This is a genomic window from Streptomyces bikiniensis, assembly GCF_000716625.1.
Lineage (GTDB): Bacteria > Actinomycetota > Actinomycetes > Streptomycetales > Streptomycetaceae > Streptomyces > Streptomyces bikiniensis.
The window spans coordinates 286,882-343,688 of sequence record NZ_JNXJ01000015.1 but is presented as its reverse complement, the minus strand read 5'-3'; the positions used below and the strand labels follow the sequence as shown (position 1 = coordinate 343,688).

The following is a 56,807-nucleotide window of genomic DNA, read 5'->3' as shown; positions in this document are numbered from 1 at the left end:
CGGCCTCCTCGACCGCCTTCCGCCCGCCGTCCCCCGGCAGCGCGGGGCCGGAGAGCCGCCGGAGCCCTCCGGAAAGGGGGCTTCCGGACCGGGGACCTGCGGACCGGGGACCTGCGGACCGGGCGCTCCCGAAGGGGAGGCCCCCGGCCGGGAGGGAACGGGTCAGGGCAACTCGGGCAGGTCGTCCGGGTAGAGCAGGGTCAGGTCGTCCGTGCTCGGCGCGTCGAGCGCGGCGACCCGCCCCGCGTGCCGCTCCACCATCGACTCGAAGGTCTGACGAGCCGTGCGCCCGTTGCCGAAGGCCGGGCCCTTGGGCAGCTTCGCGAAGTAGGCGAGCAGCGCCTCGTCCGTGCCCGGGGCGAGCCGGTACTCGTGCTCGTCCGCCTGCTGCCCCACGATCCGCAGCAGCTCCTCCGGCTCGTAGTCGCCGAAGGTGATGGTCCGTGAGAAGCGCGAGGCCACCCCCGGGTTCACGGTGAGGAAGCGCTGCATCTCCGCCGTGTACCCGGCGACGATGACCACCACCGCGTCCCGGTGGTCCTCCATCAGCTTCACCAGCGTGTCGATCGCCTCGCGGCCGAAGTCCCGTCCCGAGTCCTCCGGCGACAGCGCGTACGCCTCGTCCACGAACAGCACCCCGCCGCGCGCCCGGTCGAAGGCCTCCTGGGTGCGGATCGCCGTCGAGCCGATGTGCTCGCCGACCAGGTCCACCCGGGACACCTCCACCAGGTGCCCGCGCTCCAGGACCCCGAGCGAGGCCAGGATCTCGCCGTACAGCCGGGCCACCGTCGTCTTGCCCGTGCCCGGGTTGCCCGTGAAGACCAGGTGGCGGCGGACCGAGGCCGCCTTGAGCCCGGCCTCCTGGCGCCTGCGCCCCACCTCGATCATGTTGGTGAGGGTCCGCACCTCGTGCTTGACGCTCTCCAGGCCCACCAGGGCGTCCAGTTCGCCCAGCACGTCCTGCGAGGAGCGGACCTCCGGGGCGGGCGCCGGCTCCGGGGCCGCCGCCGGGGGCCGGGACGCCGGTACGGTGCCGAGCAGCCCGGCCGTCCGCGTCTCCGCCAGGACCGTACCCCCGCCGGCCGGGGAGGGGCCGGACGCGGAGGAGGCGGGCACGGAGGAGCGGACCGCGCTCTCGTCGCTGGTGCACTCCTCGGCGACCGCGCCCTCCTCCGGGAACTCGTAACCGCCGCGCGCGCACCGCTCCGTACGGCACTTGCGCAGGGTCGTGCGGCAGCCGTCCGTGACGTGGAACCCGTACCCGCCGCTGCCCGTCACCCGGCAGCCCTGGAAGGTGCCCCGGCCCTCCGCCGACACGTAGAAACCGGCCTCGGCGGGCGAGGTGACCGTGCACCGGTCGATCGCGGGGTCGGCGCCCTTGGTGACGATGACCCCGGTCTGCACGGAGTCGATCGCGCAGTTGGCGAGGGTGCCGCCGCTGCCGTGGTCCCGGAACCAGGCGCCGGTGGACGCCTCCCGGATGCGGCAGTCGTCCAGTTGGGCCGTCGCCCCGTCGCTCACCGACACCGCCGTGTTCCGCACCTGCGACAGGTCGCTGTCGACCACGTCCACGCGCGACCCCCGGTCGAGGACGAACAGCGCGTCCGGCACGTCGTGCACCCGGCAGGCGTCCAGGACGGCGGTCGCCCCGTCGCTCACCCATACCGCCGGGTAGTCGCCGGTGCTGTCGTGGATCTCGCACTGGTCGGCGTCCACCCGGGTCCCCGGGTCCCACACCGACAGGCCGTTGCGGCCGAAGCGGCGGACGGTCGAGCGGGTGAGCGTCAGGACCGAGCGGGAGCGCAGGTCGACCGCGTTCTCCGGGACGTCGTGGATGTCGCAGTCGGAGAGGGTGAGGACGGCGTCGGTGTCGAGGGTGATGCCGTCCGCCGACGTGCGGTGCACCGAGGAGTCGGTGAGGTGGGCGGTGGCGCGGGAGGCGATCTGGAGTCCGGCGCCCTTGATCTCGTACACCTCGCAGCCCACGCCCTCCAGGGAGCTTCCCTCGCCGGTGACGGCGATCCCGGCGCCGGAGGCGTGGTGCACCCGGCAGCGCTCCAGGCGCGGGTGCGCGCCGCCCCGCACCGAGACGCCGGCCTGCCCGGCGGACACCACCTCGCACTCCTCGAACACCCCGCCCGCGCCGTCCAGCACGGCGATGCCGATCCCGGCCGCGTTGTCGACCGTGCAGCGGCGGACCGTGGGCCGGGCGGCGCCCCGCACCTCGATGCCGGCGGCCGAGCGGGTCATGATCCGCAGGTCGAGCAGCTCGGGCGTGCCGTCCTCGACGAGGAGCGCGGGCGCGGCCACGTCCTGGCCCTCGACGTGCAGGTCCTGGAGGACGACGGAGGCGCGCAGGGTCAGCGGGACGCCGTCCGGGGGCGCGATCCGGACCGGCCCCGCCCCGCCCTCGGGGCCGCGCAGGGTGACGGCCCGCCGCACCACCAGGTTCTCCCGGTAGGTCCCCGGGGCGACGGTGAGCACGTCCCCGTCGCCCGCGGCCTCCAGGGCGGCGGCGAGGGAGGGGTACTCACCCGTGCGGCGCCGCCACCGCGATGTGCCGGTGTGCGTCACCTGGACCGTGCCCTGTGCCATGGGTGTGTCCTGCCCCCGCCTCATGCCTCGCCGCTGATCCGATGCCCCACCGTAGCGCGCGCGGCGGTGTGGGGTTGACGGGTCGCGTACCCCCGCCCGCACCGGGAACGCACCTGGTGCCCGGGGTGCGTCACCGCCGGTCCGGAGCGGTCGGGACCGGTCGGACCCGGTCAGTTTCCGGTGCCGGTGCCGGTGCCGGTGCGGCCGGGGCCGGCGGCGGCCCACGCGCGCGTACCGCAACAGGACGAGTCGGTGGACGGCCTCCACCGGGGGCCGGCGAGGAGCGCGGCCGTGAGTCCGGCGGTGATCGCGTGCGCGCCGGCGGAGTGGGACGCGCGCCCCGGCCGGAGGGGGTCAGTCCAGGATCTTGACGGCGTCGCCGGTCCGGACCGTGCCGGGATGCTCGGGGACGAGGTTCTGGCCGAAGATGACCCGGCCGTCGCTCTTGCGGTACCGGGCGAGGGTCCGCAGCGGCTCCTTGCCGCGCGCGCCGGTGAGCTGGTCGGTCGTGGTGACGGCGCACCGGCCGCAGGTCCGGGCGACCCGGAAGGTGACCTCTCCGACGGCGATCCGGGTCCAGCCGTCCTCCGCCCAGGGCCCGGTCCCTCCGACGACCAGGTTCGGCCGGAACCGGTTCATCGGCAGGGGGCCCTCCTCGGCCCGGTCACCCTGGGCGATCAGGGAGTTGAGGGCATCGAGCGAGGCGGTGGTGGTGACGAGCAACGGATAGCCGTCCGCGAAGCTCACCGTCTCGCCGGGCAGCGCGTACAGGGGGTTCACCGGGCGCCGGTGCTCGGGCGCGTCCATGTGGACGAGCCGGAAGTCGCCCTCCAGGAACGCCGAGAGCCACGCGGCCGCGCCGGGTGCGGCGGGGACCGCCTCCACGGGCTTGTCGAACACGTCCACCGTGACGGTGGCCGAGGGGTGCGGCACCTCGACCGCCAGCGGCGGGTGCCCCGGTGCGGACAGGACGATCCCGCCGCCGGGCAGCGGTTCGGCCGCGGCCAGCGCCATCCGGGGGTGACGGCGCTGGGTCACGACCTTGCCGGCCGCGTCGACGACGGTCCAGCGGCGGTCCCCGGCCAGCCCCCAGGGCTGCACTTCGGCCTCCGGGAGGGTCAACGCGCGCATGGCCTTCACCGGGTGGACGTGGACGGAGCGGAGCACGGGAGAGGACATGGGGTCATCCTGCCAGCCGCCCCGGCCGGGGGGCCCGCCGTTTCGCGGGGGCCGATCGCGTTCACGGGAGCCGGTCGCGGGGCCGGTCACAGGGACCGGCCCCGGGGTCCGGTCAGTAACCCCCGCCCTGGTAGGGCCGGTTGTACGGGTCGGCGTACGGAGCGGGCGCCGGGACCGGCGCGGGCCGGGGCGCCGCCGGACGCATCGCCTCGTAACCGGCGGCCGCCGGACGGGGCTGCTGCGGGTACTGGCCGGTCGGGTAACCGCGCGGGGCCGAGGGCTGCTGCGGGATGTACGGGGCCGGGGCCTGCTGCAGGGGGACGGGGGCCATCTGCGGCGCGGGCTGCGGGTAGCCGTAACCGCCGTTGTAGGCGGGGGCGGGCTGGGGGGTGGGCGCCGCCGGGAGGGCGGGCAGCGCCGAGGGGATCGCCGGCAGGTAGGAGCCGCTTCCACCGGTGGGGAAGCTGCTGCCGGTGTCGTAGGCGGCGGGCACTCGGATCGGGGCGATCTGAGGCGTGCCCCGCTCCGCGACCAGGGAGTCGTAGATCGGGGTGTCCGGGAAGGACGGCGCGGTGTGGTAACCGCCTCCATAGGTGGAGCGGGGGGAGGTCATGGCACATAAGTTAAGCCCACGATGTGCCCCTTGGGGAGACCGATTAGAAGGTTGTTTGACGGGCTTCGTGACGCGTTAGATCCGCAATCCGATCGAACGTGACAAAAACGGACGGCCTCTTGTCTCAAGATCACGTAAAAGCCGAGTTCGGAGGGGGTTACCGGTGGGTCGGGGGCGCGGCGGCGCCGTGCGGTGCCTCCCGCATGAAGAGCGCATAAAGAGGAAGTGCCGAGAAGGCGCGGGGACTGATCATGGGCATGGTGGGACGCCCTTGATTGGCCGCCCCTCGACCGCCCCCGATTGGGCGTCAATCCGACGCCCGGAAGGTGAGGCGTACGCGCCGAATTGACGGCACTACTCCCCGTAGGGGAAAACGCTACCGCCCGTATCGAAAATGCCATTTCCGCCAAGACCCCGGACGGGCGCGGGCGTTCACCGGTCCGGCGCCGCCTCCGGGCGCGCGTACGTCCGCCCCTTCCACGCCGCGCCCCGGCCCCGGTGGTGCAGCACCGCCGAGTCCACCGTCATCAACAGGTAGAGGAACGCGGTGAACGGCAGCAGGGGGGCGAGCCACAGCGGCTGCCGGTAGTAGCGGAGCATCGGCACGTACGACCCGGCCATCACCGCCCAGGCCCCGCCCCCCGCCCAGGCCGCCGGAGCGTTCCCGGCCGCCGCGCCCGCCACCAGGGCCACCGGCGGCACCAGGTAGACGACCACCAGCCCCGCGACCGTCCCCAGGAGCAGCAGTGGGCTGTGCCGGAGCTGCGCGTACGCGCTCCGGGCGACCATCCGCCACAGCTCGCCGAGCCCCGGATACGGGCGGACGCTGTCGACCCGCTCCGCGAGGCCCAGCCAGATCCGCCCGCCGGCCCGCCGCACCGCCCGCGCCAGCGACACGTCGTCGATCACCGCCTGCCGGATCGACTCCGGCACCCCCGCCGCCACCGCCGTCTCCGTCCGCAGCAGCACGCAGCCGCCCGCTGCCGCCGTCGCCCGGGGCCGCGCCCGGTTGATCCGGCGGAAGGGGTAGAGCTGGGCGAAGAAGTAGACGAACGCCGGCACGACCAGCCGCTCCCACATGCTCTCGACCCGCAGCCGGGCCATCTGCGACACCAGGTCCAGATCGTTCCCCACCGCCGCCGACACGAGGAGGCGCAGACTGTCCGGCTCGTGAGCGATGTCCGCGTCCGTCAGGAGCAGGAACTCCGGTCCGCGCGCGCGTGCCAGCGCCATGCCGTGCCGCAGCGCCCACAGCTTCCCCGTCCACCCCGGCTCCGGCTCGCCCGGCGACGCCACGGTCAGCGGCAGCCCGCCGCGCCGGTCGGCCAGCTCCACGGCGAGTGCTCCCGTGCCGTCCGTGCTCCCGTCGTCGACGAGGACCACCTCCGCGACCCCCGGGTAGTCCTGCGCGAGCAGCGACGGCAGGCTCAGCGGCAGCACCCCGGCCTCGTCCCGCGCGGGCACGACGATCACTACGCGCGGCCACGCGCCCGGCTCCTCGCGCGCGTGCCCGCCGACGGGGACGCCCGGCTCCTCGTCGCGCGCGTGCCCGGCGACGGGGACGCCCGGCCCTCCGGCCGTCGCCTCGCGCGCGTGCCCGGGGCCGCGCGTCGTCGGCGGCAGCCGCTGGTCCGTGCGCCAGAAGAACCCCTGGCCTAGGAGCAGCCAGACCCAGGCGGCCAGGGAGGCGAACGCGAACCAGGCAAGGGTGTTCATTCGCGGCAGTCTGCCCCAGAAAGCGGGGGATGCAGGGCTCATCGGCTAGGGTGACCGGGTGAAGATCGCGCTCATGGACTCCGGAATCGGCCTCCTCCCGGCGGCGGCCGCGGTGCGCCGGCTCCGGCCGGACGCGGATCTCCTCCTCTCCAACGACCCCGACGGCATGCCGTGGGGCCCGCGCACCCCCGAGGATCTCACCGGACGGGCCCTCGCCGTCGCGCTCGCCGCCGCCGAGCAGCGCCCGCGGGCCCTGATCGTGGCCTGCAACACCGCCACCGTGCACGCCCTGCCCGCCCTGCGCGCCGCCCTCGAACCGGACATCCCTGTCATCGGCACCGTGCCCGCGATCAAGCCCGCCGCCGCGGAGGGCGGCAAGATCGCCATCTGGGCGACCCCGGCCACCACCGGCAGCGCCTACCAGCGCGGGCTCATCCGCGACTTCGCCGGGGGCGCCGAGGTCACCGAGGTGCCCTGCCCGGGCCTCGCGGACGCCGTGGAGCACGCGGACCAGGAGGCCGTGGACCGGGCCGTCGCCGCCGCGGCCGCCCTCACCCCGGCCGACGTCCGCGCCGTCGTCCTCGGCTGCACCCACTACGAGCTGGTCGAGGAGCGCATCCTCGCCGCCCTGGGGGCGCGCCGTCGGGAGGGCCTGCCGCCGCTCGTCTTCCACGGCTCCGCCACCGCCGTCGCCGCCCAGGCGCTTCGCCGGATCGGTGCCGAGCCCGCCCCCGGCGCCGCACCCACCGGCACCCTCTCCGTCCTCCTCAGCGGACGCCCCGGCCGGCTCCCCGCCGCCGCCCTCGCCTATGCCGAGGGCCGCCGTCTCACCGAGACCGCGCCCGCTCACTGAGCGTGACCGAAACGTTTCTTTCCGGCGCGCCGTCCTGAGCGAACCTGGGTATTCTTTCCGACATGAGGGAATATTCCCGGCACCCCGGCATCGACGAACGGACGCCCGACGTCTGGACCGGCCGCGCCACCAACCGCTTCCAGTGGGTGGCCGCGGTGGCCGGTGCCGCCTGCGTGGCCCTGGGAATCGCCCTCGCCGTCCGGTTGCAGTGGACCTCGGGCATCGCGGCCCTCCTCATGGCGGTGATCGGCTGCGTCACGGTCGGACTGCTGGTCCTCTTCGGCACCCTCGCCTTCGTCCACGTGGCCGTGAAGGTCGACGACCGGGCGATGGAGGTCCGCTGCGGCCACATCGGCCTGCCGCGCCGCCGCATCCCGCTCTCCCACGTCGTCGGGGCCGACTTCGCCCCGAGCGTCACCCCGCGCCACTGGGGCGGCTGGGGCTACCGCTGGCGCCCCGAGAAGGGCACGGCCGTGATCGTCCGGCGGGGCGAGGGCCTGGTCCTGCGTCTGGACGACGGACACACCTTCACGGTCACCGTCGACGGGGCCGAATCCGCCGTCCGGGTCATCCGCGACCGCCTGCGCCGCCTGACCCCGCCGGGCCCGCCCGCGGCGACGGGAGTCTGACGGGCCGCTCCGGAAGCAGGTGTTCCGTTCCCGGTCGGCCGCGTCCGGGCAGGCCGTCCGAGCGGGCCGTCCGCGCGGGTCGCCCGGGCAGGCCGTCCGAGCGGGCTGCCCGCGCGGGTCGCCCGGAAAGGCCGTCCGGGCGGGCTGCCCGCGCGGGTCGCCCGGAAAGGCCGTCCGGGCGGCTCCCCCGGCGGGGCACCCGAGCAGGCCGTCCGGACCGGTCAGAGGCGTGCGTGCCGGGACGCACCGGACACCCGACGACAGGGGCGCCCCGTAGACTCCGCAGGGTGAGCGCCACCACCACCCCCGTCGACGCCTCCGACACCCCCGTGGAAGCGTCCGAAACCGACACCGCACCCGCGCCGGCCCACCGGCTTCGGCGGTTCGCCCGGCCCGCGGCGGCCCTGCTGTCCGGCTTCGTGCTCTACCTGAGCTTCCCGCCGCGCCCCCTGTGGTGGCTCGCGCCGCCCGCCTTCGCCCTGCTCGGCTGGGCCCTGCGGGGCCGCCGGCTCCGCGCCGGCTTCGGCCTCGGGTACCTGGCCGGGCTCGGCTTCCTGCTCCCGCTCCTCGTGTGGACCGGCGAGGAGGTCGGCCCCGTCCCGTGGCTCGCGCTCGCCGCCGTCGAGGCGCTCTTCGTCGCCGCGGCGGGGCTCGGCATCGCGGCCGTCTCCCGGCTCCCGTGGTGGCCCTTCTTCGCCGCAGGGGTGTGGATCCTCGCGGAGGGGGCACGCGCGCGCGTGCCCTTCGGCGGCTTCCCCTGGGGCAAGATCGCCTTCGGCCAGGCGGACGGCGTCTTCCTGCCGCTCGCCGCGGTCGGCGGCACCCCTCTGCTCGGCTTCGCCGTCGCCCTCTGCGGCTTCGGCCTCTACGAGGCGGCCCGCCAGGCCCGCGCCCGACGCGCCCAGGGCGCCTCCGGGGCCACTGCCACCGCTCCGGGGGCCTCGGCTCCGGGCGCCACCGTTTCCGATGCCCCCGCCCCGGAAACCACCGCCACGGCTTCCGCCCCGGACGCCTCCGGCGGCACCCCGCCCCGTACCGGCGCCCTCCCGCGCGGCCCGCTCGTCGCCGCCGCGCTCGCCGTGCTCGTCCCGGTCACCGGCGCGCTCGCCGCGCTGCCGCTCGTCGACGACTCCGCCGAGGACGGCACGGCGACCGTCGCCGCGATCCAGGGCAACGTCCCCCGCCTCGGCCTCGACTTCAACGCCCAGCGCCGGGCCGTGCTCGACAACCACGCCGCCCGTACCCGCGAGCTGGCCCAGGCCGTCGCGGAGAAGCGCGAGCCGCAGCCCGACTTCGTCCTGTGGCCGGAGAACTCCTCGGACATCGACCCGTACGCGAACGCCGACGCCGCCGACGTCATCGACGAGGCCGTCCGCGCGGTCGGCGCGCCCACCGTGATCGGCGCGGTCGTCGCCCCCGAGACCGGCAAGCTCCGCAACACCCTCATCCAGTGGGAGCCCGGACGCGGCCCGGTCGCCACGTACGACAAGCGGCACGTCCAGCCCTTCGGCGAGTACATCCCGATGCGCCCCCTCGTCCGGATCTTCAACAGCAACGTGGACCGGGTGAGCCGTGACTTCGGTCCCGGCGACAAGATCGGCGTCTTCGACCTCGCGGGGACGAAGGTCGGCCTCGCCACCTGCTACGAGGCGGCCTTCGACTGGGCCGTGCGCGACACCGTCACCCACGGCGCGCAGCTCATCACCGTCCCCAGCAACAACGCCACCTTCGGCCGCAGCGAGATGACCTACCAGCAGCTCGCGATGTCCCGGGTGCGCGCCGTCGAGCACAGCCGGGCGGTCGTCGTGCCCGTCACCAGCGGGGTCAGCGCGGTCATCCGCCCCGACGGCGAGGTCGTCGCCCAGACGAAGATGTTCACCCCGGACGTCCTGGTCGAGAAGGTGCCGCTGCGCTCCTCGCAGACCCCCGCGACCCGCATGGGCACCCTGCCCGAGGCCCTCCTCGCGGCGCTCGCCGCCGCCGGCCTCGGCTGGTCGGCGCTCCGCTCCGTACGGGCCCGCCGCACGCGGACGGAGTGAGCCGGGACGCCCCGGAGCCGGGGCCGGAAGGAGCGGACCGACGGCGTCCGCACGTGACCCGGGGCCCGTCCGGCGGATCACGGCCGGACAGGCCCTAGGGTCTCTCCATGGCTACCCCTGACTTCATCCGCACCCTGCGCGAGACGGCCGGTCACCAGCTGCTCTTCCTGCCCGGCGTGAGCGCCGTCGTCTTCGACGACCACGGCCGGGTCCTGCTCGGCCGGCGCTCCGACAACGGGCGCTGGGCGGTCATCGGCGGCATCGTCGAGCCCGGCGAGCAGCCCGCCGACTGCGCGGTCCGCGAGGTGTACGAGGAGACCGCCGTGCGCTGCGAGGTCGAGCGGATCGTGATCGTCGAGACCCTTCGCAAGCCCGTCGTCTACCCCAACGGCGACCAGTGCCAGTTCATGGACGTGGCCTTCCGCTGCCGGGCCGTCGGCGGGGAGGCGCGGGTCAACGACGACGAGTCCACCGAGGTCGGCTGGTTCGAGGTGGACGACCTGCCGGAGATGAAGCGGTTCTCCCTCCTGCGGATCGAGAAGGCGCTCTCCGACGAACCCACATGGTTTCGCACCACAGCAAGCAACTGAACTATGGGTTTGACGCACATCGGTGGGGGAGAGGGCCGTTCATAGGGTGCGGAGCATGAGCGCTCCCGTCACCGCCCCCGGTACCGACCTCGCCGCACCCCTGCCCCGCGCGGCCGGACTCGCCCTCGACCTCACCGGCCGCACCGCGCTCGTCACCGGCGCGGCCGGCGGCATCGGTCGCGCCTGCGCGCTGCGGCTCGCCGCCGCCGGGGCCCGGGTCAGAGCCGTCGACCGGGCCGCCGAGGGCCTGGAGGCCCTGGCCGGGGAGGCCTCCGGACTCCCGGGGGAGCTCGAACCGAGGCTCCTCGACCTGACCGACCTGGACGCAGCGGAGACGGCCGCCGCCGGCGCGGACGTCCTCGTCAACAACGCCGGGCTCCAGCTCGTGCGCCCCATCGAGGAGTTCCCGCCGGACGTCTTCCACACCGTCCTCACCGTGATGCTGGAGGCCCCGTTCCGGCTCATCCGGGGCGCCCTCCCGCACATGTACGGGCAGGGCTGGGGGCGGATCGTGAACATCTCCTCCGTCCACGGGCTGCGCGCCTCCGCCTTCAAGTCCGCCTATGTGGCCGCCAAACACGGTCTGGAGGGCCTCTCCAAAACCGCCGCCCTCGAAGGCGCCCCGCACGGGGTCACCTCCAACTGCGTCAACCCCGGCTACGTCCGCACCCCGCTGGTCGAACGCCAGATCGCCGACCAGGCCGCCGCCCACGGCATCCCGCCCGAGCGGGTCCTCGCGGACGTCCTGCTCAAGGACGCGGCGCTCAAGCGGCTCATCGAACCGGAGGAGGTCGCCGAGGCCGTCCTCTACCTCTGCGCCCCCCAGGCCTCGTTCATCACCGGCACCTCCCTCACCCTCGACGGCGGCTGGACCGCCCACTGAACGTGCCTCTGTGAAGGTCGTCCACAGGGGTGGTGCGACCACACGTACGGCAGGTATCCCTGTGTCCATGTCCCACGAACACGTCTCCTACCTGGAACTCCTCGCCCGGGGAGCCGCGACGGAGGCCTACGACCGGCCCGTACTGCTCGCCCGCGCGAACGGTGCGGGCCCCGAGGCTCTGGCCGAACTCGAAGAGGCCAAGCAGCTCGCCCTGCGGGTCCGGGCCGAACTGGAGGGACGCCGGCGGCGCGAGGCGGAGCTGTCCGCGCTCTTCGAGACCGCCCACGACCTCGCGGGACTCCGCGACCTCGACGCCGTTCTGCGCGCCATCGTCCAGCGCGCCCGCTCCCTCCTCGGTACCGAGGTCGCCTACCTCAGCCTCAACGACCCGGCCGCCGGCGACACCTACATGCGGGTCACCGAGGGCTCCGTCTCCGCCCGCTTCCAGCAGGTGCGGCTGGGCATGGGCGAGGGGCTCGGCGGCCTCGTCGCCCAGACCGCCCGCCCGTACGTCACGGACGACTACTTCGGCGACGCGCGCTTCCAGCACACCCGCACCATCGACACGGCCGTACGGGACGAGGGCCTCGTCGCCATCCTCGGGGTGCCGCTCAGCCTCGGCAGCCAGGTCATCGGGGTGCTGTTCGCGGCCGACCGCAGGGCCAGGGTCTTCGAACGCGAGCAGATCGCGCTGCTCTGCTCCTTCGCCGCGCACGCCGCCGTCGCCATCGACACGGCCAACCTCCTCGCCGAGACCCGCTCGGCCCTCGCGGAGCTGGAGCGCGCCAACGACATCATCCGCGAGCACAGCGGCGTCATCGAGCGGGCCTCCGAGGTCCACGACCGCCTCTCCGAACTGGTCCTGCACGGCGGCGGCGTCCACGACGTGGCCCGCGCCGTCTCCGAAGTCCTCGGCGGGACCGTCGAGTTCACCGAGGCGGGCGCGGGCACCGCGCGCCGCGCCGGAGGCCACGCGGTCCGCGAGGGAGACGACTGGGTCGCCGCGGTCTCCGCGGGCGGCGAGGCCCTGGGCACCCTGGTCCTGCACGACCGGCCCGACCTCGACCCCGTCGACCAGCGCACCCTGGAGCGCGCCGCCCTGGTCACCTCCCTGCTGCTGCTCGCCCGCCGCTCGGCGGGCGAGGCCGAGCAGCGGGTACGGGGCGAACTCCTCGACGACCTGCTCGACGCCCCCGACCGGGACCGCCGCCTGCTGCGCGAGCGCGCCGCCCGGCTCCGTACCGACAGCGAGGCCCCGCACGTCGTGCTCGCCGCCCGCGTCGACCGGCCCGCCGGGGGCGGCGCCGACACCGACGCGGGCCGCCGCGAGAGCGCCGACCGGCAGCGCCTGTGGTCGGCCGCCTCCCACCTGGCCGCCACCCGCCGCGGACTGGCCTCCGCGCGCGACGGCGGTACGGTCCTGCTGCTGCCGCTCGGCCCCGGCGAGACCGCCGCCGAACTCGCCCGGCAGACCGCCAGGAGCCTCGGCGGCACCCTGCGCGAAGAGGTCACCGTCGGCGCCTCCGCCCCCGTACGGGCGCCCCTGGACCACCCGGACCAGGTGGCCGTCGCGTACGAGGAGGCCCGCCGCTGCCTCGACGCCCTCCGCCTCCTGCACCGCTCCGGCCAGGGCGCCGCCGCCGAGGACCTGGGCTTCCTCGGCCTGCTGCTCGCCGAAAGGCGGGACATCGACGGCTTCGTCGACCGCACGATCGGCCAGGTCGTCGCCTACGACCGGCGGCGGGGCACGGAGCTGGTCCGCACCCTGGACGCGTACTTCGCGAGCGGCATGAGCCCCGCCCGTACCAAGGACGAACTCCACGTCCACGTCAACACGGTGGCCCAGCGCCTGGAGCGGATCGGCCGGCTCCTCGGCCCCGACTGGCAGACCCCGGCGCGGGCCCTGGAGATCCAGCTGGCGCTGCGGCTGCACGCCCTGGCGGACGCGGTCGGAGGGAAGTGACGTACGGGAAACGCCCCGGGCCCCGCTCACGGAGAGCGGGGCCCGGGGCCTTCGTGCGTCCTGCGGATCAGGCGTCGGCACGGACCCGGGAGTCCTCGGGGGCCCGCTCGGCGACGTCGCCGAGGTCGCTGTCGCGGGTCTCACGGGCACAGACGATCGCGACGACGGTGAGCAGCGCGGCGGCGATCACGTACAGGGAGATCGGCGTCGAGGTGCCGTGGTCGGCGAGCAGCGCGGTCGCGATGAGCGGGGCGGGCGCGCCGGCGGCGACGGAGGAGAACTGGGCGCCGATGGAGGCGCCGGAGTAGCGCATCCGGGTCGCGAACATCTCGGAGAAGAAGGCCGCCTGGGGCGCGTACATCGCCCCGTGCAGGACCAGGCCGACCGTGACGGCGAGCAGCAGGCTGCCGAAGGTGCCCCGGTCGATGAGCGTGAAGAACGGGAACATCCAGGCCCCGACGCCCACCGCGCCGATCAGGTACACCGGCCGGCGCCCGAGCCGGTCGGACAGCGCGCCCCACAGGGGGATCACCGCGAAGTGGACGGCGGAGCCGATGAGGACGGCGTTCAGGGCGGTCTGCTTGGAGAGCCCGACCTGGGTGGTCGCGTACACCAGGATGAACGCGGTGATCACGTAGTACGAGATGTTCTCCGCCATGCGGGCGCCCATCGCGATGAGCACGTCCCGCCAGTGGTGGCGCAGTACCGCGACGAGCGGCATCTTCTCGACCTGCCCGGCGGTCGCCCTGCGCTCCTCGGCGGCGGCGAGCGCGGCCTTGAAGACGGGCGACTCGTCGACCGAGAGCCGGATCCACAGGCCGACGACCACGAGGACGCCGGAGAGCAGGAACGGGATGCGCCAGCCCCAGGAGGCGAAGGCGGCGTCCGAGAGCAGCGCGGTCAGCGCGGAGAGCACGCCGGTGGCGAGCAACTGCCCGGCGGGCGCGCCGGTCTGCGGCCACGAGGCCCAGAAGCCGCGCCGCTTGGCGTCCCCGTGCTCGGACACGAGCAGCACGGCCCCGCCCCACTCCCCGCCGAGCGCGAAGCCCTGCACGAGCCGCAGCACGGTCAGCAGCACGGGCGCGGCGGACCCGATGGTCGCGTGCGTCGGCAGCAGCCCGATGGCGAACGTCGCCCCGCCCATCAGGAGCAGGCTGAGCACCAGCAGCTTCTTCCGACCGAGCCGGTCGCCGTAGTGCCCGAACACCAGCGCCCCGAGCGGCCGCGCGGCGAACCCGACCGCGTACGTCAGGAAGGACAGCAGGGTTCCCACCAGCGGGTCGGACTCGGGGAAGAACAGCTTGTTGAACACGAGCGCCGCGGCGGACCCGTACAGGAAGAAGTCGTACCACTCGATGGTGGTGCCGATGAGACTGGCGGCGACGATCCGCTTGAGGGATCCGGGTGGGGTCGGGGAGGGAGTTGCGGCTGCCATGTGCACCACTTCCAGGCATGGGCGGGGACGTTTCGGTGTCGCCACACCGTAGGAAGGCGCAGGTCAGGGGCGTATGTGGTGGGACACCATAGTTCGGGGCCGGCGAATGCGCTCAGCAGCCATGAATGCCTTCAGGCGTCCCCCCGAAGGCCCGAACGGGCGGAGAGCGGCTGTCCCCGTTGCCGCGGTCCGTGGCGATTCGACGGTGCGGTGCCGGCCCCGTGCCGGCTTCGTCCGCCGGGCGGCACAATGGTCGGCAGGGGGAGTCGGGCCGCGGGGCGTGCCGCGCGGGGACGGGGAGGTTGCCGTGCTGTTCGGGTCGCGGACCGGATTCGGTCTGGACTTCCACGTCGAACAGGACCCGGGACTGCTGTGCGTCGACGTCTTCGTCGGCGGGCTCCACGCGAACGCGTGGGACAACGCGTTCTACCCGCCGCTGCTGATCAAGAAGCTCAAGGACGAACTGGGCCGCTTCCGCACCCCAGTCGCTCCGCCGGCGGGGTACACCTCGCCGTCCGAGTCCTTCCACGCCGCCGAGAGCTGGATGTACGGCGACGTCGGCACCGGGTCCGGGGACGGGGCGGCCCTCGCACGGTGCGTGTTCCTGGAGTGGGGGGAGTGCACCGACGGGGCGACGGCGTTCGCGTTCCCCGACGGGGACCGGGTGCACCTCGCCTGCCGGGTACGGGAGGACTACGGCGCCGCCCGGAGCGCCGGGGCCCGGCACGGGCCGGCGGTGGTGTCGGTGGGCCGGACGGCACTCGTCGACACCCTGGAACGAGCCCTCGTCGTCGCCGAACGCGAGTGGTCCGTCCGGCTCGCCGACATCGCGGGACGCGGTGGGCGGAACCCGTGACGGCGGGAAGCGCCGCAGGCCCGGCCGCGGAGGCGCGGCCGGCGGAACGGATCCTCTCCGCCTCGTCCCCGCGTTCGAGCGGCCAGGGCCTGTCCGGCGGAGAAAGCCTCCGGTGTCACCGGGCAGCCGCCCGGGCGGAGCACTGCGACGGGCTCGGCCGCATGGCTGGAAATGATGTCCTGATTATGTCCGTTCCTCTGCGGAAGGGCGGGTACGCGGAGGCGCACGACAATCGAACCGAGCGAAGCGGAACTTAGCGTTTCGCAGGGAAGGGGACGTCATGGCCGTACGCATCCCGAGGAAGAACGCCGTTCTCGCCGCGGCGCTGCTCTGCGCGGGCGCCACCGTTCTCGTCGGCTGCGGGGACGGGGACGGCGACTCGGACGAGGCCTTCGCCGGGAAGAGCGCCGACGCCATCGCGGCCGAGGCCGTGAAGGCGACCCGTGACGCCGACTCCGTGCGGATCACCGGCACTTCGCAGGCACAGGGCGCGCCCGCGGCCGTGAAGACGGAGTTCCAGGTCGACGAGAAGGACAACTGTCTCGGCACGCTGTCGATGAAGGACGCGAAGGCCGACGTCCGGCAGGCCGGTCAGAACGTCTACGTCCGGGGCAACGAGCGGTTCTGGCAGAACGCCATGAAGGGCCGGCCCGGCACGGACACCGTCGTCGACCGGCTCCAGGGCAAGTGGGTCAAGAGCGAGCCGGGGGACAGGTCCACCCAGGGCATGTGCGACAAGCAGGCCCTCCTGGCCGCCATGGACAGCGACAAGTCCGAACGCGACGGCATGCGGCGCGGCACCGCCACCGAGGTCGACGGCAAGGACGCCCTGACGCTCACCAAGCAGCAGGCCGACGGCGAGAAGCTGACCCTGTACGTCGCCACCGAGGGCGCTCCCTACATCCTCAAGGCCGTCTCCGAGGGGGGTAAGCAGCCCAGCGAGACGCTGTTCAGCGACTACAACGAGAAGGTCGAGGTGGAGCAGCCGCCGGCCGGCGAGGTGGTCGACCCCAAGACCGTCGCCGCGAACGGCTGACCGAGCCCGTGCCTGGGCGGGACTCCGGCCGGAACTGCTGCGTTCCGGCCGGAGTCCCGGACGGCGGCGCGGCCCGGACGGCCCGGTCCGGTCCCCGGTGCCGTCCCGCCGGATGGTGGTCGGCGGGACGGCCGCGTAGACGGAAATCCGGATGCGCGCGCCGTACGGGCGTCCTAGGCTGCGCCCGCCGGTGCGGCGCGCCGCCGTACCGGTCGTCAGGTGATCGGAGAAGTGCGGAACATGGCCGGTCGACTGTCCGCGATCTGTTTCCACGCGACCCGGCCGCCGGAGCTGGCGCGGTTCTGGTCCGGGCTCCTGGGCTGGGAGCCGGCCGCCGGCGACGGCATCGCGGTCCTGCCCCCCGACGCCACCGGGTTCGGCCTCCGCTTCCTGCCGGGCCAGGAGCCCAAGACCGGTCGGAACAGGGCGCACTTCGACCTGACGAGCGCCTCCCCGGAGCAGCAGCGGCGGACGGTGGCCAGGGCGCTGGAGCTCGGCGGGAAGCACATCGACATCGGCCAGAGCCCGGAGGAGGGGCACGTGGTGCTCGCCGATCCGGACGGCAACGAGTTCTGCGTCATCGAGGCGGGCAATGAGTTCCTCGCCGACACCGGTGCGATCGGTGCGGTGGCCTGCGACGGCACCCGGGCGGTCGGTCTCTTCTGGAGCGAGGCGCTGCGGTGGCCGCTGGTCTGGGACCAGGACGAGGAGACCGCGATCCAGTCGCCGGACGGCGGTACGAAGCTCACGTGGGGCGGTCCTCCGGTGGCACCGAAGAGGGGTGTGAACAGGCTCTGCTTCGAGCTGGAGCTTCCCGCCGGAGCCGACTGGGGGACGGAACCGGACCGCCTGGTGTCCCTCGGCGCGACGCGCACCGGGGAGGGCGACGGCGACCGGATGACGATGCTCGACCCCGACGGCAACGAGTTCTCCGTACGCAGGCCCGGGTAGCGGGGCCTGCGGGGCGCCCTCCCGGCCGGACGGCCGGCCGCACGGGCGGACGCCGCGGGGGAGTCCGCCGACGGCGCCCCGGGGCGGCCGCCTCCTCAGCGGCGCCGGGAATGACGGCGCCAGGTGAAGCCGCCCGGCAGGCGCACCGACGTGCTGTGGCGGCCCCGGCCGTGGTACGAGACGTGAGCCCGGCGCGGGCCGAAGCTCAGCGACCAGCCGTGCGAGCCGATGTTCAGGCGGAGCAGCTTCGGGACGAGCGTGATCTGCTTACGGTAATGAATCGACATGTCGGCCTCCTCGGCGTCATGGTGCGCCACGCGCGCGTCAGGACTGTCACGGTCGCTCCACCATCGTGTCACCGCCGGCGGGCCCTCCGGAGGCCTTCGGACCGTTGGGCCCGCTCGTAGGAGTGGACGGTTCCTCCGCGCCGGCCATGGCGTACCGGAGAACGGGAAAAGGTGCTTCGCGACTCTCGCGACTTCCGCGGCCACCGCCCACGAACGGAGGACGGCCGAACCCGGTTCCGGCGACGAGGCGCAGGGGCGACCGGGGCGGACGGCCGCAGGGAGGTTTCCCGTTCCTCTTCCGGTGTTACGCGTACAGGGCGGCGACCGCCGCCCGGACCCGGACCCCCGGAGGCACCCGTGACCAGCACGGTGAAGGACATGCTCGACACCTTTCCCGCCGACCTCGGCGGGGTCGACCGCGAGAAGCTCGTCCGCTGCATCCAGGCGTGTCTCGCCTGCGCGCAGGCGTGTACCGCCTGTGCGGACGCCTGCCTCTCCGAGGAGATGGTCGGCGAGCTGACCACGTGCATCCGCACCGACGCCGACTGCGCCGACGTCTGCGCCGCCACCGCGGCCGTCCTCTCCCGCCGTACCGGCTACGACGCCCGCGTCACCCGGGCGGTCCTGGAAGCCTGCGCCGCCGTCTGCGGGGCCTGTGCCGACGAGTGCGAACGCCACGCCGACCGGCACGACCACTGCCGGGTGTGCGCCGAGGCCTGCCGCCGCTGCGGGCAGGCGTGCGAGGACCTGATCGCCTCTCTGAGCTGAACGGGTCGAACAGGCCGAACGACCGCCGACCGAAAGGAACGACGTGTCCACACCGGAGGACGGCCCGGTCCTGGTGGCCGACGCGGGATCGTCGAGTCTGCGCCTGACCGTGTTCGGCGGCGACGGCCGGGTCCTCGCCGAGCACCGCGGCGACGCCCCGCCGGACGAGGGCGCCCCCGACGCCCTGCGGCGGCTCCTCGACGAGGCGCCCGCCCCGGCGGCCGTCGGCCACCGCATCGTCCACGGCGGACCGGAGCTGCGCGCTCACACCCCGGTCGACGACGAGGTCCGCGCCCGTCTGGACCGGGTGGCCGACCTCGCGCCGCTGCACGTCCCGCCGGCCCTCACGTTCCTGGACGCGGCCCGGGACCTGCTGCCCGACGTCCCGCACGTCGCCTGCTTCGACACCGTCTTCCACGCCGGCCTGCCCGCCGCCGCGCGGGAGTACGCGGTGCCCGAGGAGTGGCGCGAGGGGTACGGGCTGCGCCGCTACGGCTTCCACGGACTGTCCTACGCCTGGGCGCTGGGCCGGGCCGCCGAACTCCTCGGCCGCCCCGCAGGCCGGCTCCACCTGGTGATCGCGCACCTCGGCGGCGGCTGCTCCGCATGCGCCGTGCGGGACGGGCGCAGCGTCGACACGACCATGGGGTTCACCCCGCTGGAGGGCCTGGTGATGAGCCACCGCAGCGGCAGCGTCGACCCCGGCGCCCTGACGTGGCTGCAGACCCGGCACGGACTGACGGCCGGTGCCGTCGAGGACGCGCTGAACCACGAGTCCGGGCTGCTCGCCCTCTCCGGCACCTCGGACGACACCCGCGACCTCGTCCGCGACCGGGCGGCGGGCGACGAGCGGGCCGCGCTCGCCCTGGACGTCTTCACCCACCACTGCCGTCGCGGCATCGCCGCCACGGCCGCGTCCCTGGACCGGCTCGACGCCCTGGTCTTCACCGGCGAGATCGGCGAGGACCAGCCCGAAGTGCGCGAGGAGGTGTGCGCCCGGCTCCCCGCGCTCGGTCTCGCCGGCGGCCTGCGGCCGGTCGTCGCCGAACGCCCCGAGATCGTCAGCGGACCCGGCGCACGGGTCCCGGTCCTCGTCGTGCCCACCGGGGAGGCCCGGCAGGTCGACCGCGAGACCCGGGCCGTGCTGGCCCGCCGCTGAGGGGGAACGGCGGACGCGGGGCGGGCGTCAGCGCCGGGCGCGCCGCCGGGCGACGATCAGGCCCAGGACGATCCCGGCGAGCAGGGTGACCGCCAGGACGGTCCACAGGGGGAGCGTGACCTCGGGGACCCACAGGCGGATGGTGACGGAGCCGGTGTTGGCGGCGATGAACCAGATGGCCAGGGCCGCGAGCAGGATGAAACCGATGGTGCGCAGCCGGACGTCCCGCCCCTTGACCGTCACGCTCGACGGCGGGTGTTCTTTCGCCGTTTTCTCTGCCATGCGTTCAGTATCGGACGGTTCGCCCGGGTGGGCCATCCGGGCACGGCGGGGGCGCCGCCCCGCCGGTTCAGGGCGACACGCGGTCCCGCAGGGCGGTCTGCCAGGCCGGTGAGGGCGGGGTGGGTTCGGCCTCGCGTTCGGGCTGGAAGAGGTTGATCAGGTCGGCGAAGCCGGCGCCGAGGTATTCGGCGGTCTCCTCCAGGACGGCGAGGGCGGTGGCGTCGGGGGCGGTTCCGGTCCCGGCGGGGTAGGCGGCGGCGAGCATGGCCGTCAGGGCCGTCTCCTCGTCCGCGCCCTCCGGGGGGCACCCGCCCGCCTCGCGCCAGCGTTCGAGCAGGGCCTCCGCACCAGGACGACGACGGCGCTGCGGGCGCCGCGCCCGGCGCCGAACCACATCTCGGCCTGGCCGAGGGTCTTGGCGCCGTTGTCGATCCAGTACGGCACCGAGGCCGGGAGTTCCACGTGCTCGCGCAGCAGTCGTTCGAGGGGGACGGCGTTCCAGCCGACGGTCTGGCCGTGCACGACGGCGCCGTCCTCGGGGGTGCGGGCCACGATGCCCGGCACCCCGATCCCGACGCCGAGCAGGCGATCGGCGGGCACCTCGGCGGTCCGCAGCACCTCCGCGATGCCCTCCCGCAGGTGCGCCACGACGAGGTCGACGTCGTACCGCGCGGTGCGCGGCCCGGAACTCGCCAGCGGGCGCTCGGTGCGCGCGAGTTCGGTGAGGGCGAGGTCGAACAGCTCGATCCTGATCCGGGTCTCGCCGATGTCGACGCCGATCATGAAGCCGCTGCCGGGCGTGATGCGCACAAGGGTGCGGGGGCGCCCGCCTGCCGAGTCGACGCTGCCGGCCTCCTCGACCAGGCCCTCCGCGACCAGTTCCGCGACCACGTTGCTGACCGAGCCGGAGCTGAGTCCGGTCGCGGGGCCGAGCGTGAGCCGGCTCATCGGTCCGTCGAAGTACAGCCTGCGCAGAACGGCGGTGCGGTTCTCGCGCCGCAGGTCACGCACCGTGCGGCCACTTCTCGCGTGCACTCTGGTCCCCGTCTCTCATGTCGTTCGTTTCAACATACCCGCAGTACAAGCCTTGACGCGACCTTCTCATGGGGTTTAACTCACATCCTAAATTAAGCCGATGTCACGGAGAGCGGTCCAGGGGCTCCCCGCGTCGGCCCCCCTCGTCCCCGAAAGGGCCCAGGAGCCATGCGCAGAATCAGAGCCGCTGTCACCGGTGCCGTCACGCTCTCCCTCGTCCTCACCGCCACCGCCTGCGGCGGGGGAGAAGACAGCGGATCGTCCCCGAAGACCCTCACCTACTGGGCCTCGAACCAGGGCGCCAGCCTGGAGGTCGACAAGAAGGTCCTGCAGCCCGAGCTCGACCAGTTCGAGAAGGAGACCGGCATCAAGGTCAAGCTGGAGGTGATCCCGTGGTCCGACCTGCTCAACCGGATCCTCACCGCGACCACCTCCGGCCAGGGCCCCGACGTCCTCAACATCGGCAACACCTGGAGCGCCTCCCTGCAGTCCACCGGCGCGCTGCTGCCCTGGGACGCGAAGAACTTCGGGGCCGTCGGCGGCAAGGACCGCTTCGTCGACTCCGCGCTCGGCTCCACCGGCGTCCCCGGCCAGGACCCGGCCGCCGTCCCGCTCTACTCCATGGCCTACGCGCTCTACTACAACAAGCAGCTCTTCAAGGAGGCGGGCATAGCCCAGCCGCCGACCACCTGGGACGAGGTGGTCGAGGCCGGCAAGAAGCTCGGCGCGAAGGGCAAGAACGGCATCGGGGTGGAGGGCTCCAACCTCTCCAACAACATCCACCAGGTCTTCGTCCTCGGCAAGCAGCACGGGGCCGACTTCTTCACCGCCGACGGCAGGCCCGACTTCACCTCCGACGGCGCCGTCGCCGCCGTCAAGCAGTACGTCGACCTCATGGCCGCCCAGAAGATCGTGGCCCCCGGCAACGCCGAGTACGCCCAGAACCAGTCCCTCAGCGACTTCGCCAAGAACAAGACCGGCATGGTCCTGTGGCAGACCCCGTCGCAGACCTTCTCCGCCCAGGGCATGGGCCCCGACGAGTGGGGCGTCGCCCCCGCGCCGGTCCCGTCCGGCAAGCCCGGCACGGGCAAGCAGACCAACTCCATGGTCGCCGGCATCAACCTCGCCGTCTTCAAGAACACCAAGAACCTCGACGGCGCGCTGAAGTTCGTGAAGTACATGACGAGCGACGAGGAGCAGATCGCCCTCAACAAGGCGTACGGCTCGGTCCCGCCGGTCAAGAGCGCCCAGCAGGACGCCGCGTTCGCCGACCCCTCGCTCGCCGTCATCCGCGACACCCTCGCCACCAGCGCCGCCGCCCTGCCGCAGGTCCCCGAGGAGTCCCAGTTCGAGACCGTCGTCGGCACCGCGGTCAAGGAGCTCTTCGCCGACGCCGCCGCCGGCCGGCCGGTCACCACGGAGTCCGTCCGGGCCAAGCTCGAAAAGGCCCAGCAGCAGATGCCCAAGAAGTAGGCCGCCCCACCATGACCGAAACCGTCGTCACTCCTCCGAGTGGGCGGACGGTGCGCAAGGCCGCACCCGGAGAGGCGCGCACCCCGCGCCGCTCCGGGCGCCGCCGCGTCGCACTGCCGTACCTGCTGCTCCTGCCCGCCCTGCTCCTCGAACTCCTCGTCCACCTCGTCCCGATGCTCATGGGCATCACCATGAGCTTCCGCGAGCTCACCCAGTTCTACATCCGGAACTGGTCAGAGGCGCCCTGGACGGCGTTCGACAACTACAGCGTCGCGATCGACTTCGACGCCCCCGTCGGACAGGCGCTCCTCAAGTCCTTCCTGACGACCTGCACGTTCACCGTCCTCTCCGTCGGACTGTGCTGGCTCCTGGGGACGGCCGCCGCCGTCTTCCTCCAGGAGAACTTCCGCGGCCGGGGCTTCCTGCGGACCCTGTTCCTCGTCCCGTACGCCCTGCCGGTCTACGCGGCCGTCATCACCTGGGCGTTCATGTTCCAGCGCGACAACGGCCTGGTGAACCACGTCCTGCACGACCAGCTCGGCATCGGCGACAGCCCCGCCTTCTGGCTCATCGGGGACAACAGCTTCTGGGCCCTGCTCGTCGTCTCCGTCTGGAAGGGCTGGCCCTTCGCCTTCCTCACCGTCATGGCGGGACTCCAGAACATCCCCCGGGACATGTACGAGGCCGCCGCCCTCGACGGCGCCGGCGTGTGGAAGCAGATCCGGCACATCACCCTGCCGTCCCTGCGCTCCGTCAACCAGGTCCTCGTCCTCGTCCTGTTCCTGTGGACGTTCAACGACTTCAACACGCCGTTCGTGCTCTTCGGCAAGGCGGCCCCCGAAGCCGCCGACCTGATCTCGCTCCACATCTACCAGTCGTCCTTCCAGACGTGGAACTTCGGCACCGGCTCGGCCATGTCCGTGCTGCTGCTGCTCTTCCTCCTCGTCGTCACGGGCGTCTACCTCCTGCTCACCACCCGCGGAAGGAAGACCTCCGATGTCTGAGCACGCAGTCCGGCGCACGGCCCCCCGGTCGCCCATGGCGGCGCCCCGCTCGTTCCTGTGGACCCGGCGGATCTTCCTCGCCCTGCTCACCGCGTTCGTGGTGCTGCCGGTGTACGTGATGGTCTCCAGCTCCCTGAAGCCCCTCAAGGACGTGTCGGGGAAGTTCGAGTGGTTCCCCTCCGGGCTCACGCTCCGCCCGTACGCGGACATCTGGGAGACCGTCCCGCTCGCCGACTACTTCGTGAACTCGATCGTCGTCGCGGGCGCGGCCACGGTCTTCTCGGTGGTCGTCGCGGTCTTCGCCGCGTACGCCGTCAGCCGCTACTCCTTCCGCGGCAAGCGGGTCTTCACGGTGACGGTCCTCTCGACGCAGATGTTCCCCGGCATCCTCTTCCTGCTGCCGCTCTTCCTCATCTACGTCAACCTCGGCAACGCCACCGGCATCGCCCTGTTCGGCTCCCGCGAAGGGCTGATCCTCACCTATCTGACCTTCTCGCTGCCGTTCTCCATCTGGATGCTGACCGGCTACTTCGACTCGATCCCGCGCGAGCTGGACGAGGCGGCCAAGGTCGACGGCTGCGGGCCGGTCAAGGCGCTGTTCCGCGTGATCATCCCGGCCGCGACGCCCGGCATCGTCGCCGTCGCGATCTACGCCTTCATGACGGCCTGGGGCGAGGTCCTCTTCGCCTCCGTCATGACCACCGACAGCACCCGCACCCTCGCCGTCGGCCTCCAGGGCTACGCCACCCTGAACGACGTCTACTGGAACCAGGTGATGGCCGCCTCCCTCGTGGTGAGCGTCCCCGTCGTCGCCGGGTTCCTGCTCCTCCAGCGCTACCTCGTCGCCGGCCTCACCGCGGGTGCGGTCAAGTGACGCCCTCCTCCCCACCGACCACGAAGAGGTTCTCCGTGTCCGAATCCACCGGTTCCCGCCCCGCGCTCGACCTGGAGGCCTTCCCGCCGTCCTTCGCCTGGGGCACGGCGACCTCCGCCTACCAGATCGAGGGCGCCGTCGCCGAGGACGGGCGGGCCCCCTCCATCTGGGACACCTTCTCCCGGGTTCCCGGTGCGATCGACAACGGCGACCACGGCGACACCGCCTGCGACCACTACCACCGCTGGCGCGAGGACATCGCCCTGATGAAGGAGCTGGGCACCGACACCTACCGGCTCTCCGTCGCCTGGCCCCGCGTCGTCCCCGGCGGCGACGGACCCGTCAACAAGGCCGGGCTCGACTTCTACGACCGGCTCGTCGACGGCCTCCTCGACGCCGGCATCACCCCCTCCGTCACCCTCTACCACTGGGACCTGCCGCAGGCCCTCCAGGACCGCGGCGGCTGGACCGTCCGCGAGACCGCCGAGCACCTCGCCGCCTACACCACCGCGGTCGCCGAGCGCCTCGGCGACCGCGTCACCCGCTGGGCCACCCTCAACGAACCGCTCTGCTCCGGCTGGATCGGCCACCTGGAGGGCCGGATGGCCCCGGGCCTCACCGACCTCACGGCCGCCGTCCGCGCCTCGTACCACCTGCTGCTCGCCCACGGCCTCGCCACCCGGGCGCTGCGCGCCGCCGCCCCCGGCGCCCGGATCGGCCTGGTCACCAACCACTCCACCGTCGCGCCCGCCTCCGACCGGCCCGAGGACCTCGCCGCCGCCGCCCGCATGGACGGCCACACCAACCGCTGGTGGCTCGACCCGGTGTACGGCCGCGGCTTCCCGACCGACATGCGCGAGCTGTACGGGGTCGAGCTCCCCGAGAAGCCGGGCGACGCGGAGCTGATCGCCGCCCCGCTCGACTGGCACGGCCTCAACTACTACTTCCCGGTCACCGTCGCCGACGACCCCGAGGGACCCGTCCCGCACGCCCGCGAGGTGCGCCTGCCCGACGTGCCCCGCAGCGGCATGGACTGGCAGATCGACGCCGGCGGCCTCGAAGCCCTCCTGCTGCGCCTCACCGAGGACTACGGGGTGCGCGAGCTGTACGTCACCGAGAACGGCTCCGCCTTCCCCGACACCGTCGGCCCCGACGGCGCCGTCCACGACCCGGAGCGCACCGGCTACCTGGAGCAGCACCTCGCGGCCTGCGCCCGCGCCGTCCGCAAGGGCGTCCCGCTCGCCGGGTACTACGCCTGGTCCCTGCTCGACAACTTCGAGTGGGCCTACGGCTACGACAAGCGCTTCGGACTCGTCCACGTCGACTACGCGACGCAGAAGCGGACCGTGAAGACGAGCGGCCGCCGGTACGCGGACGTCATCCGCGCCCACCGGGAGGCCACCGCCGGCTGAACCGGCACTCCCTCACCGGCCTCCGGAGGGCCGCCCCGAGACCGCTCGGGCGCCCTCCGGAGGCCGGCGCACGCCCCCTCCCCGGGGGAGCCCCCGGACCGGGAGGGGCACGGGGGCGGTCAGGCGGACTCGCGCACGACCAGGACCGGTTCGAAGACCCGTGAGGCGGGGCCGGTCCGGGTGCCCTCCAGTTCCTCGACCAGGAGGCCGGCCAGCGCGGCCGCCATGCGTTCCACCGGCTGGCGGACGGTGGTCAGACGGGGCCGGGAGCGCCGTGCGGCCGCCGAGTCGTCGAAGCCCACGACGGCCACCGCGCCGGGGACGTCCACGCCCCGCTCGCGCAGGTACTGGCAGGCGCCCTCGGCCATCAGGTCGTTCGCGGCGAACACCGCGTCGACGTCCGGGTGGTCCCGCAGCAGCTCGGCCATGGCCCGCCGGCCGCTGTCGACCGTGAACCCGCCCCGTACGACCGGCACGTCCGTCACGCCCCGGGCGGCGAGCGCCCGGCGGAAGCCGTCCAGGCGCGCCGCCGCCGCGGGGGCGGTGACCGGTGCGGCGACGGTGGCGGGGCGCCGCCGGCCGGTGGCCCACAGGTGCTCGGCCGCGAGGCGCGCCCCCGCGTCGTTGTCGAGGTCGACGAAGCCGTACCGCTCCCCGTCGCGGGGCCGGCCGAAGAGGACCGTGGGGAGGCCGGCCGCGGCCAGCATCGCGGGCAGCGGGTCCTCGTCGTCGAGCGGCACCACGAGGGCCCCGTCGGCACCGCCCCGCCGCAGGTACTCGACGAGCTGGGTCCTGGCCCGCTCCGACTCGGCGACGAGCAGCACCGGCTGGATCGCGCGCTCGCGCAGCACGGGCAGGACGCCGTCCACGACGCGTCCGAAGAACGGGTCGGAGAAGACCCGGGCGGCGAAGGCCCCGTCCGTCGCGGAGAGCACGAGGGCGGCGGCCCCGGTCCGCCGCGTCACCAGGGAGCGGGCGGCCTGGTTGGGGGCGTAGCCGGTGCGGGCGATGGCGTCGCGCACGCTCCGCTGGATGTCGGGGGATACGTTCCGCACCCCGTTCACGACGCGGGACACCGTGGCCCGCGACACCCCCGCCTCACGTGCGACGTCTTCCAGAGTCGGTACTCGATTCCCCACCTCCGCACTTTAACGGTGGGGCGCGTCCGGTGGGAGAACGGTCGGGGACCGGCCGGAAGCCATCGGTGTCGTGACTTAATGAAAGCCGAAAGAAAAGTCGTGTCACACGCCTTGACCGTCAACTCGCCCTGCGGGCAAGGTTTCGGAGAGCGCTCTCCCACGTTTCCCCCATGTATCCCAGAGGAGACCCATGTCCTCCGTCGGGTCCCCGCCGGTCCTCCGGCGTCCCGCACAGAACGTCCGACGGGCCACCGTCGGCGCACTCGTCGCGTCCCTGGCAGGCGGCCTGCTCGCCCTCGCCCCCGCGACGACGGCCCAGGCGGCCCCCACCCTGCTCTCCCAGGGGAAGACCGCCACCGCCTCCTCCACCGAAGGCGCCGCCTTCGCCGCGTCCGCCGCCGTCGACGGCGACTTCGGCACCCGCTGGGCCAGCCAGTGGAACGACAACCAGTGGATCCAGGTCGACCTCGGCCGCAGCGCCACGCTCAGCAGCGCCACCCTGAGCTGGGAGGCCGCCTACGGCAAGAGCTACCAGATCCAGGCCTCCGAGAACGGCACCGACTGGCGGACCGTCACCACCGTGACCGCCGGCGACGGCGGCACCGACGACGTCACCCTCTCCGGCACCGGCCGCTACGTCCGCATGAACGGCGCGACCCGCGGCACCGGATACGGCTTCTCCCTCTGGGAGTTCCAGGTGTACGGCACCACCGACGGCACCGGCCCCGTCCTCCCCGGCGGCGGCGACCTCGGCCCCAACGTGCACGTCTTCGACCCCTCCACCCCCGGCATCCAGGCCAAGCTGGACCAGGTCTTCCAACAGCAGGAGTCGGCCCAGTTCGGCTCCGGCCGGCACGCCTTCCTCTTCAAGCCGGGCACGTACAACAACCTCAACGCCCAGATCGGCTTCTACACCCAGATCGCCGGACTCGGCCTGCGCCCCGGCGACACCACCATCAACGGCGATGTGACCGTCGACGCCGGCTGGTTCAACGGCAACGCCACCCAGAACTTCTGGCGCGGCGCCGAGGGCCTGACCCTCAACCCGGTCAACGGCACCAACCGCTGGGCCGTCTCCCAGGCCTCCTCCTTCCGCCGCATGCACGTCAAGGGCGGCCTCAACCTCGCCCCGAACGGCTACGGCTGGGCCAGCGGCGGCTACATCGCCGACTCGAAGATCGACGGCCAGGTCGGGAACTACTCGCAGCAGCAGTGGTACACCCGCGAGAGCTCCATCGGCGGCTGGTCCAACAGCGTCTGGAACCAGACCTTCTCGGGCGTCGAGGGCGCTCCGGCCACCTCCTTCCCGGAGCCGCGCTACACCACGCTCGACACCACCCCGATCTCCCGCGAGAAGCCCTACCTCTACCTCGACGGCAACGAGTACAAGGTCTTCGCGCCCGCCAAGCGGACCAACGCGCGCGGCACCAGCTGGGCCAACGGCACCCCGCAGGGCGAGTCCATCCCGCTGAACCGGTTCTACGTGGTCAAGCCGGGCGTCACCGCCGCCACCATCAACCAGGCGCTGGCCCAGGGCCTGCACCTGCTCTTCACCCCGGGCGTCTACCACGTCGACCAGAGCATCAACGTGAACCGCGCCAACACCATCGTGCTCGGCCTCGGCCTCGCCACGATCATCCCCGACAACGGCGTCACCGCGATGAAGGTCGCCGACGTCGACGGCGTCCGCCTCGCCGGCTTCCTGATCGACGCCGGCCCGGTCAACTCCCCGACGCTGCTGGAGCTCGGCCCGCAGAACTCCTCCGCCGACCACGCCGCCAACCCCACCACCGTGCAGGACGTCTACGTCCGCATCGGCGGCGCCCACGTCGGCAAGGCCACCACCAGCGTGGTCGTCAACAGCGACGACGCCATCATCGACCACACCTGGGTGTGGCGCGCCGACCACGGCGAGGGCTGGGGCTGGGAGACCAACCGCGCCGACTACGGCGTCCGGGTCAACGGCGACGACGTGCTCGCCACCGGCCTGTTCGTCGAGCACTTCAACAAGTACGACGTCGAGTGGTACGGCGAGCGCGGCCGCACGATCTTCTACCAGAACGAGAAGGCGTACGACGCGCCCAACCAGGCCGCCATCCAGAACGGTTCGACGAAGGGGTACGCCGCCTACCGGGTCGACGACTCCGTGAACACCCACGAGGCGTGGGGCCTCGGCAGCTACTGCAACTACAACGTCGACCCGACCATCGTCCAGGACCACGGCTTCAAGGCGCCCGTCAAGCCGGGCGTGAAGTTCCACAGCCTCCTGGTGGTCTCCCTCGGCGGCATGGGCCACTACAACCACGTCATCAACGACACCGGGGCCTCCACCGTCCCCGGCGGCAGCTCCACCGTGCCCTCCACCGTCGTCTCCTTCCCCTGACGGCCCCGCCGGGACGCGCCCGACCGGCGCGCCCCGGCACCCCCCGCTCCTTCCGGGCGGCGTTCCAGGACCCCGCCGCGCCGCCCGGAAGGCCATCCCCTCCACCGCCTGTCCAGGAGCCCCCATGACCACCGCCCCGACCACACGGAGGCGGGCCCGCACCACGGCCTCGCTCGTCTCCCTCGGAGCCCTGCTCGCCACCTCCGCCACCGTCCTGACCGCGGCGCCCGCCACCGCCGCCGAAACCCTCCTCTCGCAGGGGAAGACCGCCACCGCCTCCTCCACCGAGGGCGCCGCCTACTCCGCCTCCGCCGCCGTCGACGGCGACCTCACCGGCACCCGCTGGGCCAGCCGGTGGAGCGACGACCAGTGGCTCCAGGTCGACCTCGGCGCACGCGCGGACATCAGCCGCGTCGTCCTGAACTGGGAGGGCGCCTACGGCAAGGCCTACGCCATCCAGCTCTCCGACAACGGCACCGACTGGCGCACCGCCGGTTCCGTGACGGCCGGCGACGGCGGCACCGACGAACTGGCGGTCTCCGGCACCGGCCGCTACGTACGCCTCCAGGGCATCACCCGCGCCACCGGATACGGCTACTCCCTCTGGGAGTTCCGGGTCTACGGCGACGGCGGCACCACCCAGCCCGGGCCCGGCGGCGCCGTCCGGGTCACCGGCTCGCAGGGCAACTGGCAACTGACCGTCGGCGGACAGCCGTACACGGTCAAGGGCCTCACCTGGGGCCCGTCGATGGCCGACGCCCCCCGCCACATGCCGGACCTGAGGTCCATGGGCGTCAACACCGTCCGCACCTGGGGGACCGACGCCTCCAGCAAGCCCCTGCTCGACGCCGCGGCCGCCCAGGGCCTCAAGGTCGTCAACGGCTTCTGGCTCCAGCCCGGCGGCGGCCCCGGCTCCGGCGGCTGCGTCGACTACGTGACGGACACCGCGTACAAGAACGACATGCTCACCGAGTTCGCCAAGTGGGTCGACACCTACAAGTCCCACCCGGCCACGCTCATGTGGAACGTCGGCAACGAGTCCGTCCTCGGCCTGCAGAACTGCTACGGCGGCACCGAGCTCGAAGCCCAGCGCAACGCCTACACCACCTTCGTCAACGACGTCGCCAGGAGGATCCACTCCATCGACCCCGACCACCCGGTGACCTCCACGGACGCCTGGACCGGGGCCTGGCCGTACTACAAGCGCAACGCCCCCGACCTCGACCTGTACTCGATGAACTCCTACGGCGACGTCTGCAACGTGCAGCGGGACTGGCAGCAGGGCGGCTACACCAAGCCGTACATCATCACCGAGGGCGGCCCCGCGGGCGAGTGGGAGGTGCCGAACGACGCCAACGGCGTCCCCGACGAGCCCACCGACGTCCAGAAGGCCGACGGCTACACCAAGGCCTGGAACTGCGTCACCGGCCACCGGGGCGTCGCCCTCGGCGCCACCCTCTTCCACTACGGCCTCGAACACGACTTCGGCGGCGTCTGGTTCAACCTGATCCCCGACGGCCTCAAGCGCCTGTCGTACTACGCCGTCAAGAAGGCCTACACCGGCTCCACCGCCGGCGACAACACCCCGCCCGTCATCACGAACATGACCGTCAGCCCGGCCTCCGCCGCCCCGGCCGGACGCGAGTTCACGGTCCGCGCCGACATCCGCGACCCCGACGGCGACCCGGTCACCCCCAAGATCTACCTCAGCGGGAACTACGCCAACGGCGACAAGCGCCTCGTCGACGCGCAGTACCGCTCCCTGGGCAACGGCACCTTCGCCGTCACCGCGCCCGAGAAGCTCGGCGTCTGGAAGGTCTACGTCCAGGCCGAGGACGGCCGTGGCAACGCCGGCATCGAGACCAAGTCCGTGAAGGTCGTCGCCCCGCCCGTCGTCGGCACCGACATCGCCCTGGGCAGGCCCGCCACCGCCTCCTCCTCCCAGGCCTCCTACGGCGACTGCCCCTGCCCCGCCTCCAACGCCGTCGACGGCAACCCCGGCACCCGCTGGGCCAGCGACTGGAGCGACCCCCAGTGGATCCAGGTCGACCTCGGCTCGGTCCGCTCCTTCAACCGGCTCCAGCTGGTCTGGGACCCCGCCTACGCCACGTCCTACGAGGTCCAGGTGTCCGACAACGGCACTGCCTGGCGCACCATCCACACCACCACCACGGGTAACGGCGACATCGACACCATCGAGACCGGCGCCACCGCCCGGTACGTCAAGCTCCAGCTCACCGCGCGCGGCACCGGCTGGGGCTACTCGCTCCACGAGTTCGGCGTCTACGCCTGACGACGCCTACTCCCCATGACGGGTGGTGGGGCCCGCCGCTCGGCCCCGCCACCCCGGCACCACCGCACGGGAAACCACCACACCAGTCGCGTGGAGCCCTCGCGTTCACGCGGAACCACCCCCACGGGCAGGAGATCCCCATGAGATCGAGTCCGAAGCGGCTCTCCGTACTCCTCGTCAGCACGGCCCTCATCGCCGGCGCCCTCGGCATCGGCACGATGGCGCAGGCCACCGACCCGGACGGCGGCCTCCCGCCCGCCGTCGTCGCGGCCGCCCACCACGAAGGCCACCGGATGGCCGCCTCCACCCAGGCCTCGGGCGACGACGCCGACGGGGACGGCTACATCCCCGCCGTACCCCAGGTCACCGGCGTCGTCCCCTCCACGGCCACCCCGCCGCCGGCCTACCACCACGAGTTCCAGGCCGGCTGCTCCGTCACCCACACCGCGCCGGACGACCCGATCGTCTACCCGGGCCAGTTCGGCAGGTCCCACGACCACACGTTCATGGGCAACACCTCCACCAACGCCGCCAGCACCACCGGCTCGCTCTACGGAGGAAACACCACCTGCAAGGCGCCCGCCGACGCCTCCGCGTACTGGATGCCCTCGCTCTACAAGGGTGACCAGAAGATCCTGCCCGTCGGCCCCCAGGTCATCTACTACAAGGCGGGCGTGACCGACTACCGGAGCGTGCGGCCCTTCCCCAAGGGACTGCGGTTCGTCGTCGGCAACCCGATGCAGACCGCCCAGGAGTTCCGGTCCCACAAGGGCTTCGTCGAGGGCTGGGAATGCGGTGACAGCTTCTTCAACACCGACATCCCGGCGAACTGTCCGAACCGGCCCGACGTCCAGCTGAACCTGCGCATGCAGGCCCCCAGCTGCTGGGACGGGAAGTACCTCGACACCCCCGACCACCAGAGCCACATGGCCTACCCGGTGGTCAAGCCCGGCACCAACGACAACATGTGCCCCGCCTCCCACCCGGTCGCCCTGCCGATGATCGAGTTCAAGATGGCGTGGCCGGTCAACGGCGACATGAGCCAGGTCCGCCTGGCCAGCGGACGCGGCTACTCCTTCCACTACGACTTCTTCAACGCGTGGGAGGAGCGCACCCTCAAGGCCCTGGTCGACCACTGCATCGTCGGCGGCCTGCAGTGCGACACCCGGGGCTTCGACCTGTACCGCCCCGAACGCGGTGTCGTGCTGGACGAGAACCACCGCCTGCCCTGACCCGACGACCCGCGCACGGCCCGGACGCCCGTTTCCCGCGGTGTCCGGGCCGTGCCCGTGTGCCCCGCGGGGGCCGGGGATGATCCAGTAGCCCCCCGGGCGCCTCGTACGGGACAATCCTTGTGAGCCGTACACCGCCACCGGAGGGCCCGTCCCGTATGGCACGCACCCGTCGCACCCGCCTCGCCGTCGCCGCCGCGACGGCGGCGGCGATCCTCGCGCTCCTCGGCTGCGGCCCCCTTCCGGACGGCACGGCGGGCGCCACGACGGCCCCGCCCCCTCCCACGGCCGCCCCGCCCGCGTCCCCGTCCCCGGAGCGCACGACCGCCCCCGCCGAGCCGTCCCCCTCGCCCGTCCCCGAGGCCCGCCCGCGCCGCGCCGAGCTGGACATCCCGTCCATCGGGGTGGCGGACCTGCCCGTCCTCCCGTACGAGGGCACCAGCGACGACCGGGCCGGCACGCGGATCCAGGACCGCGGAGTGGCGGCGAGCCCCCACGGCGACCGGGGCGGCGTCGGGCCGGGCGACGTCGGCAACTACCTGGTGACCGCGCACCGGCTCTCGGCCGGCGGGCCCCTGCGCCTGCTCCCCGAGGTCGAGGAGGGCGACACGGTCGTCGTGACGGCCGACGACGCCGTATACGAGTACCGGATCGTCGCCACCCGCTCGACCTCCTTCCGGTCCGCCTCCTCCCTCGCCGAGCAGCGCGCCCCGGTCCCCGGGAAGCCGGGGGAGGAGCCCACCCGGGCGATGATCACCCTCTCCACCTGTGCCACGCCCGAGGACGACGCGGCGGGCAACCACTGGCGGGACGCCCTGGGCAACCCGGAGCACCGCATCGACAAGATCGGCGTCCTCGTCGCCACCCGCCCGCCCGCGGACGGCCCCCCGCCGTCCCCGTGACGGGGAAACGGCCCGTCGCGTTCTCCACCCCGGGAACCATCCGCCGCGCCGTGCGCTACTCCTGAGGTCGGACACGAAGCCGCCTGGACGGAGGATTCGCCCAACTCCCTTGTGAGCGAAGGTGCATGAGACCGACTCATCCACCTCCCGCAAGGACCTGACACACTGTGAGAAACAGGCGCACAGCATCCTTCGTGGCCATGGGCGTCGCCGCCGCGCTCCTGCCCGCCCTCACTCCCGCCGCCGCCTCGGCGACCACGTCCACCGCCCCGGCGGCCGTCGATCCCCTCCGGCAGTACACGCAGCAGAAGCCCCGCTGGAAGCGCTGCGAGCCCGAGGGGCCGGCGAACTACGAGTGCGCGACGATCAAGGTGCCGCTCGACTACAGCCGCCCGAACGGGAAGAAGCTCGACGTCGCGATCTCCCGGACGAGGGCGACCAGCGCCGAGGACCGGCGCGGCGTCCTGCTCCTCAACCCGGGCGGCCCCGGCGGCATCGGGCTCGACATGCCCGTGTACCTGGGGCCGGACCTCCCGGACGCCGTGAAGCAGCGGTACGACCTGATCGGCTTCGACCCCCGGGGCGTCGGACGGAGCTCCCCGGTGGGCTGCGGTCTGAACGCCGACGACCTGAACTGGCAACGCCCCTACAAGGCCGCGACGTTCGCCAAGGACGTGCGGTGGGCGCGGACCGTGGCCGAGAAGTGCCGGGCGGCGAACGGGGCCGTCCTGCCGCACCTCAGCACCCGCAACACCGCGCGGGACATGGACGTCATCCGCGCCGTGCTCGGCGAGAAGAAGATCTCGTACCTCGGCTACTCCTACGGCACCTACCTGGGCGCGGTCTACACGCAGCTGTTCCCGAAGCGGACCGACCGGTTCGTCCTGGACAGCGCGGTCGACCCCGAGCGCGTCTGGCGGGGCATGATTCAGGTGTGGGCGGAGGGCGCGGAGCCCGCGTTCACGCGGTGGACCGAGTGGACCGCCGCGCGGAACGCCACGTACGGCCTCGGCGGCACCCCGGCCGAGGTCCGCGAGACCTTCTGGGACCTGGTGGCCGGGGCGAACCGCACGCCCATACCCGTCGACGGCGTGCTCGTGTCCGGCGACGACATCCGCTCCTGGCGGGCCATGTTCTTCTCCGTGCAGGAGGCCGCCGAGACGGTCGTCCTGCTCAAGGACGCCGCCGCCGGCAAGACCCCGGCACCGAGCGCGTCGCCGTCGCGGCGCGGCCTGCCGACCGCACCCGTCCCACCGTCCTTCGCCCGTGACGTCCCGTCCGACAACGGGGACGCGGCCTTCTGGTCCGTGGTGTGCGCCGACACCCGGGCCTGGCCGCGCGACCCGGAGCAGTACCGCCGCGACGCCGTCCGCGACAAGGCCAGGTACCCGCTGTACGGCGACTTCGCCTCCCACATCAAGCCGTGCGCGTTCTGGGGCAGGGGCGCGGAGCCCGCGACGAGGATCGGCAACTCCGTCCCCGCGCTCGTCCTGCAGAACGAGTGGGACCCCCAGACGCCGCTGGTCAGCGGCCAGGGCATGCGCCGGGCCCTGAAGGGCTCCCGCATGGTCACGGTCCTCGACGGCCTGGGCCACGGCGTCTACGGCTCCGGGTCCTGCGCCGACGCGACCGGCACCGCCTACCTGGTGACGGGCAGGTTGCCGGCCGCCGACGTGACCTGCCGGACCCCGGCGGGCCGGAAGACCGACGCCCTGCGGCTCCCGCCGCCGGCGCCCCGGGACCTTCCCGGCCTTCCCGGACTTCCGGGCCGCTCGGACCGCTTCTGACGGGCCGTTCCAGGTGGGCCCGCCGCCCGCGACGAGGCCCCCTTCCCGCCCGGTGCGCCCGGGCGGGAAGGGGGCCTCCCGGGGTCACGCCAGGTCGAGCAGGGTCGCCAGGACCGTCCGCAGCTCCGTCTCGGGGTCCTCCACGGGCCCCTCGGAGCGCCACGCCACGAACCCGTCGGGGCGGACGAGGACCGCCCCGCCCTCCGTGACGCCGTGCAGCTCCGCCCAGTCCGCACCGGCCTCCGGGACCAGATCGGCGTCCGGACCGGCCCCGATCCGGTACGAGACCAGCGGCACCGAGAGCCGGGCCGCCGCCCGGGCCGCCGCGGCGTGCCACGCCCCCGTGCCGCCCGCCGAGCTCAGCAGCACCGGGCACCGCTCGTACAGGTCGAGGGAGGAGACCCGCTCCCCGGCCCGCTCCAGCCACAGGTGGGGCGACCGGGTCCCCGGCTCGCCGCCGAGGCGCAGCCCGTCGGGCACGACCGGCACCGCCTCGTCGGCGCCCAGGACCGCGCCCCGCGGGTAGCGGTAGCCCAGGACCACGTTGAGGATGCCGTCCTTGCGGCCCGCCGGGCTGACGCCGGGGTCCGGCGCGTACCCCGGGTGGCTGTGCTCGACCGAGCGGGACGAGGCGCGGGCGCTGGTCGCCTCCGCGACCGGCCGGCGCTCCGCGTCGTAGGACGCGAGCAGACCGGGCCCGGCCCAGCCGTCCAGGACGGCGGACAGCTTCCAGGCCAGGTTGTGGGCGTCCTGGATGCCGGTGTTGGAGCCGAACGCCCCGGTCGGCGGCATCTCGTGGGCCGAGTCGCCGGCCAGGAACACCCGCCCCTCCGCGTACCGCTCGGCGATCCGCTCGGCGGCGTGCCAGGGGGCCCGGCCGGTGATCTCCACGTCGAGGTCCGGCACGCCCACGGCCCGGCGGATGTGCTCCCGGCACCGCTCGTCGGTGAACTCCTCCAGGGTCTCGCCGCGCTCGGGGTGCCAGGGAGCGTGGAACACCCAGCGCTCCCGGTTGTCGACCGGCAGGAGCGCCCCGTCGGCCCCCGGGTCCGTCAGGTAGCAGACGATGAAGTGCCGGTCGCCGACGACCTCCGCGAGGCCCCGCGAGGTGAAGGTGACGCTCACGTTGTGGAACAGGTCGCCGGGGCCGTTCCGCTCGATGCCGAGCCGCTCGCGCACGGGGCTGCGCGGGCCGTCCGCCGCGACCAGGTACTCCGCGCGGACCGTGGTGTGCTCGCCGGTCTCCCGGCTCTTGACCCGGGCCGTCACCCCTTCGGCGTCCTGCTCGAAGGACATCAGCTCCGTCGCGTACCGCAGGTCCCCGCCGAGACCCGCGGCGGTCTCCCGCAGCACGGGCTCCAGGTCGTTCTGGCTGCACAGGCACCACGCGGCGGGGCTGAAGCGGGCGAGCCCGCCACCGGGGTCGATCTCCCTGAACAGCCACTCGCCGGCGTCCCCGACCAGGCTCGGCGCCTGCAGGATGCCGTTGTTGCGCGCCAGGACCGACGCGGCGTCCTGGACGCGCCGCCGCACCCCGGCGCCCCGGAACAGCTCCATCGTGCGCACGTTGTTTCCGCGCCCGCGCGGATGGACCGAGGTGCCGGCGTGGCGCTCGACGAGCACGTGCGGCACGCCGAGGCGGCCGAGGAACAACGAGGCGGACAGTCCGACCAGAGAGCCGCCGACGATGAGGACGGACGTGTCGACGACCTCGCCGGACCCTTCGAATCGGTTCATCGAGTGCCTCCAGCGTCACCTGTGACGCGAGTCGGGGGTGGGATGGAGATCCATGCCCTGAGACGGCCGCTTCGTGCGTTCGGGGCACCCGAATGACGCGCGGTTCACTCATCCGCCCCGTGGGAGTCGCGCGACTCGCGGGAGCACGCCGACGATCGGCACATGACGGCCCCTGCCCTCCCCGGCACGGCGGCCCCCTCCCGGCTTCCCCGAAGCGGATCCCCGGAGAAGGGCTCGAAGAGGCCCGAAGGAAACTCCCGAAGAGAGAAGAGGTGCGCCGGATGACCGTTTCGGCACGTGTCTCGCAATCGGCGTTCGACGGTTCCAGGCTGCGGGTGATCCTGCTGCTCGACCTGTACGAAGGCGCCCAGCAGCAGTTCCTCGAAGCGTACGAGCTGATGCGCAAGCAGGTCGCCGCCGTCCCCGGACACATCAGCGACCAGCTCTGCCAGTCCATCGAGAACCCCTCGCAGTGGCTCATCACCAGCGAGTGGGAGAGCGCCCCGCCCTTCCTCGCCTGGGTCAACAGCGAGGAGCACGTCGAGGTCGTCAAGCCGATGCACAGCTGCGTCCGGGACACCCGCTCGATGCGCTACAGCGTCCTGCGGGAGACCGGCGGCGGCCGTCCGCTCGCACAGGACGCGGCGCGGGCGGGCCTCCAGGTCGCGGCCCGCGAGGGCGACAGCGTGGCCCGCCACGCCCTCACCTTCACCGTCAGGCCGGGCTCGGAGTCGAAGGTCGCCGAGATCCTCGCCGGCTACGACTCGCCCCGCGCCCAGGTGGACGAGAACACCCGGCTGCGCCGCACCTCCCTCTTCATGCACGGCAACCGCGTCGTCCGCGCGGTGGAGGTCGAGGGCGACCTCCTCGCCGCCCTGCGCCACGTCGCCCGCCAGCCCGAGGTCCGCGCCGTCGAGGAGGCCCTCAACCCGTACCTGGAGCAGGAGCGGGACCTCACCGACCCCGAGTCGGCCCGCGTCTTCTTCACCCGTGCGGCGCTCCCGGCCGTGCACCACGTGGTCGCCGACCGGCCCGCCCCGGCCGGTCTGCGGCGCCACGCGCTGTACTACCCGGCGAAGGAGGGCCGCGGCATGGACCTGGCCCGGCTGCTCGCCGAGCAGGACGCCGCGGCGGCGGACGACCCGGACAGCCCGGTGCACGGCAGCACCGTCTTCCACCGCGACGACATCGTGGTGCGCCTGGTCGACATCACCGGCGACGTCGACCTCGACCCCGCCGCCTCCCTCGGCCTCAAGGGCCCGGGGAAGGCCGAGGAGCTGGAAGCCCTCCTCGACGGCGCCGCGATCGGCGTCGAGGGCGCCCTGACGACGGACCGCAACCTCAACCGGCTCCTGTCGCACGCCGACATGCTGCCCGTCACCGACCGCACCTCGGCGGACTCCTGACCGACGGCCGCGGCCCCCGCCCGGACGTCACCGCCCCACCCGGAGGTATCACCCATGCCCCACCAGCAGCCCCTCATCGTGAGCCTGGACGAGACGGAGCCCAACCGCAGGCGCGGAGGTGACCTGCGGGCCATGCTCACGCCGGCCGCCGTGGGCTCCACCAGCGGCTTCATGGGCCTGGCCATCGTCAAGCCCGGCGAGCGCATCGGCGAGCACTACCACCCGTACTCCGAGGAGTTCGTGTACGTCGTCTCCGGCGCCCTCGAAGTGGACCTGGACGGCGAGACGTACGCCCTCCGGCCCGACCAGGGGCTCCTGATCCCGATCGACGTGCGGCACCGCTTCCGCAACGTCGGCGACGAGGAGGCCCGCATGGTCTTCCACCTGGGCCCGCTGGCCCCCCACCCCAGCCTCGGCCACGTCGACACCGAGGAGACGGCGGACGCCCCCGTCGGACCGCAGCTGACCGTGGGCGGCCCCGGCCAGGTCCCCGAACGCACCGGGGCCATCGAGTGAACCGGCGCGTGGCCGTCACCGGGATCGGAGTGGTCGCCCCCGGCGGCACCGGCACGGCGGCGTTCTGGAACCTCCTCTCCGAGGGCCGCACCGCGACCCGCGGCATCACCCTGTTCGACCCGGCCGGCCTGCGCTCGCGCATCGCCGCCGAGTGCGACTTCGACCCGCTGGCCCACGGCCTCGACCCCGAGCTGAGCCTGCACGCGGACCGCTACATCCAGTTCGCGGCCGTCGCCGCCGGGGAGGCCGTCCGCGACTCCGGGCTCGACACCGCCGCCGAGGACCCGTGGCGCGTCGGGGTCTCCCTGGGCAGCGCCGTCGGCGGCACCACCCGGCTCGAACACGACTACGTCCTGGTCAGCGCGGGCGGACAGCGGTGGGACGTGGACCACCGCGCCGCCGACCCGAAGCTGCACCTGGCGTTCTCGCCGAGCACGCTCGCCTCGTTCGTCGCCGAGCGCTTCGGCGCCCGCGGCCCGGTGCAGACGGTCTCCACCGGCTGCACCTCCGGCCTCGACGCCGTCGGCTACGCCTTCCACACCATCCAGGAGGGCCGGGCGGACGTCTGCATCGCCGGGGCGTCGGACTCGCCGATCTCCCCGATCACCATGGCCTGCTTCGACGCCATCAAGGCGACCTCGCCCGACAACGACGACCCCGAGCACGCCTCCAAGCCCTTCGACGACCGCCGCAACGGCTTCGTCATGGGCGAGGGCGCGGCGGTCCTCGTCCTGGAGGAGTACGAGCACGCCCGGGCCCGCGGCGCGCACGTCTACTGCGAGATCGGCGGCTACGCCACCTTCGGCAACGCGTACCACATGACGGGTCTCACCGGGGAGGGCCTGGAGATGTCCCGGGCCATCGACAGCACCCTCGACCAGGCCAGGCTCGACCCCACCCGGATCGACTACGTCAACGCGCACGGCTCGGGCACCCGGCAGAACGACCGCCACGAGACCGCCGCCGTCAAGCGCTCCCTCGGCGCCCACGCGTACGACACCCCCATGAGCTCCATCAAGTCCATGGTGGGACATTCGCTCGGGGCCATCGGCGCGATAGAGGTGGCCGCCTGCGTCCTCGCCCTCCAGCACCAGGTGGTGCCCCCGACGGCGAACTACGAGGTCCCCGACCCCGAGTGCGACCTGGACTACGTGCCGCGCACCGCCCGCCCCCGGAAGCTCAGGAACGTGCTCTCGGTCGGCAGCGGCTTCGGCGGCTTCCAGTCCGCCGTGCTCCTGACGGAGCCGGCAGGGAGGACACGATGAGCACGGAGCAGCCCAAGCGCGCCGTCGTCACCGGCGTCGGGGTGATCGCCCCCAACGGCCTGAGCGCCGACACGTACTGGAAGTCCGTCCAGGAGGGCATCGGCGTCCTGGACCGGATCACCCGCGAGGGGTGCGAGCACCTGCCCCTCAAGGTCGCGGGCGAGGTCAGGTCCTTCGACGCCTCGACCCTCATCGAGGACCGCTTCCTCGTCCAGACCGACCGGTTCAGCCACTACGCCATGGCGGCGGCCTCGCTCGCCCTCGACGACGCCGGCCTCGGCCGGGACGCCCCCGAGGACCCGTTCTCCGTCGGGGTGGTCACGGCCGCCGGGTCCGGCGGCGGCGAGTTCGGCCAGCGGGAGCTGCAGAAGCTGTGGGGCCAGGGCTCCAAGTTCGTCGGACCGTACCAGTCCATCGCCTGGTTCTACGCCGCCAGCACCGGCCAGATCTCCATCCGGAGCGGCTTCAAGGGCCCGTGCGGCGTGGTCGCCAGCGACGAGGCCGGCGGCCTGGACGCCCTCGCCCACGCGGCCAGGGCCGTACGGCGCGGGACGGGCGCGGTGGTCGTCGGCGCCGCCGAGGCGCCCCTCGCCCCGTACTCGATGGTGTGCCAGCTCGGCTACCCCGAGCTCAGCACCGTCGAGGAGCCCGACCGGGCCTACCGCCCCTTCACCGCCGGGGCCTCCGGCTTCGTGCCGGCGGAGGGCGGCGCCGTGCTCGTCGTGGAGGACGAGGACCGCGCCCGGGACCGGGGGACGGCCGTCCGGGCCGTCGTCGCCGGACACGGCGCCACGTTCACCGGCGCCTCCCGCTGGGCCGAGTCCCGGGAGGGGCTGGCCCGTGCGATCCGGGTCGCCCTGGACGAGGCCGGCTGCGCCCCGGAGGAGATCGACGTCGTGTTCGCCGACGCCCTGGGCGTACCGGAGGCGGACCGCGCCGAGGCGCTGGCCCTCGCCGACGCCCTGGGCGCGCACGCCGCGAGGGTGCCCGTCACGGCGCCCAAGACCGGGATCGGCCGCGCCTACTGCGGGGCCCCCGTCCTGGACGTCGCGGCCGCGGTGCTCGCGATGGAGCACGGCCTGGTGCCCCCCACCCCGAACGTGTTCGACGTCTGCCACGACATCGACCTGGTGGTGTCGCGCGCCCGCCCCGCCGACCTGCGGACGGCCCTCGTCCTCAGCAGGGGCCTCATGGGATCCAACGCCGCGCTGGTAGTGCGCCGCGGCGACGAGACCGCCCGGTAGGACCGGGCGGGAGAAGGAGAGCACACATGAGCATCACCGAACTGACCTTCGAAGAGCTGGCCGCGCTGGTCAAGCAGTCCGCAGGCGTCACCGTCGCCCCCGAGGACCTCCGCAACGCCTCCGACGTCCCCTTCAGCGCCCTCGGCGTCGACTCGCTCGGCCTGCTCGGCATCGTCGGCGAGCTGGAGAACCGCCACGGCGTGGCGCTGCCCCCCGACGCGGAGCGCAGCAAGACCCCGGCCGACTTCCTCGGCCTCGTCAACAGCACCCTCACCACCGGAGTCTGACGTGTCAGGACACACCGACAACAGCATCACCATCGACGCCCCCCTCGACCTCGTCTGGAACATCACCAACGACCTCGAGAACTGGCCCTCCCTCTTCAGCGAGTACGCCTCCGTCGAGGTGCTCTCCCGCGAAGGCGACACGACGACCTTCCGCCTGACCATGCACCCGGACGAGTCCGGCAAGGTCTGGAGCTGGGTCTCGGAGCGCACCCCCGACCGCGAGCGCCGGACCGTCACCGCCCGCCGCGTCGAGACCGGCCCCTTCGCCCACATGAACATCCGGTGGGAGTACGAGGAGACCCCGGCCGGCGTGCACATGCGCTGGGTGCAGGACTTCGCGATGAAGCCGGACGCCCCGGTCGACGACGACTGGATGACCGCCAACATCAACCGCAACTCCCGCACCCAGATGGCCCTCATCCGGGACCGCATCGAGCAGGCCGCCCGCGAGCGCCGGCCCGCCCCGGTCCTCTCCGACTGAGCCGTCCAGGAAGGACGCCCGATGCACCACGCCCTGATCGTCGCCCGCATGGCGCCCGGTTCGGCGCCGGCGATCGCCGACGTGTTCGCCGCCTCGGACAGCGGCGAACTGCCCCACCTGGTGGGCGTCTCCCGCCGGAGCCTCTTCCAGTTCGGTGACGACGTCTACCTGCACCTCATCGAGTCCGAGCGGGACCCGGCACCGGCCATCGCGAAGCTGACCGGGCACCCCGAGTTCCGGGACGTCAGCGAGCGCCTGTCCACGTACGTCAGCGCCTACCACCCGGAGACCTGGCGCAGCCCCAGGGACGCCATGGCGCAGTGCTTCTACCGCTGGGAGCGGGACCCCGCCTCCTGACCGGACCCGGAGCACGGGAAACCCGAAGGCCGCCGGCCCCGCGTACGACGCGGAGCCGGCGGCCTCGGTTCTTCCCCCGCCGTGACGAGGGGGCCTCCCGGGTCAGGCGGGGACGGTGCACTCGAAGGCGTGCAGGTACGCGTTCACCGGCCGGATCTCGCCGATGACGAGGCCCGCGTCCGCCAGGCGCTCGACCATGCTCTCCCGGGTGTGCTTGGCACCGCCGACGTTGAGGAGCAGCAGCAGGTCCATCGCCGTCGTGAACCGCATCGAGGGCGTGTCGTCCACCAGGTTCTCGATCACGACGACCCGGGCGCCGGGCCGGGCCGCCCTCCGGACGTTGGCGAGCGCCCTGCGGGTACTGTCGTCGTCCCACTCCAGGATGTTCTTGAGGACGTACACGTCGGCCTCGACCGGGATGTCCTCGCGGCAGTCCCCGGCCACGACCCGGGCCCGGGAGGCGAGCGCGCCGCCCTCCCGCAGCCGAGGGTCGGCGTTCCCCACCACGCCCGGCAGGTCGAGCAGCGTCCCCTCCAGGGCGGGGTGCCGCTCCAGGAGGCTCGCCAGGACGTGCCCCTGGCCGCCGCCGATGTCCGCGACCGACGCCGCGCCCGCCAGGTCGAGCAGGTCGGCCACGTCCTGCGCGGACTGCCGGCTCGACGTGGTCATGGCCCGGTTGAACACGTACGCGGACTCGGGCGCGTCCTCGTTGAGGTACGGGAAGAACTCCCTGCCGTACACGTCCTCGAAGACGCTGCCGCCGGTGCGCACCGCCTCGTCGAGCCTCGGCCAGACGTCCCACGTCCACGGCTCGGTGCACCACAGCGCGATGTACCGCAGGCTGTGCGGGTCGTCCTCGCGCAGCAGCCGGGACATCTCCGTGTGCGCGAACGTGCCGTCGGGCCGCTCCTCGAAGATCCCCTGGCAGGCCAGGGCGCGCAGCAGCCGGCGCAGCGTCCGCGGCTCGGCCCGCACCGCCTCCGCCAGGTCCTCCACGCTCGCGGGCGTGTCCTGGAGGGCGTCCGCCACGCCGAGCCGGGCGGCGGCCCGCACGGCGGCGGCGCACGCCGCTCCGAAAACGAGCTCCCGCAGCCGCATGGGCGGCGGGGGAGCGGGGTCGACGGTCCTCACCGGGTCAACGGTCGTCATCTGTCGCCTTGCCTTCTCTGTCGTGCCGTGGGGGGAGTGCGTGCGTGCGGGAGGTCAGCACATGCCCGCGGGCTCGGAGACCTCGCAGGTGTTGCCGCGGAAGGTGTTGCCCTTGCCGGTGTCGCGGTTGGCGAGGTCGGCCGTGCCGTTGCGGAGCACGACGTTGTCGCGGATCTCGTTGCGCTCGTTGAGGGCGCCCACGAAGCTCTTGAAGAGCACGATGCCGCCCGACAGCGGGGAGGCGCCCCTGTTGTCCTCGATCCTGTTCTCGGCCACCAGCGTCTCCTCGGCGCCGGTGAGGACGATGCCCGAGCCCTGGAGGAAGGGCAGGCGGGGGGTCTTGGGGCAGTACTTGTTGTTGGCGTGGATGTGGTTGCGGCGCAGGCTCATCGCACCGGCGCGCGGGGTGGACTCGTCGCCCACCACGAAGACCGCCGCGCAGTTGCCGGTCGCCTCGTTGCGGTCGACGGTGACGTTCCGCAGCCGCCGCACGGTGAGGCCGATCCGGTTGCCGGACAGGCGGTTGTGGCTGATGAGGGTGCCCTTCGCGTCGACGGCCCCCTCCTCCGTGTCGGTGGTGTTGGACACGAAGAGGCCCGCGTCGCCGTTGTCCCGGGCGGTGTTGCCGCTGAGCACGGAGCGCACGGACCGCTCCTGGGCGATGCCCCAGTTGCCGTTCTTCTCGGCGGTCACCCCGCGGACCGTCAGCCGGTCGGTGCGGGAGGCCCACAGGCCGTTCCGGGCGAAGTTCCTGAGCGTCAGGGAGCGCACGGTGACGTTCTCGACGGGCCGCTGGGCGGTGCCGGTCACGCAGATACCGTGGCCGGCCTCGGCACACGCGCCGGTGGCGGCCTTGCCGGGCACGATGACGGTGGGGAAGACGGTCGAGCCCCGCAGGGTCAGGTCCGAGGTGGTGATGGTGACGCTCTCGCGGTAGGTGCCGGGGGCGAGGACGATGCTGTCACCCGGCTTCGCGGCGTCCACGGCCTTCTGGATCGACTCGCCGGGCTTCACCCGGTGCACGTTCCGGGAGGCGGCGGAGGCCTCGGGGGTGGTGGGCGGGGCGGCTCCCAGACCCGTCGTCACGGCGGCCACGGCGCATGCCACGAGGGCGATCTGTCGTTTTGTCATAGGGCGAAGCTATGAGCGGCCCCACCGGCCCGCCACCGCTGATCACCCGGCCGTGCCGCCCGTCCCCCGAACGCCACCCGCCCGGCCGGAGACCACGTGATACGCCGTCAGCGCCCGGGCGGGTACCGCTGGTCGGAAGGGGCCTCCGATCCGTGCCCCGGGGTCCGTACCGCCGGTCGGGAGGGACCTCCGCCCCGCGCCCCGGGGGCCATACCGCCGGTCGGAAGGGACTTCCCCCATGCCCCGGGGCCCGTACCGCCCGTCGAGGGGACCTACGATCCGTGCCCTAACCCGTTCGCCCCTCGGGCACCGGCGTTTCCGGTACGCCGGCCCCACCGCCGTGACCTGCAGCGACGGGGCCGGAGACGGCGGCCGGGAGCCCGACCGGGCGACATCACGGGGCGCCGCTCGCGTTGCGGTGATCACCGGGCGGCCTTTCCCTCGTGCTCGGAGCACAGCACAGAAGCCGCGCGGACGAGCCGGGCGGGAACCGCTCCGTCCGAGGAGAAAACCATGCGTCTCGCCCGTACCGGTGCCACCGCCGCCCTGATCGTCGGCGCCCTGGCCCTGCCCGCCCCCACCGCCCTGGCCGCCGAGGGCGAAGCCGCCGGCACGGCGGCCGGGGACGTCCGCGTCACCCCCCGGACGGCGTCCCCCGGCGACACCGTCACCGTCAGCACGACCGCCTGCGGCAAGGAGACCTACGGCAAGGGGGAGTCCGTGGCGGGCGGGAAGTTCCACCTCCTCCCGGGTGACCGGAAGGGCGTCCTGACGGGCGAGTTCCGGCTGCCGAAGGGCGTCGCCTCCGGCACCGACACCGTGACGCTCAAGTGCCCGCCCCGGAAGAAGATGACCGCCACGTACCGGATCTCAGGCCGTCCGAACGGAGCCGTCGACGCCGGCTTCGGCGGGACCGCCGGCAAGGAGACCGAGTTCGGCGTCGGCTGGCTCCTCGTGGGCGCGGCCGTCGCGGGCGGGGCGCTCGGCATGCGCCGGCGCGCCGCGGGCGCGGGGGGCCGGGCCTGACGCGGTCCGGCGGCCCGCGGCCCCGGTACGCCCCGCCGCTCAGGCCGCTCGCCTGGGCCGCGCTGGCCGGCTCGCTGCTGCTCGTCGACGCGACGACCGGCAGCGACGCCCCGCCGCCCGCCGCGCAGGTCCGGCCGCGGGACGCGCGGGCGGCCGAGGCGGACGTCCCGGCCCGTTCCGGCCCCGCCGCCGCGCCGCTCCCCGCGTCGGATCCGGTACGGGTCCGGATCCCGGTCATCGGGGTCGACGCCCGTCTGATGCGCCTGGAACTGGACGAGGAGGGGAGGCTGGAGCCGCCTCCCCCGAACCTCCCGGCCTTCGCCGGCTGGTACGCCCGGGGCACCCCGCCCGGTTCGCCGGGGACGGCCGTCCTGACGGGCCATCTGGACACCCCGGCGGGCCCCGCCGTCTTCCACCGGCTCGGCGCCCTGACGCCGGGCGCCGGGATCGCGGTCGAGCGCGCGGACGGCCGCACGGCCCTCTTCACGGTCGACGCGGTGGAGGAGTACGCCAAGGACCGCTTCCCCGACGACGAGGTCTACGGCGGCTCCGGCGGCCCGGAGCTGCGTCTGATCACCTGCGGCGGCGACTGGTCCGGCGACACCGGCTACCAGGCCAACACGGTCGTCTACGCCACGCTGACCGGCGTGGCGTAGACGACCCGCGCGGGGCCGGATCGGACGAGCACGCCGGAGGGGCGCCGTGCACGTTCCACGGGGCTTCCGGCGCGGCGGACCGGCTGGACGCTCGAAGCCCCCGGGCGTCCCGGCCGGCGAGACGCCGCAGACAGCCCCACCCGGACCACCGGGCCACCGGTCCGCCCGGTCGGAGCCGAACCGGAGGAGTTCCGTGGGCGTCGGCCTCAGCCACCACGCCCCCTCCGACCCGGCGGCGGACGGCGGGGACCTCCTGGACCACGCCCTCGCGGTGGACGGCGCCGGGCCGCACGGCTCGCAGCCCCCGGCGGGACCCGCGCGACGGAGGGGTGGACGACCGCCCCGCGCGCCCCAGCGCCGTACCGGAACCGGGGGCCACCGGCTGCCGCCGCACCGAGTTCCGCTTCCCCGGCCTGACGGCACAGGGCCCTTCAGTCCTCCGGGGGCTTCTCGACGACCTTCGTCCCCGGGTGCGCGAGGGCGAACAGGAAGGCCACGGCCAGCGCGATCGCCATGCCGTAGAAGACCCACTGGTTCGCCTCGGCGAAGTCCGTCCGGATCGCGTCGCCCGCGCCCTGGAGCGCCTTGGCGATCGGCCCGTCCCCGGTGGGCGCCCGGCCGTCCGGATGCCCGGTGACCGCCTCCGCGACCCTTCCGGCCGTCGCCTCCGCCTCGGCCGGCGGCAGACCGCGCCCGGTGAGCGTGTCGGTGATCCGGTTCGCGGAGACGTGCGCGAGGACGGTGCTGAAGACGGCCATGCCGATGGCCGCCGCGTAGTTGCGGACGGTCTGGGTGATGCCGGTGACCTCGCCGTACGAGGCCCCGATGGAGCGGTTGACGGCGTCGGTGGAGGCGGGGGCGAGCAGGAACCCGATGCCGGCGCCCGCCATGGCCGCGTACGGCCACTGGTCGTGCATCGACAGGTCGGTCAGCTTCTGGGCCCACAGGTAGAAGCCGACCGCGCCCAGCGCGCAGCCGATCTTCATGGCCGGGCGGGCGCCCCGCTTGTCGAGGATCTTGCCGCCCCACTGGGAGGCGATGCCGAAGCCGGCGAAGAAGTACAGGAGGAACAGCGCGGCCTGGTTCGGCGAGGCGCTCAGCGACACCTGGGCGTACACCGACGCGAAGAAGAACACCGGCACGAAGGCGAGCATCGCGAAGAACAGCACGAGGCTGTCGATCGTGAACGCCCGGTCCCGGAACACGTCGAAGTTGATCAGCGGCTGCGTCGTGCGCCGCTCGTAGGCGTGGAACAGCACCAGGACGACCGCGCCGCCGACGATGCAGGCCCAGGTCGCGACGCTGCTCCAGCCCCAGGACGAGGCCTGCTGGAAGCCCAGCACCCCGAGGCCCATGCCGACGGCGACCAGGACGGCGCCGACGACGTCGAGGCGTTCGCGGCGGCGGCCCTCGGGGACCCGGGCGAGGACGGTGAGCACGATCGCGACGACGGCGACCGGCACGTTCACCCAGAAGATCGCCCGCCAGGTCCAGGCGGTCAGCCAGCCGCCGAGCAGCGGGCCGAGGGCGGTCAGGGCCCCGGAGAGCCCGAAGAACAGGGCGAGCGCCCGGCCGCGCCGTTCCACCGGGAAGACCGCGATGACCACGGCGAGCGCCGCCGGGAACATCAGCGCCGCCCCCAAGCCCTGGGTGGCACGGAAGACGATCAGCCAGGTCAGCGCGGAGTCCCCGGAGGGCACAGCGCCGCAGAGCGCCGACGAGACGACGAAGAGCAGCGTGCCGGTCAGCATGATCCGGCGGTGCCCGAGGATGTCGGAGAGCCGCCCGCCGAGCGCGAAGAACGCGGCGAGGGAGAGCAGGTAGGCGTTGACGACCCACTGCATCCCGGAGGCGGAGAGGCCCAGCTCGGCCGTGATGTTCGGCGCGGCGATCGAGACGATCGTCTGGTCGATGAACGTCATCGACACCGCGAAGAGCATGGCCGCGAGCGCCAGTTTCCGGCGGGGCGCACGCGAGGCGGCAGTGCCGTCCCGCGCGGCCGTGGGATTACCAGCCATACCTCGATGGTCACCCCGGACCACCGGGCGCGCACGCGGACCCCGACGGGGGACCCGGGCGGGGCTACCGCCCGTCCGTCCCCCAGCGCCACACCAGCGCGCCGCCCTCCGGGACGTCGTGCCAGCGGGCCGCCGCCGCGTCGAGCGGGGCGGTGGTCAGGGCGAGCCGTTCCGGGGAGAGGGGCGGGCGGCCCGTGCCCCGGCCCTCCGTGGACAGGCCCCGCCAGACGCGGTAGGCCCAGTTCACGGACAGTTCGGCGGCCATCACGGCGTCACCGCCGCGGCGCAGCACCTTCAGGCCCGAGCGCCTGTGCCGCCCCGGCTCGACCCGCTCGAACCCCTCGAAGGTCGCGCCGCGCGCCGTCGCGCCCCAGAACCCGTCGTCGATCCCGAGGGCGCTCTCGACGACCGCGTGCACCAGGTCGTGGGGCATGGTCGGGCCGGTCGGCCGCGGCGGCAGGCGCACGTCCGGCCCCTCGCGGTCGCGCACCACGATCTCGTGCAGGTCGTCCGGAAGCTTCCTGAAGGTGATTTCCACAGGCGGAACGGTACGGCCTGCCCTTCCCCCGCGCCCACGGATTTTCACCGCGGGGACGGCGGACGGGCCCGGCTCGGCTCCCGTCGTGGAAGACCGCCCCGGCGAACTCCGCGAGCAGCCGCTCCTTCAGCCGCCCCGGCATCGCGTCGAGCGGGACGGGCACCGGTGCCGTCCGGACGGGCAGGGCGGGCAGGGCGCAGATCATGAACGACCGTTCGAGCGGGCGGCAAGGGCCGCGTACGACGTCGAGGTGAACTCCCCGGGGGGCGGGGCCGGGGTGAGCCGTGTCTCACCGGCCCCGGACGGCCTTGCTATGCAACTCGTTGCATAGCAGGATCGGGGGCATGGCGCTCGACCACGCGATCCTCGTGTCCCTGCTCGAGAAGCCCGGATCCGGCTACGAGCTGGCCCGGCGCTTCGAGCGGTCCATCGGATACTTCTGGACCGCCACCCACCAGCAGATCTACCGCGTGCTCAAGCGCATGGAGAGCGACGGCTGGATCGACGTCCGGGACGTGCCCCAACAGGGCCGCCCGGACAAGAAGGAGTACTCCGTCGCCGGTCCCGGCCGCGACGCGCTCTCCGCGTGGCTGGGCGAGCCGATCGAGCCCGAAAGCGTGCGGCACGACCTCGCGGTGAAGATCCGGGGCGCCGCCTTCGACGACCCGGCCGCGCTGATCGGCGAGGTGGAGCGGCACCGGCGGGCGCACACGGACCGCCTCGCCCACTACCTCGCGGGCGAGGCGCGCGACTTCGGGGAGCCGGGGCGGCCGTTCGACGGCCCGCCCGACGCCGAGCGGGAGCTCCAGCACGTCGTGCTGCGGGGCGGCATCGCGTACGAACGCATGATGATCGCCTGGCTCGACGACGTCCTCGCCACGCTCGCCCGCTTCGAAGCGGGGCACTGACCCCCGGTGGCCGCACGCCCCTCCCGCACCACCCTTCCTCACCACCCCTCCCGCACCATCCCTCACCACCACCCTCACCCCTCGTCACGAGCCGGAAAGGCGGACGTCATGGCCGACCCGCTGCTGTTCAACCCGCACACCTACGACCCCGCGCACTTCGACCCGGAGACCCGCCGGCTCCTGCGCGCCACCGTCGACTGGTTCGAGGCGCGCGGCAAGCGCCGGCTCATCGAGGACTACCGGACCCGCGCCTGGCTCGGCGACTTCCTCGCCTTCGCCGCCGAGGAGGGCCTCTTCGCCACCTTCCTCACCCCGTCCTCCGCCGCCGGCGAGGACGAGGGCGACAAGCGCTGGGACACCGCCCGCATCGCCGCCCTCAACGAGATCCTCGGCTTCTACGGCCTCGACTACTGGTACGCCTGGCAGGTCACCATCCTCGGCCTCGGCCCGGTCTGGCAGAGCGACAACGCCGCCGCCCGCGCCCGCGCCGCCGAACTCCTCTCCCAGGGCGAGGTGTTCGCCTTCGGCCTCTCCGAGAAGACCCACGGCGCCGACATCTACTCCACGGACATGCTGCTCACGCCCGACGGCGAGGGCGGCTTCCGCGCCACCGGCTCCAAGTACTACATCGGCAACGGCAACGCCGCCGGACTCGTCTCCGTCTTCGGCCGCCGCACCGACGTCGAGGGCCCCGACGGCTACGTCTTCTTCGCCGCCGACAGCCGCCACGACGCGTACCACCTGGTGAAGAACGTCGTCGACTCCTCGAAGTACGTCAGCGAGTTCCGCCTGGAGGACTACCCGGTCGCCGCCGAGGACGTCCTGCACACCGGCCGCGCCGCCTTCGACGCCGCCCTCAACACGGTCAACGTCGGCAAGTTCAACCTGTGCACCGCCTCCATCGGCATCTGCGAGCACGCGATGTACGAGGCCGTCACCCACGCGCAGAACCGGATCCTGTACGGCCGCCCCGTCACCGCCTTCCCGCACGTGCGGCGCGAGCTGGCCGACGCGTACGTCCGGCTGGTCGGCATGAAGCTGTTCAGCGACCGGGCCGTCGACTACTTCCGCACCGCCGGTCCCGAGGACCGCCGCTACCTCCTCTTCAACCCGATGACGAAGATGAAGGTGACCACGGAGGGCGAGAAGGTCATCGACCTGATGTGGGACGTCATCGCCGCCAAGGGCTTCGAGAAGGACAACTACTTCGCCGAGGCGGCCGTGGAGATCCGGGGCCTGCCGAAGCTGGAGGGCACCGTCCACGTCAACCTGGCGCTGATCCTCAAGTTCCTGCGCAACCACCTCCTGGACCCGGTCTCCTACGAGCCCGTCCCGACCCGCCTGGACGCGGCCGACGACACCTTCCTCTTCCGCCAGGGCCCGGCCCGCGGCCTCGGCTCGGTCCGCTTCCACGACTGGCGCCCCGCCTACGACGCGTACGCCCACGTGCCCAACGTCGCCCGCTTCCGCGAACAGGCCGACGCCCTCTGTGAGTTCGTCCTCAAGGCCGCCCCGGACGAGGAGCAGAGCCGCGACCTCGACCTGCTCCTCGCCGTCGGCCAGCTCTTCGCCCTGGTCGTCCACGGGCAGCTGGTCCTGGAGCAGGCCGCCCTGACCGGTCTCGACGAGGACGTCCTCGACGAGCTGTTCGCCGTCCTCGTCCGCGACTTCTCCGCGCATGCCGTCGAACTGCACGGCAAGGACTCCGCGACCGAGCCGCAGCAGCTCTGGGCGCTCGGCGCCGTCCGCCGTCCCGTCGTGGACGAGGCCCGGTCGGAGCGGGTCTGGCAGCGCGTCGAGGCGCTTTCGGGCGCGTACGAGATGACGCCCTGACCCTCCCGCCCGCCCCGCGGAAGCCCGCACGCCCGACCTCCCCGGCCGGCCGTGCGGGCTTCCGCCGTTCCCCCGGGGGGGGTATGGCCTAGTCGAACGGGTCGAGCGTCACGTACGCCTGCTGCGGGTCGCCGTCGTGGACCAGCGACTCGTGCGCGCCGACGTCGTCGAAGGCGAAGCCGTACGCCTTCCCGTCCGCCATCCGCTCGTGGATCGCGCGGGAGTAGTGGTTGGTCACCGCGTCCTTGTAGAAACCGGCCGACGAGGCGTCCGGCTGGTTGGGGTTGGCGAGCAGGGTGGAGCGGTTGTAACCGGCGCAGAGCGTACGGGAGATGGGGCCGCGCACCTGGTCGTTCGGGGCGTCCAGGAACTTGTAGCAGCCGAAGACGCTGTCCGAGTCGGGCTTCTGGAAGGAAGTGACGACCTTCCCGGCCCCGTCGGTGAAGTTCATGACGTTGCCCGAGACCCGCCCGTAGTACTTCACGGAGGGCTGGTGCGCGAAGGGCGTCACGGTCAGGGTCGATGTGGCGTACTTGCTCCAGACGCGGTTGACGTAGTCGTTCATCACCCCGGCCGGCAGCGCGCCGGCCTCGATGCCGTGGCCCGGCGCGAGCGCGCGCAGCACCGTGCCGTCGGAGCGGGTCTGCACCAGGCCGCCCCAGCCGCCGGGCTGGGCGCGCAGCGCGTCGAAGAAGCCCCGGTAGCCGCCGGGCTTGAGGCGGCCCGTGTTCGCGACGGAGCCGTTCGGCCGCTTCACGCCGACCGAGTACGGCGCCGAGACCATGTCGACCTGGGTGCTGTTCAGCCAGAGGCCCGCGTCGTTGAGGGTGTACTCGGACCAGTTGAAGAGGATGTCCCGGTTGGGGTCGCCCGGGTTCTGGACCGCGGGCTGCACGAGGCCGCCCGTCGCCAGCCTGAAGTCCAGCTTCCGGCCGTAGCTGAAGTAGATCCGGCCCGAGAACTTCGGCAGCCGTATCGTCATCGACCGCCCGGCGGCCGGGCCGGCGATGGAGGCGTCGGGCGCGGGGACGGGGACGGAGCCCCCGGCCGGCCAGGGGTGGAAGGTGCCGTTCGCGTCCGCCCAGCCCTGCCGGCCCGTCGAGAGCTCGGTGCCGAGGTTGTAGACGTACACCTGCTCCCCGCGACCGGAGTTGTTCGTGAAGGTGAGCGGGATGGTGGCGGGGACGGCGGCCTCGACGGGGTCGGAGGAGACGGCGACGGTGACGCCGGTGCCGGCCAGCGCGGCGGCTGCCAGGAGGGGGACGAGTCGGACGCGCGTGCGCCTGTGACGTGCGGACACGGGGGGCTCCTCGGAGGTGGGGGGACTCCATGTGGGGGGAATCCAGGGGGGACCGTGCTCTGGGAGATGCGCTTGAGAGCGCTCTCAAGAATGGGGAGGCGGTGTGGACCTGTCAATGGTCGCGACGGAACCGGCGGCGCCGGGCGGGACGCTTCCCTCCCGGTGCCCCGCTGATCGATCGACAGAATCTGATCGGTTTATTGCATTTCAAGTACGGCTGCCAGTCGGTTTCTGCGACCGGAATGACCGGTGGAGGTTGTCCTTTCGGCAAGGTCACACGGTGAACCCGAACTGACTATGCTCACCGATGTGTTGCACCGCGCTCACAGCGAGTCATGAACGCCGTGGGTGCGCGGCCGGAGCGCGGCCGCGAGGAAAAGCGCCCGTCGGCGCGATTCCCGGAGCGATCCCCCGGGTTTCCGCCCGTCGGGCTTTTCATCGGGACATGCGCACGCGTGTCCGAATGAAGTCCGCCTTCGTTCCTTTCGGCGCACCACACCCCCACGGTCCGCTCATTCCAGACTCTTTAGGGACCCTCCTGATGGTTCGTGCAGGTTCGATTTCCAGAGCCCGGCCGACTCCGGTCGTCCGGGAATGGCTCCTCCCCCCGGGAGTTCTGGCGGGAGCCACCGTGCTGGCGCTCCTCCTTTCCCCTGCACAGATACGGACACCGGTCGCCTGGTGCGGTCTCGCCGCGGTCCTCCTGACGGCCCTCACCTCGGCCGGGACCGCGCGCCGGCTGCGCGCGGCGGAGGCGGCCCGCCACACCCGGGCGGCCGCCGAGGCGGCGAAGTACTACGAGCAGCGCGAGGCCGCCCTGCTCGGCCGGCTCGCCGACCAGCGGACCACCACCGTCTGGCTCGCCGAGGAACTGCTGCCCGCCGCCGTCGCCCGGCTGAAGAAGGGCGACCCCGCCTCGGAGATCCTGCGCGCCGTCGACTTCGGCAAGCACCTCGACGAGGAGTTCACCGAAGCGCTCAAGGGAGCCCTGCGGACCCTCCTGGAGGCGGTGGAGGCCGAGGAGCACACCCGGGACGCCTCCCAGCGGGCCCTCGTGGCCATCGCGCGCCGGGTCCAGGCGATCGTGCACCAGCTCGCCAAGGACCTGCACGCCATGCAGATCCTCCACGGCAACGACATCGTCGTCTCCCGCGGCCTCCAGGACGTCGACCACCGCAACGCCCTGATCGGCCGCCTCGCGGCCAGCATCGCCGTCCTGGGCGACGCCCGTCCCGGACGCCAGTGGTCGAAGTCGATCCCGCTCTACGACATCCTGCGCGGAGCCATGTCGCGCATCGTGGACTACCCCCGCGTCAAGCTGCAGGCGGTGGCGGAGGTGGCCGTGACCGGCCCCGGCGCCGAGCCGCTGATGCACCTGTTCGCCGAACTCCTCGACAACGCCACGTCCTTCTCGCCGCCGCACGCCCCCGTGGAGGTCACCGCCAACGAGGTGCCCTCCGGCGTCGTGGTCGAGATCGAGGACCGGGGCGTCGGCCTCACCGAGGAGGTCAGGCAGCGCGTCGAGCGCGTCATGGCGCAGTCGCAGCGCACCATCCAGCTGGCCAGCCTCGGTGAGGTGACCCAGCTCGGCCTGCCCGTCGTCAGCCGCCTCGCCCGCGAGCACGGCTGCGAGGTCCACCTGCGCACCTCCGCCTACGGAGGCGTACGGGCCGTCGTGCTCGTCCCCCGGAACCTGATCACCACGATGCCCCCGTCCGCCCTGCGGCCCAACGACTTCGCCCGCAGGCGCGCCAACGGCCCGGCCGGCCCCGTGGGCGGCCCGCACCGTCCCGCCGGTGGCCCCGCCCGGCCCGCTCCGGTGCGCACGCCGACGCCCCCGCCCCTGCCGTCCCCCGCCCTCGCCATGGAGACCGGCGAGGTCAGGAAGGCCCCCAACGGCCTCCCGCAGCGGCGGCGCGAGTCACCCGTCCCGATCCCGGTCGTGGTGACGGGCCCCACGCCCCCCGCCGCACCGTCCTCCTCCAAGCCGTCCCCCCAGCCGGGCCTGATGTGGGAGGCGTTCAACGGCGAGAAGAGAGCGGCCGCCGAACCCTCCCCCTCCCCCAGCGAGCCTTCAGATGAGGTTGAGTAACATGCAGCCACTGCCCAACATGGACTGGATGCTCACGGAGCTCGTCAGCAGCGTTCCGTTCGTGCGCCACGTGGTCATCCTCTCGGCGGACGGCCTGAGCATCGGGCAGGCGAACACGGCGCCCGACACCGCCGACGCCATCGCCGCCGCCTGCTCCGGCATCCAGAGCCTGGCCCGGGCCATCGCCCAGATGTTCCCGCACGGCGACGGCTCGACGCGGATGGTCGGCATCGAGGCCGACGGGGGCTACTTCTCCCTGATGGCGGCCGGCCCCGGCGCCTACCTCGCGGTCCTCGCCGACCAGGAAGTGGACGCCGGCCTGCTCGGCGACCGCATGCGGACGCTGGTGGCCCGGATCGGCCAGCACATGACCAGCCCGCCCCGGCAGGACGTCAGGCAGGCGATGTGACATCGGAGAATCCGGGCCCCTGGAATGAAGGCAACCCCGTTCCGCTCTACGTCATCACCGGCGGCTCCGGCTCCTCGCCCGAGGGCTTCAACCTGGTCACCCTCATCGTGGCGCGGGCCGCGCCCGACCCCTCGATGCAACCCGAGCAGGCGACCATCCTCACCATGTGCGCCTACCCGCTCTCGGTGGCCGAGGTCTCGGCGTACCTCAGCCTTCCGTTCAGCGTCGTCACCGCGCTGCTCTCCCAGCTCGTCGAGGACGAGCGGGTCGAGGCCATCGCGCCCGTGCCGGTGGCGGCCTATCCCGAACGCGGCCTACTGGAGGCGGTGATCCATGGACTACGCAAGCTCTGACGCGCCCGCCGGCTCCGGCGCGCCCGTTCCCGGCCCGCGCGGCACCGACATGCTGCTGCCGCACAGCGCCAGGGGCGTCAAGGTCGTCATCGTCGGCGGCTTCGGCGTCGGCAAGACCACCATGGTCGGGGCGGTGAGCGAGATCCCGCCCCTGACCACCGAGGAGACCATGACGCAGGCGGGCGTCGGGATCGACCACAACCCCGGCGCCGAGGGCAAGAACACCACCACCGTCGCGATGGACTTCGGACGTATCAGCATCAACCAGGAGCTGGTCCTCTATCTCTTCGGCACCCCCGGGCAGGAGCGCTTCTGGTTCCTGTGGAACGGCATCTTCGAAGGGGCACTCGGCGCCGTGGTCCTCGTCGACACGCGCAGGATCGAGGTCTGCTTCGAGGTCATCACCCGCCTGGAGGACCGCCGCGTCCCCTTCGTCGTGGCCGTCAACACCTTCCCGGAGGCCCCGCAGTACCCCGTGGAGGACCTGCGCGCCGCCCTGGCCCTCGGCGAGTCCGTGCCCCTCGTCGCCTGCGACGCACGCGACCGGGCGTCCTGCCGCGACGCCCTGCTCTCGCTGATGGACTACCTGCACACCCTCGTCGCCGCCCAGGAGACCGCATGACCTTCCCACCCGCCGAACACGCCACCGCGCAGGCGGGCCGGATCCCGCCCCCCGGCTGCCCGGCCCACGCCGCCACCGGAACCGACGGAGCGACCCGGCTCTACGGCGAGG

51 protein-coding genes and 1 pseudogene (2 of these 52 only partly in view) are annotated in these 56,807 nt (G+C 73.2%); 37 read left to right on the top strand and 15 right to left on the bottom strand.

What is annotated here, in order from left to right; genetic code table 11:
- A protein-coding gene (locus tag OO47_RS14655; RefSeq protein WP_078489654.1) for a hypothetical protein crosses the window boundary here: on the top strand, positions 1–193 show its final stretch. Its footprint begins 2,276 nt before the window's first position; the window shows 193 of its 2,469 coding nt (coding positions 2,277–2,469); its start codon lies beyond the left edge, outside the window; it ends in the stop codon at positions 191–193.
- Here OO47_RS14655 and OO47_RS14650 read toward each other — a convergent pair.
- The 4 genes from OO47_RS14650 to OO47_RS14635 form a co-directional block, all read right to left on the bottom strand.
- Positions 163–2,595 (bottom strand): right-handed parallel beta-helix repeat-containing protein, encoded by a 2,433-nt coding sequence (locus OO47_RS14650; RefSeq protein ID WP_030213943.1) that lies wholly within the window; start codon positions 2,593–2,595, stop codon positions 163–165. The genes OO47_RS14655 and OO47_RS14650 overlap by 31 nt on opposite strands.
- Positions 2,596–2,949: 354 nt before the next feature.
- Complete coding sequence (locus OO47_RS14645) at positions 2,950–3,774, bottom strand: MOSC domain-containing protein (protein WP_030213940.1); 825 nt, start codon at positions 3,772–3,774, stop codon at positions 2,950–2,952.
- A gap of 112 nt (positions 3,775–3,886) precedes the next feature.
- A complete protein-coding gene (locus OO47_RS14640) occupies positions 3,887–4,387 on the bottom strand; it encodes a DUF6643 family protein (protein WP_030213937.1) in 501 nt (166 codons plus the stop codon).
- A 432-nt stretch (positions 4,388–4,819) separates the two neighbouring features.
- Positions 4,820–6,103, bottom strand: coding sequence for a glycosyltransferase (locus OO47_RS14635; protein WP_030213935.1), 1,284 nt, complete (start codon positions 6,101–6,103; stop codon positions 4,820–4,822).
- A gap of 58 nt (positions 6,104–6,161) precedes the next feature.
- Here OO47_RS14635 and OO47_RS14630 point away from each other — a divergent pair, with 58 nt between their 5' ends.
- From OO47_RS14630 to OO47_RS14605, 6 genes are all read left to right on the top strand, one after another.
- Complete coding sequence (locus OO47_RS14630; protein ID WP_030213932.1) at positions 6,162–6,956, top strand: glutamate racemase; 795 nt, start codon at positions 6,162–6,164, stop codon at positions 6,954–6,956.
- Positions 6,957–7,018: 62 nt separating this feature from the next.
- Positions 7,019–7,585 (top strand): hypothetical protein, encoded by a 567-nt coding sequence (locus OO47_RS14625; protein ID WP_030213929.1) that lies wholly within the window; start codon positions 7,019–7,021, stop codon positions 7,583–7,585.
- A 287-nt stretch (positions 7,586–7,872) separates the two neighbouring features.
- On the top strand, positions 7,873–9,624 hold the full coding sequence (lnt, locus tag OO47_RS14620; protein ID WP_030213925.1) for an apolipoprotein N-acyltransferase: 1,752 nt from the start codon (positions 7,873–7,875) through the stop codon (positions 9,622–9,624).
- A 107-nt stretch (positions 9,625–9,731) separates the two neighbouring features.
- A complete protein-coding gene (locus tag OO47_RS14615; RefSeq protein WP_030213922.1) occupies positions 9,732–10,214 on the top strand; it encodes an NUDIX hydrolase in 483 nt (160 codons plus the stop codon).
- Between the two features lie 55 nt (positions 10,215–10,269).
- On the top strand, positions 10,270–11,097 hold the full coding sequence (locus tag OO47_RS14610) for a 3-hydroxybutyrate dehydrogenase (RefSeq protein WP_030213920.1): 828 nt from the start codon (positions 10,270–10,272) through the stop codon (positions 11,095–11,097).
- 67 nt (positions 11,098–11,164) lie between these two features.
- Positions 11,165–13,060, top strand: coding sequence for a helix-turn-helix domain-containing protein (locus tag OO47_RS14605; protein WP_033209068.1), 1,896 nt, complete (start codon positions 11,165–11,167; stop codon positions 13,058–13,060).
- 67 nt (positions 13,061–13,127) lie between these two features.
- Here OO47_RS14605 and OO47_RS14600 read toward each other — a convergent pair whose 3' ends face one another.
- Positions 13,128–14,495, bottom strand: a complete 1,368-nt coding sequence (locus tag OO47_RS14600) for an MFS transporter (protein ID WP_030213916.1) — start codon at positions 14,493–14,495, stop codon at positions 13,128–13,130.
- A gap of 307 nt (positions 14,496–14,802) precedes the next feature.
- Between OO47_RS14600 and OO47_RS14595 the strand changes: the two genes are divergently transcribed.
- The 3 genes from OO47_RS14595 to OO47_RS14585 all read left to right on the top strand — a co-directional run bounded on the left by OO47_RS14595 (position 14,803) and on the right by OO47_RS14585 (position 17,338).
- Positions 14,803–15,351 carry a hypothetical protein gene (locus OO47_RS14595; RefSeq protein ID WP_030213914.1) on the top strand — a complete coding sequence of 183 codons (549 nt, stop codon included), beginning with the start codon at positions 14,803–14,805 and terminating at the stop codon, positions 15,349–15,351.
- A 280-nt stretch (positions 15,352–15,631) separates the two neighbouring features.
- Entirely contained in the window at positions 15,632–16,387 is a 756-nt protein-coding gene (locus OO47_RS14590; RefSeq protein WP_030213911.1) for a hypothetical protein, read from the top strand.
- 240 nt (positions 16,388–16,627) lie between these two features.
- The gene (locus OO47_RS14585; protein ID WP_030213909.1) at positions 16,628–17,338 is read left to right on the top strand and encodes a VOC family protein; all 711 of its coding nucleotides are present in this window, start codon (positions 16,628–16,630) and stop codon (positions 17,336–17,338) included.
- Positions 17,339–17,433: 95 nt separating this feature from the next.
- Here OO47_RS14585 and OO47_RS14580 read toward each other — a convergent pair whose 3' ends face one another.
- Positions 17,434–17,625: a DUF4236 domain-containing protein gene (locus tag OO47_RS14580; RefSeq protein ID WP_030213906.1), complete on the bottom strand. Its 192-nt coding sequence runs from the start codon at positions 17,623–17,625 to the stop codon at positions 17,434–17,436.
- Positions 17,626–17,982: 357 nt separating this feature from the next.
- On the opposite strand from OO47_RS14580, the gene OO47_RS14575 reads away from it, so the two are divergent.
- Together OO47_RS14575 and OO47_RS14570 are read left to right on the top strand one after the other, a co-directional pair.
- Positions 17,983–18,393, top strand: a complete 411-nt coding sequence (locus tag OO47_RS14575) for a four-helix bundle copper-binding protein (protein ID WP_030213903.1) — start codon at positions 17,983–17,985, stop codon at positions 18,391–18,393.
- 43 nt (positions 18,394–18,436) lie between these two features.
- Positions 18,437–19,552 (top strand): acetate/propionate family kinase, encoded by a 1,116-nt coding sequence (locus tag OO47_RS14570; protein WP_030213900.1) that lies wholly within the window; start codon positions 18,437–18,439, stop codon positions 19,550–19,552.
- A gap of 27 nt (positions 19,553–19,579) precedes the next feature.
- On the opposite strand, the gene OO47_RS14565 is transcribed toward OO47_RS14570, so the two are convergent.
- Entirely contained in the window at positions 19,580–19,834 is a 255-nt protein-coding gene (locus tag OO47_RS14565; protein ID WP_030213897.1) for a LapA family protein, read from the bottom strand.
- A 133-nt stretch (positions 19,835–19,967) separates the two neighbouring features.
- Positions 19,968–20,869 (bottom strand): annotated as a pseudogene (locus tag OO47_RS33365) (ROK family protein); the annotation flags it as partial.
- Between the two features lie 168 nt (positions 20,870–21,037).
- Here OO47_RS33365 and OO47_RS14555 point away from each other — a divergent pair.
- From OO47_RS14555 to OO47_RS14540, 4 genes are read left to right on the top strand one after another with little or no spacing between them, the layout of a single operon-like run.
- Positions 21,038–22,342, top strand: coding sequence for an extracellular solute-binding protein (locus OO47_RS14555; protein WP_030213883.1), 1,305 nt, complete (start codon positions 21,038–21,040; stop codon positions 22,340–22,342).
- 11 nt (positions 22,343–22,353) lie between these two features.
- Positions 22,354–23,346 carry a carbohydrate ABC transporter permease gene (locus tag OO47_RS14550; protein WP_030213881.1) on the top strand — a complete coding sequence of 331 codons (993 nt, stop codon included), beginning with the start codon at positions 22,354–22,356 and terminating at the stop codon, positions 23,344–23,346.
- A gap of 34 nt (positions 23,347–23,380) precedes the next feature.
- A complete protein-coding gene (locus OO47_RS14545; RefSeq protein WP_030213878.1) occupies positions 23,381–24,220 on the top strand; it encodes a carbohydrate ABC transporter permease in 840 nt (279 codons plus the stop codon).
- 35 nt (positions 24,221–24,255) lie between these two features.
- Positions 24,256–25,632: a GH1 family beta-glucosidase gene (locus OO47_RS14540; RefSeq protein WP_033209065.1), complete on the top strand. Its 1,377-nt coding sequence runs from the start codon at positions 24,256–24,258 to the stop codon at positions 25,630–25,632.
- Between the two features lie 119 nt (positions 25,633–25,751).
- Here OO47_RS14540 and OO47_RS14535 read toward each other — a convergent pair whose 3' ends face one another.
- Positions 25,752–26,771 carry a LacI family DNA-binding transcriptional regulator gene (locus tag OO47_RS14535; protein WP_030213870.1) on the bottom strand — a complete coding sequence of 340 codons (1,020 nt, stop codon included), beginning with the start codon at positions 26,769–26,771 and terminating at the stop codon, positions 25,752–25,754.
- A 190-nt stretch (positions 26,772–26,961) separates the two neighbouring features.
- Here OO47_RS14535 and OO47_RS14530 point away from each other — a divergent pair, with 190 nt between their 5' ends.
- The 5 genes from OO47_RS14530 (at position 26,962) to OO47_RS14510 (ending at position 35,368) form a co-directional block, all read left to right on the top strand.
- Positions 26,962–29,154: a discoidin domain-containing protein gene (locus OO47_RS14530; protein ID WP_030213867.1), complete on the top strand. Its 2,193-nt coding sequence runs from the start codon at positions 26,962–26,964 to the stop codon at positions 29,152–29,154.
- 124 nt (positions 29,155–29,278) lie between these two features.
- A complete protein-coding gene (locus OO47_RS14525) occupies positions 29,279–31,447 on the top strand; it encodes a discoidin domain-containing protein (protein ID WP_030213864.1) in 2,169 nt (722 codons plus the stop codon).
- Positions 31,448–31,587: 140 nt separating this feature from the next.
- Positions 31,588–32,679, top strand: coding sequence for a DUF1996 domain-containing protein (locus tag OO47_RS14520; protein ID WP_030213861.1), 1,092 nt, complete (start codon positions 31,588–31,590; stop codon positions 32,677–32,679).
- A 158-nt stretch (positions 32,680–32,837) separates the two neighbouring features.
- On the top strand, positions 32,838–33,581 hold the full coding sequence (locus OO47_RS14515) for a class E sortase (RefSeq protein ID WP_051716005.1): 744 nt from the start codon (positions 32,838–32,840) through the stop codon (positions 33,579–33,581).
- Between the two features lie 167 nt (positions 33,582–33,748).
- Positions 33,749–35,368: an alpha/beta hydrolase gene (locus OO47_RS14510; protein ID WP_030213856.1), complete on the top strand. Its 1,620-nt coding sequence runs from the start codon at positions 33,749–33,751 to the stop codon at positions 35,366–35,368.
- An 84-nt stretch (positions 35,369–35,452) separates the two neighbouring features.
- On the opposite strand, the gene OO47_RS14505 is transcribed toward OO47_RS14510, so the two are convergent.
- Positions 35,453–37,105, bottom strand: a complete 1,653-nt coding sequence (locus OO47_RS14505; RefSeq protein ID WP_030213853.1) for an FAD-dependent oxidoreductase — start codon at positions 37,103–37,105, stop codon at positions 35,453–35,455.
- Positions 37,106–37,386: 281 nt separating this feature from the next.
- On the opposite strand from OO47_RS14505, the gene OO47_RS14500 reads away from it, so the two are divergent.
- Genes OO47_RS14500 through OO47_RS14470 form a run of 7 tightly spaced genes read left to right on the top strand, consistent with a single transcriptional unit; the run spans position 37,387 to position 42,661 of the window.
- On the top strand, positions 37,387–38,511 hold the full coding sequence (locus OO47_RS14500) for a TcmI family type II polyketide cyclase (RefSeq protein ID WP_030213850.1): 1,125 nt from the start codon (positions 37,387–37,389) through the stop codon (positions 38,509–38,511).
- A gap of 54 nt (positions 38,512–38,565) precedes the next feature.
- The gene (locus OO47_RS14495; RefSeq protein WP_030213847.1) at positions 38,566–39,027 is read left to right on the top strand and encodes a cupin domain-containing protein; all 462 of its coding nucleotides are present in this window, start codon (positions 38,566–38,568) and stop codon (positions 39,025–39,027) included.
- Positions 39,024–40,292, top strand: coding sequence for a beta-ketoacyl-[acyl-carrier-protein] synthase family protein (locus OO47_RS14490; protein WP_030213844.1), 1,269 nt, complete (start codon positions 39,024–39,026; stop codon positions 40,290–40,292). Before OO47_RS14495 ends, OO47_RS14490 begins: the two co-directional genes overlap by 4 nt.
- Complete coding sequence (locus OO47_RS14485; RefSeq protein ID WP_030213841.1) at positions 40,289–41,536, top strand: ketosynthase chain-length factor; 1,248 nt, start codon at positions 40,289–40,291, stop codon at positions 41,534–41,536. The genes OO47_RS14490 and OO47_RS14485 overlap by 4 nt, the downstream gene beginning before the upstream one ends.
- A 26-nt stretch (positions 41,537–41,562) precedes the next feature.
- Entirely contained in the window at positions 41,563–41,823 is a 261-nt protein-coding gene (locus tag OO47_RS14480; protein ID WP_030213838.1) for an acyl carrier protein, read from the top strand.
- Position 41,824: 1 nt separating this feature from the next.
- The gene (locus OO47_RS14475; RefSeq protein WP_030213835.1) at positions 41,825–42,304 is read left to right on the top strand and encodes an SRPBCC family protein; all 480 of its coding nucleotides are present in this window, start codon (positions 41,825–41,827) and stop codon (positions 42,302–42,304) included.
- Positions 42,305–42,325: 21 nt separating this feature from the next.
- Positions 42,326–42,661 (top strand): TcmI family type II polyketide cyclase, encoded by a 336-nt coding sequence (locus tag OO47_RS14470; RefSeq protein WP_030213832.1) that lies wholly within the window; start codon positions 42,326–42,328, stop codon positions 42,659–42,661.
- A 102-nt stretch (positions 42,662–42,763) separates the two neighbouring features.
- On the opposite strand, the gene OO47_RS14465 is transcribed toward OO47_RS14470, so the two are convergent.
- Together OO47_RS14465 and OO47_RS14460 are read right to left on the bottom strand one after the other, a co-directional pair.
- Positions 42,764–43,810: a methyltransferase gene (locus OO47_RS14465; protein WP_051716003.1), complete on the bottom strand. Its 1,047-nt coding sequence runs from the start codon at positions 43,808–43,810 to the stop codon at positions 42,764–42,766.
- Between the two features lie 54 nt (positions 43,811–43,864).
- Positions 43,865–44,941 (bottom strand): right-handed parallel beta-helix repeat-containing protein, encoded by a 1,077-nt coding sequence (locus OO47_RS14460; protein WP_030213827.1) that lies wholly within the window; start codon positions 44,939–44,941, stop codon positions 43,865–43,867.
- A 513-nt stretch (positions 44,942–45,454) separates the two neighbouring features.
- Here OO47_RS14460 and OO47_RS14455 point away from each other — a divergent pair.
- Both OO47_RS14455 and OO47_RS14450 read left to right on the top strand, forming a co-directional pair.
- Positions 45,455–45,967: a hypothetical protein gene (locus OO47_RS14455; RefSeq protein WP_030213826.1), complete on the top strand. Its 513-nt coding sequence runs from the start codon at positions 45,455–45,457 to the stop codon at positions 45,965–45,967.
- Positions 45,886–46,623, top strand: coding sequence for a class F sortase (locus OO47_RS14450; protein ID WP_234323190.1), 738 nt, complete (start codon positions 45,886–45,888; stop codon positions 46,621–46,623). The genes OO47_RS14455 and OO47_RS14450 overlap by 82 nt, the downstream gene beginning before the upstream one ends.
- Positions 46,624–47,054: 431 nt before the next feature.
- Here the strand turns inward: OO47_RS14450 and OO47_RS14445 are convergent, their stop codons facing one another.
- Positions 47,055–48,641, bottom strand: a complete 1,587-nt coding sequence (locus OO47_RS14445; protein WP_030213823.1) for an MFS transporter — start codon at positions 48,639–48,641, stop codon at positions 47,055–47,057.
- A gap of 64 nt (positions 48,642–48,705) precedes the next feature.
- Positions 48,706–49,179 carry a hypothetical protein gene (locus OO47_RS36865; RefSeq protein WP_030213820.1) on the bottom strand — a complete coding sequence of 158 codons (474 nt, stop codon included), beginning with the start codon at positions 49,177–49,179 and terminating at the stop codon, positions 48,706–48,708.
- Positions 49,180–49,523: 344 nt separating this feature from the next.
- Here OO47_RS36865 and OO47_RS14435 point away from each other — a divergent pair, with 344 nt between their 5' ends.
- On the top strand, positions 49,524–50,087 hold the full coding sequence (locus OO47_RS14435; protein WP_030213818.1) for a PadR family transcriptional regulator: 564 nt from the start codon (positions 49,524–49,526) through the stop codon (positions 50,085–50,087).
- Positions 50,088–50,195: 108 nt separating this feature from the next.
- On the top strand, positions 50,196–51,920 hold the full coding sequence (locus tag OO47_RS14430; protein WP_030213815.1) for an acyl-CoA dehydrogenase family protein: 1,725 nt from the start codon (positions 50,196–50,198) through the stop codon (positions 51,918–51,920).
- Positions 51,921–52,008: 88 nt separating this feature from the next.
- On the opposite strand, the gene OO47_RS14425 is transcribed toward OO47_RS14430, so the two are convergent.
- Positions 52,009–53,220, bottom strand: coding sequence for a glycoside hydrolase family 64 protein (locus OO47_RS14425; RefSeq protein WP_030213812.1), 1,212 nt, complete (start codon positions 53,218–53,220; stop codon positions 52,009–52,011).
- A 631-nt stretch (positions 53,221–53,851) separates the two neighbouring features.
- On the opposite strand from OO47_RS14425, the gene OO47_RS14420 reads away from it, so the two are divergent.
- The 5 genes in view from OO47_RS14420 to OO47_RS14400 are tightly spaced (at most 1 nt apart) and all read left to right on the top strand, a layout consistent with a single transcriptional unit that may run on beyond the window.
- Positions 53,852–55,312 (top strand): sensor histidine kinase, encoded by a 1,461-nt coding sequence (locus tag OO47_RS14420; RefSeq protein WP_106969398.1) that lies wholly within the window; start codon positions 53,852–53,854, stop codon positions 55,310–55,312.
- 1 nt (position 55,313) lies between these two features.
- Positions 55,314–55,721, top strand: coding sequence for a roadblock/LC7 domain-containing protein (locus tag OO47_RS14415; RefSeq protein WP_229991540.1), 408 nt, complete (start codon positions 55,314–55,316; stop codon positions 55,719–55,721).
- Positions 55,718–56,074: a DUF742 domain-containing protein gene (locus tag OO47_RS14410; protein WP_030213804.1), complete on the top strand. Its 357-nt coding sequence runs from the start codon at positions 55,718–55,720 to the stop codon at positions 56,072–56,074. Before OO47_RS14415 ends, OO47_RS14410 begins: the two co-directional genes overlap by 4 nt.
- A complete protein-coding gene (locus OO47_RS14405) occupies positions 56,055–56,696 on the top strand; it encodes a GTP-binding protein (RefSeq protein ID WP_030213799.1) in 642 nt (213 codons plus the stop codon). The genes OO47_RS14410 and OO47_RS14405 overlap by 20 nt, the downstream gene beginning before the upstream one ends.
- On the top strand, positions 56,693–56,807 hold the beginning of the coding sequence (locus OO47_RS14400; protein ID WP_030213796.1) for a cytochrome P450. It continues 1,331 nt past the right edge of the window; 115 of the gene's 1,446 nt are visible here — the first part of the coding sequence; its start codon is at positions 56,693–56,695; its stop codon lies beyond the right edge, outside the window. Before OO47_RS14405 ends, OO47_RS14400 begins: the two co-directional genes overlap by 4 nt.

Excerpts from the sequence above, each read along its gene's own strand:
- OO47_RS14650 (WP_030213943.1), bottom strand. The coding sequence starts at position 2,595 with ATGGCACAGGGCACGGTCCAGGTGACGCACACCGGCACATCGCGGTGG.
- OO47_RS14645 (WP_030213940.1), bottom strand. The coding sequence starts at position 3,774 with ATGTCCTCTCCCGTGCTCCGCTCCGTCCACGTCCACCCGGTGAAGGCC.
- OO47_RS14640 (WP_030213937.1), bottom strand. The coding sequence starts at position 4,387 with ATGACCTCCCCCCGCTCCACCTATGGAGGCGGTTACCACACCGCGCCG.
- OO47_RS14635 (WP_030213935.1), bottom strand. The coding sequence starts at position 6,103 with ATGAACACCCTTGCCTGGTTCGCGTTCGCCTCCCTGGCCGCCTGGGTC.
- OO47_RS14625 (WP_030213929.1), top strand. The coding sequence starts at position 7,019 with ATGAGGGAATATTCCCGGCACCCCGGCATCGACGAACGGACGCCCGAC.
- OO47_RS14615 (WP_030213922.1), top strand. The coding sequence starts at position 9,732 with ATGGCTACCCCTGACTTCATCCGCACCCTGCGCGAGACGGCCGGTCAC.
- OO47_RS14610 (WP_030213920.1), top strand. The coding sequence starts at position 10,270 with ATGAGCGCTCCCGTCACCGCCCCCGGTACCGACCTCGCCGCACCCCTG.
- OO47_RS14605 (WP_033209068.1), top strand. The coding sequence starts at position 11,165 with ATGTCCCACGAACACGTCTCCTACCTGGAACTCCTCGCCCGGGGAGCC.
- OO47_RS14600 (WP_030213916.1), bottom strand. The coding sequence starts at position 14,495 with ATGGCAGCCGCAACTCCCTCCCCGACCCCACCCGGATCCCTCAAGCGG.
- OO47_RS14590 (WP_030213911.1), top strand. The coding sequence starts at position 15,632 with ATGGCCGTACGCATCCCGAGGAAGAACGCCGTTCTCGCCGCGGCGCTG.
- OO47_RS14585 (WP_030213909.1), top strand. The coding sequence starts at position 16,628 with ATGGCCGGTCGACTGTCCGCGATCTGTTTCCACGCGACCCGGCCGCCG.
- OO47_RS14580 (WP_030213906.1), bottom strand. The coding sequence starts at position 17,625 with ATGTCGATTCATTACCGTAAGCAGATCACGCTCGTCCCGAAGCTGCTC.
- OO47_RS14565 (WP_030213897.1), bottom strand. The coding sequence starts at position 19,834 with ATGGCAGAGAAAACGGCGAAAGAACACCCGCCGTCGAGCGTGACGGTC.
- OO47_RS14555 (WP_030213883.1), top strand. The coding sequence starts at position 21,038 with ATGCGCAGAATCAGAGCCGCTGTCACCGGTGCCGTCACGCTCTCCCTC.
- OO47_RS14550 (WP_030213881.1), top strand. The coding sequence starts at position 22,354 with ATGACCGAAACCGTCGTCACTCCTCCGAGTGGGCGGACGGTGCGCAAG.
- OO47_RS14545 (WP_030213878.1), top strand. The coding sequence starts at position 23,381 with ATGGCGGCGCCCCGCTCGTTCCTGTGGACCCGGCGGATCTTCCTCGCC.
- OO47_RS14530 (WP_030213867.1), top strand. The coding sequence starts at position 26,962 with ATGTCCTCCGTCGGGTCCCCGCCGGTCCTCCGGCGTCCCGCACAGAAC.
- OO47_RS14525 (WP_030213864.1), top strand. The coding sequence starts at position 29,279 with ATGACCACCGCCCCGACCACACGGAGGCGGGCCCGCACCACGGCCTCG.
- OO47_RS14520 (WP_030213861.1), top strand. The coding sequence starts at position 31,588 with ATGAGATCGAGTCCGAAGCGGCTCTCCGTACTCCTCGTCAGCACGGCC.
- OO47_RS14515 (WP_051716005.1), top strand. The coding sequence starts at position 32,838 with ATGGCACGCACCCGTCGCACCCGCCTCGCCGTCGCCGCCGCGACGGCG.
- OO47_RS14505 (WP_030213853.1), bottom strand. The coding sequence starts at position 37,105 with ATGAACCGATTCGAAGGGTCCGGCGAGGTCGTCGACACGTCCGTCCTC.
- OO47_RS14500 (WP_030213850.1), top strand. The coding sequence starts at position 37,387 with ATGACCGTTTCGGCACGTGTCTCGCAATCGGCGTTCGACGGTTCCAGG.
- OO47_RS14495 (WP_030213847.1), top strand. The coding sequence starts at position 38,566 with ATGCCCCACCAGCAGCCCCTCATCGTGAGCCTGGACGAGACGGAGCCC.
- OO47_RS14485 (WP_030213841.1), top strand. The coding sequence starts at position 40,289 with ATGAGCACGGAGCAGCCCAAGCGCGCCGTCGTCACCGGCGTCGGGGTG.
- OO47_RS14480 (WP_030213838.1), top strand. The coding sequence starts at position 41,563 with ATGAGCATCACCGAACTGACCTTCGAAGAGCTGGCCGCGCTGGTCAAG.
- OO47_RS14470 (WP_030213832.1), top strand. The coding sequence starts at position 42,326 with ATGCACCACGCCCTGATCGTCGCCCGCATGGCGCCCGGTTCGGCGCCG.
- OO47_RS14465 (WP_051716003.1), bottom strand. The coding sequence starts at position 43,810 with ATGACGACCGTTGACCCGGTGAGGACCGTCGACCCCGCTCCCCCGCCG.
- OO47_RS14460 (WP_030213827.1), bottom strand. The coding sequence starts at position 44,941 with ATGACAAAACGACAGATCGCCCTCGTGGCATGCGCCGTGGCCGCCGTG.
- OO47_RS14455 (WP_030213826.1), top strand. The coding sequence starts at position 45,455 with ATGCGTCTCGCCCGTACCGGTGCCACCGCCGCCCTGATCGTCGGCGCC.
- OO47_RS14445 (WP_030213823.1), bottom strand. The coding sequence starts at position 48,641 with ATGGCTGGTAATCCCACGGCCGCGCGGGACGGCACTGCCGCCTCGCGT.
- OO47_RS14435 (WP_030213818.1), top strand. The coding sequence starts at position 49,524 with ATGGCGCTCGACCACGCGATCCTCGTGTCCCTGCTCGAGAAGCCCGGA.
- OO47_RS14430 (WP_030213815.1), top strand. The coding sequence starts at position 50,196 with ATGGCCGACCCGCTGCTGTTCAACCCGCACACCTACGACCCCGCGCAC.
- OO47_RS14415 (WP_229991540.1), top strand. The coding sequence starts at position 55,314 with ATGCAGCCACTGCCCAACATGGACTGGATGCTCACGGAGCTCGTCAGC.
- OO47_RS14405 (WP_030213799.1), top strand. The coding sequence starts at position 56,055 with ATGGACTACGCAAGCTCTGACGCGCCCGCCGGCTCCGGCGCGCCCGTT.